At 67.1% G+C, this 57,095-nt stretch carries 49 protein-coding genes and 2 tRNA genes (1 of these 51 only partly in view); 20 read left to right on the plus strand and 31 right to left on the minus strand.

What is annotated here, in order from left to right:
• Positions 1 to 281: 281 nt before the first annotated feature.
• The 17 genes from ftsA to mraZ all read right to left on the minus strand — a co-directional run bounded on the left by ftsA (position 282) and on the right by mraZ (position 18,077).
• Positions 282 to 1,616, minus strand: a complete 1,335-nt coding sequence (gene ftsA / locus B0B01_RS03290) for a cell division protein FtsA (RefSeq protein ID WP_076650029.1) — start codon at positions 1,614 to 1,616, stop codon at positions 282 to 284.
• Between the two features lie 19 nt (positions 1,617 to 1,635).
• Positions 1,636 to 2,451, minus strand: a complete 816-nt coding sequence (locus tag B0B01_RS03295) for a cell division protein FtsQ/DivIB (RefSeq protein ID WP_234967694.1) — start codon at positions 2,449 to 2,451, stop codon at positions 1,636 to 1,638.
• Between the two features lie 38 nt (positions 2,452 to 2,489).
• Positions 2,490 to 3,410, minus strand: coding sequence for a D-alanine--D-alanine ligase (locus B0B01_RS03300; protein ID WP_200805402.1), 921 nt, complete (start codon positions 3,408 to 3,410; stop codon positions 2,490 to 2,492).
• Positions 3,411 to 3,550: 140 nt separating this feature from the next.
• Positions 3,551 to 4,522: a UDP-N-acetylmuramate dehydrogenase gene (gene murB, locus B0B01_RS03305; protein ID WP_076647348.1), complete on the minus strand. Its 972-nt coding sequence runs from the start codon at positions 4,520 to 4,522 to the stop codon at positions 3,551 to 3,553.
• Positions 4,522 to 4,815, minus strand: a complete 294-nt coding sequence (locus B0B01_RS03310; protein ID WP_076647351.1) for a hypothetical protein — start codon at positions 4,813 to 4,815, stop codon at positions 4,522 to 4,524. The genes murB and B0B01_RS03310 overlap by 1 nt, the downstream gene beginning before the upstream one ends.
• Complete coding sequence (locus B0B01_RS03315; protein ID WP_327082979.1) at positions 4,812 to 5,129, minus strand: DUF2484 family protein; 318 nt, start codon at positions 5,127 to 5,129, stop codon at positions 4,812 to 4,814. Before B0B01_RS03315 ends, B0B01_RS03310 begins: the two co-directional genes overlap by 4 nt.
• Before the next feature lies 1 nt (position 5,130).
• Positions 5,131 to 6,537: a UDP-N-acetylmuramate--L-alanine ligase gene (gene murC, locus B0B01_RS03320; protein WP_076650031.1), complete on the minus strand. Its 1,407-nt coding sequence runs from the start codon at positions 6,535 to 6,537 to the stop codon at positions 5,131 to 5,133.
• A gap of 32 nt (positions 6,538 to 6,569) precedes the next feature.
• Complete coding sequence (locus B0B01_RS03325; protein WP_076647354.1) at positions 6,570 to 7,670, minus strand: UDP-N-acetylglucosamine--N-acetylmuramyl-(pentapeptide) pyrophosphoryl-undecaprenol N-acetylglucosamine transferase; 1,101 nt, start codon at positions 7,668 to 7,670, stop codon at positions 6,570 to 6,572.
• Entirely contained in the window at positions 7,667 to 8,833 is a 1,167-nt protein-coding gene (gene ftsW / locus B0B01_RS03330; protein WP_076647356.1) for a putative lipid II flippase FtsW, read from the minus strand. The genes B0B01_RS03325 and ftsW overlap by 4 nt, the downstream gene beginning before the upstream one ends.
• Before the next feature lie 135 nt (positions 8,834 to 8,968).
• Complete coding sequence (gene murD / locus B0B01_RS03335) at positions 8,969 to 10,363, minus strand: UDP-N-acetylmuramoyl-L-alanine--D-glutamate ligase (protein WP_076647359.1); 1,395 nt, start codon at positions 10,361 to 10,363, stop codon at positions 8,969 to 8,971.
• Positions 10,364 to 10,379: 16 nt separating this feature from the next.
• Positions 10,380 to 11,462, minus strand: coding sequence for a phospho-N-acetylmuramoyl-pentapeptide-transferase (gene mraY, locus B0B01_RS03340; RefSeq protein WP_076647363.1), 1,083 nt, complete (start codon positions 11,460 to 11,462; stop codon positions 10,380 to 10,382).
• A gap of 11 nt (positions 11,463 to 11,473) precedes the next feature.
• Positions 11,474 to 12,910 (minus strand): UDP-N-acetylmuramoyl-tripeptide--D-alanyl-D-alanine ligase, encoded by a 1,437-nt coding sequence (locus tag B0B01_RS03345; RefSeq protein ID WP_076647366.1) that lies wholly within the window; start codon positions 12,908 to 12,910, stop codon positions 11,474 to 11,476.
• Positions 12,907 to 14,388 carry a UDP-N-acetylmuramoyl-L-alanyl-D-glutamate--2,6-diaminopimelate ligase gene (locus B0B01_RS03350; RefSeq protein WP_076647369.1) on the minus strand — a complete coding sequence of 494 codons (1,482 nt, stop codon included), beginning with the start codon at positions 14,386 to 14,388 and terminating at the stop codon, positions 12,907 to 12,909. The genes B0B01_RS03345 and B0B01_RS03350 overlap by 4 nt, the downstream gene beginning before the upstream one ends.
• A 27-nt stretch (positions 14,389 to 14,415) precedes the next feature.
• Positions 14,416 to 16,200: a peptidoglycan D,D-transpeptidase FtsI family protein gene (locus tag B0B01_RS03355; protein WP_076647372.1), complete on the minus strand. Its 1,785-nt coding sequence runs from the start codon at positions 16,198 to 16,200 to the stop codon at positions 14,416 to 14,418.
• Positions 16,197 to 16,550, minus strand: a complete 354-nt coding sequence (ftsL, locus tag B0B01_RS03360) for a cell division protein FtsL (protein ID WP_076647375.1) — start codon at positions 16,548 to 16,550, stop codon at positions 16,197 to 16,199. Before ftsL ends, B0B01_RS03355 begins: the two co-directional genes overlap by 4 nt.
• Positions 16,547 to 17,569, minus strand: coding sequence for a 16S rRNA (cytosine(1402)-N(4))-methyltransferase RsmH (gene rsmH, locus B0B01_RS03365; RefSeq protein WP_076647378.1), 1,023 nt, complete (start codon positions 17,567 to 17,569; stop codon positions 16,547 to 16,549). The genes ftsL and rsmH overlap by 4 nt, the downstream gene beginning before the upstream one ends.
• A gap of 4 nt (positions 17,570 to 17,573) precedes the next feature.
• On the minus strand, positions 17,574 to 18,077 hold the full coding sequence (gene mraZ, locus B0B01_RS03370) for a division/cell wall cluster transcriptional repressor MraZ (RefSeq protein ID WP_076647381.1): 504 nt from the start codon (positions 18,075 to 18,077) through the stop codon (positions 17,574 to 17,576).
• A 912-nt stretch (positions 18,078 to 18,989) separates the two neighbouring features.
• On the opposite strand from mraZ, the gene B0B01_RS03375 reads away from it, so the two are divergent.
• Positions 18,990 to 19,208 carry a DUF1127 domain-containing protein gene (locus tag B0B01_RS03375; RefSeq protein WP_076647384.1) on the plus strand — a complete coding sequence of 73 codons (219 nt, stop codon included), beginning with the start codon at positions 18,990 to 18,992 and terminating at the stop codon, positions 19,206 to 19,208.
• Positions 19,209 to 19,670: 462 nt separating this feature from the next.
• On the opposite strand, the gene B0B01_RS03380 is transcribed toward B0B01_RS03375, so the two are convergent.
• A complete protein-coding gene (locus tag B0B01_RS03380; RefSeq protein ID WP_076647387.1) occupies positions 19,671 to 22,028 on the minus strand; it encodes an ATP-dependent helicase in 2,358 nt (785 codons plus the stop codon).
• Between the two features lie 266 nt (positions 22,029 to 22,294).
• Between B0B01_RS03380 and B0B01_RS03385 the strand changes: the two genes are divergently transcribed.
• Together B0B01_RS03385 and B0B01_RS03390 are read left to right on the plus strand one after the other, a co-directional pair.
• Positions 22,295 to 25,771, plus strand: coding sequence for a pyruvate carboxylase (locus tag B0B01_RS03385; protein WP_076647392.1), 3,477 nt, complete (start codon positions 22,295 to 22,297; stop codon positions 25,769 to 25,771).
• Positions 25,772 to 25,884: 113 nt separating this feature from the next.
• Positions 25,885 to 25,959: transfer RNA gene (locus B0B01_RS03390), tRNA-Gly, on the plus strand.
• Positions 25,960 to 26,090: 131 nt separating this feature from the next.
• Here the strand turns inward: B0B01_RS03390 and B0B01_RS03395 are convergent.
• The gene (locus B0B01_RS03395) at positions 26,091 to 26,756 is read right to left on the minus strand and encodes a GntR family transcriptional regulator (protein WP_076647395.1); all 666 of its coding nucleotides are present in this window, start codon (positions 26,754 to 26,756) and stop codon (positions 26,091 to 26,093) included.
• Positions 26,753 to 27,445, minus strand: a complete 693-nt coding sequence (locus tag B0B01_RS03400; protein ID WP_076647398.1) for a M48 family metallopeptidase — start codon at positions 27,443 to 27,445, stop codon at positions 26,753 to 26,755. The genes B0B01_RS03395 and B0B01_RS03400 overlap by 4 nt, the downstream gene beginning before the upstream one ends.
• A gap of 99 nt (positions 27,446 to 27,544) precedes the next feature.
• Between B0B01_RS03400 and B0B01_RS03405 the strand changes: the two genes are divergently transcribed.
• The 4 genes from B0B01_RS03405 to B0B01_RS03420 all read left to right on the plus strand — a co-directional run bounded on the left by B0B01_RS03405 (position 27,545) and on the right by B0B01_RS03420 (position 31,365).
• On the plus strand, positions 27,545 to 27,874 hold the full coding sequence (locus B0B01_RS03405) for a TIGR02300 family protein (protein ID WP_076647401.1): 330 nt from the start codon (positions 27,545 to 27,547) through the stop codon (positions 27,872 to 27,874).
• Positions 27,875 to 27,968: 94 nt separating this feature from the next.
• Positions 27,969 to 28,044 (plus strand) — tRNA-Ala (locus tag B0B01_RS03410).
• A 395-nt stretch (positions 28,045 to 28,439) separates the two neighbouring features.
• Positions 28,440 to 28,979, plus strand: coding sequence for an AAA family ATPase (locus B0B01_RS03415; RefSeq protein ID WP_076647404.1), 540 nt, complete (start codon positions 28,440 to 28,442; stop codon positions 28,977 to 28,979).
• A 499-nt stretch (positions 28,980 to 29,478) separates the two neighbouring features.
• Entirely contained in the window at positions 29,479 to 31,365 is a 1,887-nt protein-coding gene (locus B0B01_RS03420; RefSeq protein ID WP_076647406.1) for a monovalent cation:proton antiporter-2 (CPA2) family protein, read from the plus strand.
• A 6-nt stretch (positions 31,366 to 31,371) separates the two neighbouring features.
• On the opposite strand, the gene cobT is transcribed toward B0B01_RS03420, so the two are convergent.
• Positions 31,372 to 32,388: a nicotinate-nucleotide--dimethylbenzimidazole phosphoribosyltransferase gene (gene cobT, locus B0B01_RS03425; protein WP_076647409.1), complete on the minus strand. Its 1,017-nt coding sequence runs from the start codon at positions 32,386 to 32,388 to the stop codon at positions 31,372 to 31,374.
• Between the two features lie 59 nt (positions 32,389 to 32,447).
• Complete coding sequence (locus B0B01_RS03430) at positions 32,448 to 33,362, minus strand: LysR family transcriptional regulator (protein WP_076650032.1); 915 nt, start codon at positions 33,360 to 33,362, stop codon at positions 32,448 to 32,450.
• 104 nt (positions 33,363 to 33,466) lie between these two features.
• On the opposite strand from B0B01_RS03430, the gene B0B01_RS03435 reads away from it, so the two are divergent.
• The 4 genes from B0B01_RS03435 (at position 33,467) to B0B01_RS03450 (ending at position 38,469) form a co-directional block, all read left to right on the plus strand.
• Positions 33,467 to 34,690, plus strand: a complete 1,224-nt coding sequence (locus tag B0B01_RS03435) for an aminopeptidase P family protein (protein WP_076647412.1) — start codon at positions 33,467 to 33,469, stop codon at positions 34,688 to 34,690.
• Between the two features lie 150 nt (positions 34,691 to 34,840).
• Positions 34,841 to 36,220, plus strand: coding sequence for a purine-cytosine permease family protein (locus B0B01_RS03440; protein ID WP_076647415.1), 1,380 nt, complete (start codon positions 34,841 to 34,843; stop codon positions 36,218 to 36,220).
• 68 nt (positions 36,221 to 36,288) lie between these two features.
• Entirely contained in the window at positions 36,289 to 37,065 is a 777-nt protein-coding gene (locus B0B01_RS03445) for a creatininase (RefSeq protein ID WP_076647418.1), read from the plus strand.
• An 84-nt stretch (positions 37,066 to 37,149) separates the two neighbouring features.
• Positions 37,150 to 38,469 carry an MFS transporter gene (locus B0B01_RS03450; RefSeq protein WP_076647421.1) on the plus strand — a complete coding sequence of 440 codons (1,320 nt, stop codon included), beginning with the start codon at positions 37,150 to 37,152 and terminating at the stop codon, positions 38,467 to 38,469.
• Positions 38,470 to 38,538: 69 nt separating this feature from the next.
• Here the strand turns inward: B0B01_RS03450 and B0B01_RS03455 are convergent, their stop codons facing one another.
• Complete coding sequence (locus tag B0B01_RS03455) at positions 38,539 to 39,540, minus strand: GlxA family transcriptional regulator (protein ID WP_076647426.1); 1,002 nt, start codon at positions 39,538 to 39,540, stop codon at positions 38,539 to 38,541.
• Positions 39,541 to 39,643: 103 nt separating this feature from the next.
• Here B0B01_RS03455 and B0B01_RS03460 point away from each other — a divergent pair, with 103 nt between their 5' ends.
• The 5 genes from B0B01_RS03460 to cobS all read left to right on the plus strand — a co-directional run bounded on the left by B0B01_RS03460 (position 39,644) and on the right by cobS (position 45,683).
• Entirely contained in the window at positions 39,644 to 40,897 is a 1,254-nt protein-coding gene (locus tag B0B01_RS03460) for a sarcosine oxidase subunit beta family protein (protein WP_076647429.1), read from the plus strand.
• A 10-nt stretch (positions 40,898 to 40,907) separates the two neighbouring features.
• Entirely contained in the window at positions 40,908 to 41,207 is a 300-nt protein-coding gene (locus tag B0B01_RS03465; protein ID WP_076647432.1) for a sarcosine oxidase subunit delta, read from the plus strand.
• Positions 41,204 to 44,203 (plus strand): sarcosine oxidase subunit alpha, encoded by a 3,000-nt coding sequence (locus B0B01_RS03470; RefSeq protein WP_076647435.1) that lies wholly within the window; start codon positions 41,204 to 41,206, stop codon positions 44,201 to 44,203. The genes B0B01_RS03465 and B0B01_RS03470 overlap by 4 nt, the downstream gene beginning before the upstream one ends.
• 10 nt (positions 44,204 to 44,213) lie before the next feature.
• On the plus strand, positions 44,214 to 44,732 hold the full coding sequence (locus B0B01_RS03475; protein WP_076647438.1) for a sarcosine oxidase subunit gamma: 519 nt from the start codon (positions 44,214 to 44,216) through the stop codon (positions 44,730 to 44,732).
• 177 nt (positions 44,733 to 44,909) lie between these two features.
• The gene (cobS, locus tag B0B01_RS03480; RefSeq protein WP_076647441.1) at positions 44,910 to 45,683 is read left to right on the plus strand and encodes an adenosylcobinamide-GDP ribazoletransferase; all 774 of its coding nucleotides are present in this window, start codon (positions 44,910 to 44,912) and stop codon (positions 45,681 to 45,683) included.
• 103 nt (positions 45,684 to 45,786) lie between these two features.
• Here the strand turns inward: cobS and B0B01_RS03485 are convergent, their stop codons facing one another.
• The 5 genes from B0B01_RS03485 to B0B01_RS03505 all read right to left on the minus strand — a co-directional run bounded on the left by B0B01_RS03485 (position 45,787) and on the right by B0B01_RS03505 (position 51,175).
• Complete coding sequence (locus B0B01_RS03485; RefSeq protein WP_076647444.1) at positions 45,787 to 46,296, minus strand: CarD family transcriptional regulator; 510 nt, start codon at positions 46,294 to 46,296, stop codon at positions 45,787 to 45,789.
• Positions 46,297 to 46,547: 251 nt separating this feature from the next.
• On the minus strand, positions 46,548 to 46,886 hold the full coding sequence (gene fdxA / locus B0B01_RS03490; RefSeq protein ID WP_076647447.1) for a ferredoxin FdxA: 339 nt from the start codon (positions 46,884 to 46,886) through the stop codon (positions 46,548 to 46,550).
• 205 nt (positions 46,887 to 47,091) lie between these two features.
• Positions 47,092 to 47,397 carry an RNA-binding S4 domain-containing protein gene (locus B0B01_RS03495; protein WP_076647450.1) on the minus strand — a complete coding sequence of 102 codons (306 nt, stop codon included), beginning with the start codon at positions 47,395 to 47,397 and terminating at the stop codon, positions 47,092 to 47,094.
• Between the two features lies 1 nt (position 47,398).
• On the minus strand, positions 47,399 to 50,536 hold the full coding sequence (locus B0B01_RS03500) for a helicase-related protein (RefSeq protein WP_076647453.1): 3,138 nt from the start codon (positions 50,534 to 50,536) through the stop codon (positions 47,399 to 47,401).
• A 54-nt stretch (positions 50,537 to 50,590) separates the two neighbouring features.
• Complete coding sequence (locus B0B01_RS03505; RefSeq protein ID WP_076647457.1) at positions 50,591 to 51,175, minus strand: tetratricopeptide repeat protein; 585 nt, start codon at positions 51,173 to 51,175, stop codon at positions 50,591 to 50,593.
• A gap of 96 nt (positions 51,176 to 51,271) precedes the next feature.
• Between B0B01_RS03505 and B0B01_RS03510 the strand changes: the two genes are divergently transcribed.
• The 4 genes from B0B01_RS03510 (at position 51,272) to B0B01_RS03525 (ending at position 54,707) form a co-directional block, all read left to right on the plus strand.
• A complete protein-coding gene (locus B0B01_RS03510; RefSeq protein ID WP_076647460.1) occupies positions 51,272 to 51,562 on the plus strand; it encodes an SCP2 sterol-binding domain-containing protein in 291 nt (96 codons plus the stop codon).
• Positions 51,563 to 51,569: 7 nt separating this feature from the next.
• Complete coding sequence (locus tag B0B01_RS03515) at positions 51,570 to 52,526, plus strand: alpha/beta fold hydrolase (protein WP_076647465.1); 957 nt, start codon at positions 51,570 to 51,572, stop codon at positions 52,524 to 52,526.
• Positions 52,527 to 52,635: 109 nt separating this feature from the next.
• Positions 52,636 to 54,456, plus strand: coding sequence for a M3 family oligoendopeptidase (locus B0B01_RS03520; protein ID WP_076647468.1), 1,821 nt, complete (start codon positions 52,636 to 52,638; stop codon positions 54,454 to 54,456).
• Between the two features lie 74 nt (positions 54,457 to 54,530).
• On the plus strand, positions 54,531 to 54,707 hold the full coding sequence (locus B0B01_RS03525; protein ID WP_234967696.1) for a hypothetical protein: 177 nt from the start codon (positions 54,531 to 54,533) through the stop codon (positions 54,705 to 54,707).
• 114 nt (positions 54,708 to 54,821) lie between these two features.
• Here B0B01_RS03525 and B0B01_RS03530 read toward each other — a convergent pair whose 3' ends face one another.
• The 3 genes from B0B01_RS03530 to B0B01_RS03540 form a co-directional block, all read right to left on the minus strand.
• The gene (locus tag B0B01_RS03530) at positions 54,822 to 55,094 is read right to left on the minus strand and encodes a DksA/TraR family C4-type zinc finger protein (RefSeq protein WP_076647471.1); all 273 of its coding nucleotides are present in this window, start codon (positions 55,092 to 55,094) and stop codon (positions 54,822 to 54,824) included.
• Between the two features lie 143 nt (positions 55,095 to 55,237).
• Positions 55,238 to 56,134 carry an RNA polymerase sigma factor RpoH gene (rpoH, locus tag B0B01_RS03535; protein WP_076647474.1) on the minus strand — a complete coding sequence of 299 codons (897 nt, stop codon included), beginning with the start codon at positions 56,132 to 56,134 and terminating at the stop codon, positions 55,238 to 55,240.
• Positions 56,135 to 56,318: 184 nt separating this feature from the next.
• On the minus strand, positions 56,319 to 57,095 hold the 3' portion of the coding sequence (locus tag B0B01_RS03540) for an RluA family pseudouridine synthase (RefSeq protein ID WP_076647477.1). Its footprint extends 255 nt past the window's final position; the window shows 777 of its 1,032 coding nt (coding positions 256-1,032); its start codon lies off the right edge, out of view; it ends in the stop codon at positions 56,319 to 56,321.

A 57,095-nucleotide genomic window follows, 5' to 3' on the forward strand; every position in this document is an offset into this window, starting at 1 on the left:
CCAGAAAAAACCTCGATTTCCGCAAAATATGGGCAGATTCTTGCCGGGAACCGCCCGGTCTCGTCCACCACCCAAGGTATAGAAGACGTGGATGAGCTTTCGCGCAGATATTGCGGCACCTGCACAGGAACCGAAATCCCGCGCGCTGCGCGAGCCGGCATCGACGGATAATCTCTGGACGACTGCCCGGCCGCCTCTGTTATTGGTGTTGGAGGCGTCACCGCGCCCCTTGTGCGCCTTATATCACAGGCCGGCGGCCCCGTCACCCCGTGTTCTCGTGCCTACCAGTTGTCCTTGAACCAGCGCACCGCGCGCTTGAGCGAATGGGCCGGGTAGCGGTCCACCGGAATCTCGAAGTCCCACCATTCGTCCTGCGGATGCGCGGCACAGAGCGCAAGGCCGACCGCGCTTGCGAAACCGGCGCCGGTGGCCGCCTGCGGCAGGCCATGCACCCGCAGCGGGCGGCCAAGGCGCACATGCTGGCCGAGGATGCGGCTCGCGAGCCCGTCCAGCCCCGGGATCTGGTTGCCGCCACCGGTCAGCACGATCTGCCGGCTGGGAAGGTGCTCGAAACCCGCCGCATCCAGGCGCTGGCGCACTTCCTCAAAGATTTCCTCGACCCGCGGTCGCATGATCCCGATCAGTTCGGCCCGGCTCACGCTGCGGCGGTCGTGTTCCCAGTCGCCGGTGTTGCCGCCGATGTCGATGCGTTCACGGTCATCGAGCCCGGTCGCATGCACGCCGCCGTAAAAGGTCTTGATCCGCTCGGCCGTGGCCGCCGGCACGCCGAGCCCCATGGACACGTCCGCCGTCACATGGTCGCCGCCCATGCGCACCGCATCGGCAAAGATCATGTGCTTTTTCATGAAGATCGAAATGCCCGTGCTGCCGCCGCCAAGGTCGATGCAGGCAGCGCCAAGCTCCTGCTCGTCCTCGACCAGGGTCGACATCCCCGAGGCATAGGCCGACGAGACGATCCCGGCGAGTTCCAGATCGCAGCGGCGCAGGCAATAGACGAGGTTCTGGATCGGCGCCGCATCGGCGGTCAGCAGGTGCATGTCGACCGAAAGCGTCTGCCCGAGCTGCCCGCGCGGATCCGACAGGCCCGAGCGGTTGTCCAGCGCGAAATTCACCGGCTGCGCATGCAGCACCTCGCGGCGGACGCCGTAATCGGGCACTTCGCAGGCGGCCATGACGCGCCCCACGTCGGCCTCGGCCACGATCTGCTCGTCAAGCGCGATCTCGCCTTCGAGCCCGTAGGAACGCGGAGAAGCCCCGGACAGGCAGGCGATGACGTGATCCACACGGATCCCCGCCATCTTCTGCGCCGCCTGAAGCGCGGTGCGGATCGCGCGCTCGGTTTCCTGCATGGCAACGATCTCGCCGAACTGCACCCCGCGCGACCGGGTGGTCGCCGCGCCGATGATGCGAAATCCGGTCTGCCCGGCCATGGCGCCAATGGTGCCGTCCTCGCGCAGCCGCTCGGAGCCGTCGAAGCGCAGCACAAGGCAGGCGATCTTGGAACTGCCCACGTCCAGAATGGCGATGACGCCCCGCTGCATGGCCTGGCGCCGAATCTGGCGCATGGCGCGCTGTGCCTGATACAGATCCGTCATCATTCTTCACCACCCATGGTTATCGTTCCTCCTTCGCATTCACCCATCTGTCATGTGCGCGCGCATTCATGCGCAGCGTCGGGCGCTCGGACAGGCGCATGTCGGCAACCAGCACATCGCGCGCCAGCATGTCCTCGGCCTGGTCGAGCGCGATCACCCGTTCAAGCGCCCGCACCGGCTGTTCGGCCGGCAGCAGGATACGCTGGTCGCGGTCCAGGATCACGTCCCAGCGCCGCTCTCCGATACGCACGAACCCGCGCAGGCGCCCGTCCAGCGGCCGCGACGCGGCCGTGAGCGCGAGCGCCTCGGAAATTTCCTTTTCGGCCCCCCGGCCCGCGATCAGGGGCATGTCGGGATGCGCCGCACGCTCGGAAACCGAGCGGATGAAGACGCCGTCCCCGTCCAGCAGCGCCAGCCCGTCCACCGTCCGCCAGAGCACCACGGCGCGGCGTTCGGTCACGCTGACCTCGAGCACCCCGCCGGGACGGATGCGCAGCACCGCCTGCTTGACCGGATCGAGCGCCATGATCCGGTCGCGGACGGTCGCCAGATCAAGGTCGAAGGAACTGAGCGGGAAGTCCACCGCCACCACCTGGTGGATGTCGCGGGCAAGCTCGGCATCGGCCCCCTCGATCTCCATCCGCTCGACGCGGAACTCCGGGCGCTGCTCGATCGAGCTCCGGATGTCCGCAACCCAGCCGGTCAGCGCCTCGCGCCGCGCCGGATCCGCAAGATAAAGCGCTGTCGCAATCGCCAGCAGCCCGAGCGGAACACCGATGCGCAGCCCGGTGCGGATGCCCGGCGTCAGCATCCAGCGCTGCAGCCGGTAGGCCATCCGCGACGGCGCCGGGTCAGTGCGCCGTGGCCTGCGCCCTAGCGCGAGCATGACGCATCCTCGACCAGCCAGCGGCAAAGCTCACCAAACCGGATCCCCAGCGCGCCGGCCTGTTCGGGGCTGAGCGACGTCGGGGTCATGCCCGGCTGCGTGTTGACCTCGAGCAGCACGAGCCCCGCCGCACCCCGCGCCTCGTCCCAGCGGAAATCGGTGCGTGACATGCCCCGGCAGCCAAGCGCCCGGTGGGCGCGCAGCGCATGATCAAGGCAGAGCGCGGCAATCGCCTCGGGGATCTTTGCCGGCACCACATGGGTGGAGCCGCCGGGGCTGTATTTCGCCGCGTAATCATACCAGTCGGCGGTCATGATCTCGGTCACCACGAGCGCGCGATCGCCCATCACCGTGGTGGTCAGCTCCCGCCCCGGTGCGAAACTTTCGACCATGAGCATATCGGGCGCATCCCCGCCCAGCACGAGCGGCGCATTGCTGTGGTCGCGCACCAGGTGCACCCCGACCGAGGATCCCTCGTTCACCGGCTTGACCACATAGGGCGGCGCGATCACATGACCGGCGGCCACCTCGGCGCGGGTCGCGATCACGCTTTCCATCACCGGCAGGCCGGCGGCGCGGAACACGTCCTTGGCGCGCTGCTTGTCCATGGCCAGCGCCGAGGCCAGCACGCCGGAATGCGTATAGGGAATCCCGAGCCATTCGAGCATCCCCTGCACCGCGCCGTCTTCGCCCCAGCGCCCGTGAAGCGCGTTGAACACGACGTCGGGCGCCTCGTCGCGCAGCCGCGCACAAAGATCGGCACCGGCGTCGATCTCGACCACGGTGAACCCCTCGCCACGCAGCGCGGCGGCGCATTCGCGCCCGCTCGAAAGCGACACCTCGCGCTCGGCCGAGGGGCCGCCCATCAATACCGCCACTTTCCGGGCTGTCCTGCTCGACTGACCCACTTCAAGTGCCTCAATGTCCCCGGGACCGTCGTTGCGGCCCCTGTTCTTGTTATGCGCCCCCTCCTGCGCCCGCGTGCGGCGTTTGCCTGTTCTCCGCCCGCAGTTCTTCTCGCAGCGTCAAGGCCGCGGGAAACTCGCGCTCAGGGGGTCGGTTCAGCGGCCGGTTCCCCGATCCGCATGATTTCCCACTCTAGTCGTATGCCACTGGCGTCGTAAACCTTTTTTCGCACCTGTTCGCCCAGCGCCTCGAGATCGGCGGCACTGGCATTGCCGGTGTTGATGAGAAAGTTCGGATGTTTCTCGCTCATCTGCGCGCCGCCCAGACGCGCCCCGCGCAGCCCGGCGGCCTCGATCACGCGCCAGGCCTTCAGGTCGTGCACGTCGTCTGCGCGCCCGGTGCTGGAAAACCCCGCGGGATTGCGAAAGGTCGAACCGGCGCTGCGCCGGTCGGTCGGCTGGCTCGCGTCGCGCCGCGCAAGCTGTTCGGCCATGCGGGCATGCAGGTCTTCGGGATCGCCCGGGGGGCCGGCAAGAACCGCCTCGACCAGAACCGCGCCCTCGGGAAGGTCCGAGCCGCGATAGCGCAGGTTCAGATCGCGGGGGCGCAGCTCGATCAGTTCGCCCGCGCGCGTGACGGCCCGGGCCGAAACCAGGACATCGGCCATATATTGCCCGTAACAGCCCGCATTCATGCGCAGCGCACCGCCGATCGAACCGGGTATGGTGCGCAGGAACGCAAGGTCGATCCCCGCATCGGCGGCGCGGCGCGCCACATGGGAATCGAGCGCCGCGGCACCGGCGACCACGCGGCCATCCTCGGCCCGGATATGGTTGAACCCGCGCCCGAGGCGGATCACCACACCCCGCAAGCCCCCGTCGCGGACGATGAGGTTCGAACCGACGCCCATGGGAAAGACCGGAATGGAAGGATCGAGCGCGGCCAGAAACTGCGCCAGGTCCTCCGTATCGGCGGGCTGGAACAGCCACTCGGCCGGGCCGCCCACCCGCAGCCAGGTCAGATCGCTCATCGCGCGCCCGGGCGTGAGACGTCCGCGCACCTGCGGCAGCGATGCGGCCCCGGCGGATTTCAGCGCGGCAGGCGCCGCCCCCATCACGCCGCGGCGCGGCGCAGCAGGGCGCGACCGCCGAGCCAGCCCATGATGCCGGCAAAGATCGCCGGGAACACCGCCGCATTCAGCCCGATGAAGGGGATGAACGCGTCTTCCTCGTCGCCGGGGCCGACCATGACCAGCCGCACGATGAGAACGAGCCCGATCAGCACCGCGAGCCCGAGCAGCGTTGCGCCGGCCTTCGGCGCAAGGTAGCGCCCGGCCCCGAAGCCGACGAGAAGGCCCAGAGCCAGAAAGATCAGCGGCACGATGGCGATGGTTGTGGCCATGCTCATGACGAGTTTCCTTCCTGTGGTTTCTTCCCGTTCTCTCTGCCACGCCAGAGTTCGATTGCCCAGCGCCCGGCGTGGATCGCCGGCCAGCGCAGCACGAAAACGCCCATGGCCAGCACGATCATACCGATCCAGGGCCCATGCTGAAAAGTCACATAACCGACAATCGGCACGCCGGTCGCGATCAGCGCAAGCGCCCGCCCCCAATGCGTGCCCCGGCCCGGCAGGATCGCCAGCAGATTTGCGCCGACCGCCCAGAGCGCCGCCAGGAACAGCGACGAGGCCATGGGATCGCCGGCAAGGGGAAAGGTGGTCATGTCAGGCAACATCCCGGCCAAGATGCGCCGGCAGCGCATTCGCCCAGGCGCTGATCGTGCCGGCGCCAAGACAGACCACCATGTCGCCGGGCCGGGCCTCTGTCCGCACGAAACGCGCAAGATCGTCCTCACCGCCGAGCGCATGGACCGCGCCGCGGCCGCGGCCGGCCAGCGCCGCCACCAGCGCATCGCGGTTCACCCCGTCGATGGGCGGCTCGCCGGCCGCATAGACCTCGGTTATGGCGACGACATCGGCCGCATCGAAACAGGTCTGGAACCCGTCGAACAGCGAATGCAGCCGGGTGAAGCGGTGCGGCTGATGTACGGCGATCACCCGCCCCGAACAGGCCTGCCGCGCCGCGTCGAGCACCGCCGCGATCTCGACCGGGTGATGCGCATAGTCGTCGATGATCGTGACGCCGTTCACCTCGCCGATATGGGTAAAGCGCCGGTTCACCCCGCCGAAGGCGGCCAGTGCGGCGCGGATACGCCCGGGCTCCATGCCGAGATGACGCGCCACCACCACCGCCGCGAGCGCGTTCAGGACATTGTGGTTGCCGGGCATGGGCAGGGCGCAGTCCCGGATGGTGTCGCCCTCGGGCCCCAGTTCGATGTCGAAATGCGCGGCGCAGCCCTCATAGCGCAGGTTGACCGCGCGGACCTCGGCCTGCGGGCCGAAGCCGTAGGTGACGACGCGCCGGTCGGTCACGCGATCGACCAGCGCCGCGACCTCGGGGTGATCGGTGCAGCAGACCGCCAGCCCGTAAAAGGGAATGTTGCTCACGAATTCGAGGAATCCGTCGCGCAACCGGTCGAAATCGCCCCAGTGATCCAGGTGCTCGGGGTCGATATTGGTGACGATGGCGATGGTCGCGGGAAGCCGGGTGAAGGTGCCGTCGCTTTCATCGGCCTCGACCACCATCCATTCGCCCTGCCCCATGCGCGCATTGCTGCCATAGGCGTGGATGATGCCGCCATTCACCACCGTGGGATCGAACCCGCCGGCAACCATCAGTTCGGCCATGAGCGTGGTCGTGGTGGTCTTGCCGTGGGTGCCGGCGATCGCGATGTTGGATTTCAGCCGCATGAGCTCGGCCAGCATCTCGGCGCGGCGCACCACCGGCAGGTGCCGGCGGCGGGCCTCGTCGAGTTCCGCGTTGCCGCACCGGATCGCCGAGGAAATCACCACCACCTCGGCCCCGTCCAGATGGGCGGCATCCTGTCCGATGAAGATGCGGGCACCGAGCGATTCGAGCCGCTCGGTGATCGGCGACGCCCGCAGGTCCGAGCCCTGCACCCGGTAGCCATGTTCCAGGAGCACCTCGGCAATGCCCGACATGCCGATTCCGCCGATGCCGACGAAATGGATCGGGCCGACATCGAGCGGGAGTTTCGTTGCTGCATTCATGGCCGGGCTTCCATCAATCGAGCTTCCATCCATCATGGCTTAGCGCCCCTTTCCGACAGTTCCAGAACAAGCGCAACCAGTCTCTGGGTCGCGTCGGGGATCGCCGCACCCCAGGCGGCGTGCGACATCTGCACCGCCGCATCCGGGTTGCCGAGGATCAGGCCGATCTGCCCGGCGAGCACCTCGGCATCGAGCCGGCTCTCGGGGATCAGCGTCGCCGCGCCGGCTTCGACAAGGACGCGGGCATTCGCGGTCTGGTGATCGCCGGCCGCGGCGGCATAGGGAATGAGGATCGCCGGGCGCCCGATCACGGTCAGGTCGGCGATGGTCGAGGCGCCGGCCCGGGCGATGACCAGCTGCGCCTCGCTGATGCGGCGCGCGATGTCCTTGAAGAACGGCTTGACCTCGGCCTGGATGCCATGGGCGGCATAGGCGGCGGTGACGCGTTCGCCATCCTCGGCCCGGGCCTGATGGGCCACGCGCAGGTGGCCGCGCAGGTGTCCGGGCAGCGCCGCGACGGCATCGGGCACCACGTCGGAAAGAATGCGCGCCCCCTGACTGCCGCCGATGACCAGCAGCGACATCGGATAATCTCCGGGCGGGATATAGGCCGCCTGCGCCCGTTCGAGCACGGCCTTGCGCACCGGATTGCCGGTCTCGACCCCGTTCGCGCCCGCGGGCAGTTCCGCCGGCCAGACCCCGCAGGCGACGCAGGCAACGCGGGGCGCAAAGCGCAGGTTCACCCGGCCGAGCCGTCCGTTCTGTTCGTGGATCATGCGCGGCAGCCGCAGGAACTCGGCCGCGGCGAGAGCGGGGATGCTCGGGTAGCCGCCAAATCCGACAACGACCGAGGGCCGGTCGCGCCACATTCCCCAGACGGCGGAGGCGATGCCGGTGGCGATCTTCGGCGCGGCGAGCAGTTTTGCCACCGTGCCGCCGCGCGCCGGGCTTGCGCTCTGCACCTCGGAAATCTCGGTCGAATGGGGGAAGCCGCCGGTATAGCGCGCCCCGCGCGAGTCGGTCGAAAGCCGCACCCGCCAGCCCCGGTGCAGCATCGCCTCGGCCAGCGCCTGCGCCGGGAACATATGCCCGCCGGTTCCGCCGGCGGCCATGACAAGCAGCGGCGCCTTCATCCCGCGCGCCTTCGCATGAGTTCCGCCACCTCGCCCTGCGGGCGCGAGCGGGTCATGGCCAGCAGCATCCCGACCGCGATCCCGCCGGCGATCAGCGACGAGCCGCCATAGCTCACGAAGGGCAGCGTCATCCCCTTGGCCGGAACCAGCCGCACCGCCACCGCCATGTTGATCATGGCCTGCACCCCGAAGATCGCGACAAGCCCGGTGCCGGCAAGGCGGATGAAAAGGTCGCGCTCCCGCATGAGCCGCAGCAGCGACCGCAGGACCACTATAGTATATAGTGCGATGATGATGAGCACGAGGATCAGCCCGTATTCCTCGGCGGCCACGGCGACGATGAAATCGGTATGCGCATCGGGCAGCGACCACTTGACCTGGCCTTCGCCGACGCCGACGCCGAACAGCCCGCCTTCGCGGATCGCATTGGTCGCATAGCCAAGCTGCGTGGTCGGGTCGATCTCGGCCGACAGGAAACCGTCGATACGGCGGGCGAAATGTTCCGAATTGGAATAGGCGAGACTGCCGCCCATCACCGCCAGCCCGGCCATGACCAGAAGCAGGAACATGGGCGCCCCGGCGATGAAATACAACACGCCCCAACCGAACAGCACCAGCGCCGCCTGCCCGAAATCGGGCTGGAGCGCCAGCATCAGCACGATCGCCCCGCACAGCGCGAAAGACCAGAGCGTGCCGGGCGGGCCGTTGATCTCGCGGCTTGCGGCCATCATCCAGGCGGCGGTGACCATGAAGGCGGGTTTCAGGAACTCGGAGGGCTGAAAGCTCGCGAAGCCGAGCGAATACCAGCGCGTCGCCCCCTTGCCGAAATCGGTGCCGAACAGCGGCAGAAGCGCAAGGGCGACGAAGAACAGCACGAAACCCATCACGGCAAACCGCCGCACCATGGTCGGCGACATCATCGAGGTCAGCCACATGGCAACGAGCGCCGCACCGCCGAACACCGCCTGCCGGGTGACGTAATAGAACGGATGGAACCCGTTGCGCTCGGCCAGCGGCACTGACGCCGCAAGCCCCAGCAGCAGCCCGATCACGAAAAGCAGCAACACGCAACTCATGGACCAGCGGTCCACCGTGCGCCACCATTTGGGAAGAATCGGCTCGCCGTCCCGTTCGGGCACGACGCCATAGACCATCTCAGTCATGGTTGCTGCTGCTCATTGCCTGTTTCACGCCCCGTTTTTCCGGAGTCTGTCGGGTCAGCTTACAGCAGAACTCGCTGTCAGGCCAGCATCTTCGACGCTGCGGAATGCAGTTTTCAGGGCACCCGGTCGCCCGCGTCAAAGGTGCCGGCGGACCATGGCGGTGAAATCGGCGCCGCGCTGTTCGAAATTGTCGTATTGATCGAAACTCGCCGCCGCCGGGGCCAGCAGGACGGTATCGCCCGGGGCGGCATCGGCCGCGGCGCGCGCGACGGCGGTCGCCATGTCGGTGCAGATCTCGGCCTCGACATCAAGCTGCATGGCAAAAGCCGCGGCCTCGCGCCCGATCACATAGGCCTTGACCACCGCGCCGGTCTGCCCGCGCAGCGCGTCGAGCCCGCCTTCCTTTTCCAGCCCGCCGCAGATCCAGCGGATGCGGGGAAAGGCGGCCAGCGCGCGGGCGGCGCTGTCCACATTGGTGGCCTTGGAATCGTTGACGAAGGTCACGCCACCCGATTCGGCCACCACCTGGCTGCGATGCGGCAGCCCGGGAAAGGAATGCAGCGCGGACTCGATCACCCGCGGCGCAAGCCCGAGACTGCGCGCCACGGCCCAGGCGGCGCAGGCGTTCTGGTGATTGTGCGCGCCGGGCAGCCCGCGCACCGGGCGCAGATCGGCCGCCCCCACTTGCCGGCCCTTGCGATATTCGGTCAGGAACCCCTTGCGCACGAAGACATGCCAGCCGGCCGAAGTCAGCTTGCGCGTGACCGAGACCTGGATCACGCGATCATCGCCGCGCGCCTCGGAAAGCTGGTTCGAGAGGAACTGCCCTTCGGTCTCGTCCACGCCGATCACCGCCCGGTCGGGCGCGCCTTCGGCGAACAGGCGGCGCTTGGCCGCGAAATACCCCCCGCGCCCGGCATGGCGATCCAGGTGATCGGGGCTCAGGTTGGTAAAGACGGCGATATCGGGCGTCAGCGCGCGGGCAAGCTCGGTCTGGTAGCTGCTGAGTTCGAGCACGACCACCGCGCCGTCGCCCGGCGGGTCGATGTCGAAAACCCCGCGGCCGATATTGCCCGCAAGCTGGCTGTCGCGCCCGGATTCGCCCAGGATGTGGTGAATGAGCGCGGCCGTGGTCGATTTCCCGTTGGAGCCGGTCACCGCCACCACCCGGGGCGGCATGTCGTGGCTGGCCCAGTCGCTGGTCGCGAGCGAACGGAAGAACAGCCCGATATCGTTGTCGAGCGGCACCCCCGCCTCGAGCGCAGCCGCCACCACGGGATTGGGCGCGGGATAAAGATGGGGAATGCCGGGGCTCAGGATCAGGGCGCTTGCCGATTCGAGCACGCCGCCGCGCAGGAGATCGGTGCAGAGGAGTCCCTCGGCCTCGGCCGCCTCGCGTGCCGCCGGGTTGTCATCCCAGCAGAGCGGCTCGGCCCCGCCGGCCCTGAGCGCCCGCGCCGCCGCAAGCCCCGACCGGCCAAGCCCGAGCACCGCGACCCGCTCGCCCGCGTGGCCCTGCGCCGGGATCATGGGGCCGGGCGGCGCATCAGCGCACCTTGAGCGTGGCGAGGCCGATCATGGCGAGGATCAGCGAGATGATCCAGAACCGGATCACCACGGTGGATTCGGCCCAGCCCTTCTTTTCGAAATGGTGGTGAATCGGCGCCATCAGGAACACCCGCCGCCCGGTGCGCTTGAAGTACAGCACCTGGATGATGACCGAAAGCGCCTCGGCCACGAACAGCCCGCCGACGATCGCCAGCACCAGTTCATGCTTGGTCACCACCGCGATCGCGCCAAGCGCCCCGCCCAGCGCAAGGCTGCCGGTATCGCCCATGAACAGCGCGGCGGGCGGCGCGTTATACCAGAGAAACCCGAGCCCCCCGCCACAGAGCGCGGCGCAGAACACCAGCATCTCGCCCGAGCCGGGGACATAATGCACGTCGAGGTATTCGGTGAAATCGACCCGCCCGACCGCATAGGCGATGACCCCGAGCGTCGCCGCCGCGATCATCACCGGCATGATCGCAAGCCCGTCGAGCCCGTCGGTCAGGTTCACGGCATTCGCGGCGCCGACGATCACGCAGATCACGAAGGGCACATAGAACCAGCCGAGGTTGAGCAGCACGTTCTTGAAGACCGGCATCGCAAGCTGCCCCTGGAGCTCGGGCGGATGGAACCAGACCGCCCCGATCGCGGCGATGAAGGCGATCAGCACGCCAAGCGCGATGCGCACCTTTCCCGGCACGCCCTTCGTGTTCTGCCGGCTGACCTTGGCGTAATCGTCCGCCAGCCCGATCAGGCCGAAGCTCAGCGTGACGAACAGCACGAGCCAGACAAGCCCGTTGTCGAGCCGTGCCCAGAGCAATGTCGCCGTGATCAGCGCCCCGACGATCAAAAGCCCGCCCATGGTCGGCGTTCCGGCTTTGGTCAGGTGGGTTTCGGGGCCGTCGTCGCGGATCGGCTGCCCCTTTCCCTGCCGCTTGCGCAGCACCGCGATCAGCGGCCGTCCGAAGACGAAACCGAAGATCAGCGCAGTCAGGAACGCCCCGCCGGCGCGGAAGGTGATGTAACGGAACAGGTTGAAGAAATCACCGCCATCCGAGAGGAACGTCAGCCAGTACAGCACTTGGGATGGTCCTACTCGTGGTTCGGGGCGGGATCGGTTCCGCCATGCGGCATTTTGCGGATTGCGTCAACGACGGCAGCCAGGTTCATGCTGAGCGAGCCCTTCACCAGCACCAGATCTCCGGGGGCGATCTGCTCCTTGAGCGCGGCGACCATCGCGGCGCTGGTTTCGGCGCGGATCCCGCGCCGTTCGGGCGCAAGCGCCTCGTGCAGGGACCGCATGAGCGGGCCGATGCAATGCACCCGGTCGATTCCGGCGATGGCCGGGTGGCCGGCGATCGCGGCATGGAGTTCGGGGCCGCGGGGGCCGAGTTCCTTCATGTCGCCGAGAATCGCGATCCGCCGCCCGCGCGCCGGCGGCGTGGCCGCCGCAAGCGTGTCCAGCGCCGCCGCGACCGAGCCGGGGTTGGCGTTATAGGAATCGTCCATGAGCGCGATCACCTGATCCGTATCAACGGCGTCGAGCGGCACGAGTTCGCGCACCCCCCGCCCCGCGACCGGCGCCCAGCGCCCGAGGCTCTGCACCGCGAGCGCCGGATCGCAGCCCAGCATGAGCACCGCCGCCAGCGCCCCGAGCCCGTTCATGGCGAAGTGGCGCCCCGGGCTCTGGATACGGAACAGGAGCGGCTCGCCCCGGGCTTCGGCGCGCACGGTGAGCGCCTCGTCCTGCATCCGCACATCAAGCAGGCGGAAATCCTGCGCGTGTTCGCCGAAGTCCACCACTTCGGCCCCGCCGCGCAGGGCATGATCGCGCAATATGGCGCTCTGCGCGATGTCGGCATTGATGATCGCGCTGCCGCCCGGCTCGAGCCCCTCGAAGATCGCCGCCTTTTCGCGGGCGATCGCCTCAACCCCGTCGAATGCCTCGAGATGGGCCGGCGCGATGGTGGTCACGAGCGCCACATGCGGGCGCGCCTGATGCGCAAGCGGGGCGATTTCGCCGGGATGGTTCATGCCGATCTCGATCACTGCGAACTGCGCGTCCTGCGGCAGGCGCGCAAGCGTAAGCGGCACGCCCCAGTGATTGTTGTAGCTGGCGACGCTGGCGTGCACCCGCCCCTGATCTCCGAGGATCCGGGCCAGCATCTCCTTGGTCGAGGTCTTGCCGACGCTTCCCGTCACACCGATGACCTGCGCCCCCGACCGGGCACGTCCCGCGCGCCCCAGCGCCTCGAGCGCCGCCTGCACGTCCTCCACGATCAGGAGCGGCGCCTCCGGCCCAATACCTTCGGGCACACGCGACACGAGCGCCGCGGCGGCCCCCCTCGCAAGCGCTTCGGGCACGAAATCATGTCCGTCGCGGGCCGCACTGAGCGCAACGAAAAGGTCGCCCGCGACAAGGGTGCGCGTGTCGATGGACACCCCGCCCGCGCGCCAGCACCCGGTCGAGCCGTCCTGCGCGCGCCCGCCCGTTGCCGCGGCCGCTTCGTCCGCGCGCCAGAGGCTCATGTGGGCCGCCCGTCGAGTGCGGCGACCGCGATGCTGGCCTGTTCCGCATCGTCGAACGGCAACACCGTGTCGCCCACGATCTGGCCGCGTTCATGCCCCTTGCCGGCGATCAGCAGCGCATCCCCCGGGCCGAGCGCATCGACCCCGCGCAGGATCGCCTCGGCGCGGTCGCCGACCTCGCTCGCGTCCGGCGCGCCCTCCATGATCGCGCGGCGGATCAGGGCCGGATCCTCGCTGCGCGGATTGTCGTCGGTCACGATCACCAGATCCGCGTTCTCCGCCGCTGCCCGACCCATGAGCGGCCGCTTGCCCGCGTCCCGGTCGCCGCCGGCGCCGATGATTGCGATCAGCCGCCCCATCACATGCGGGCGCAGCGTGGCAAGCGCCGTCGCCACCGCCGCCGGGGTATGGGCATAATCGACGAAAACGGTGCCGCCGTTGTCACGAACCGCCGCAAGCTCCATCCGCCCGTGCACGGTGACGAGTTCGGCAAGCGCGGCAAAGACCGGCTCGGGCTCTTCGCCGCAGGCGATGGCCAGCCCGGCCGCAAGCAGCACGTTTTCGGCCTGGAACCCGCCGATCAGCGAAAGCCGCACCTGCACCGCCTTGTCCCCCCAGGAAAAGCGCAGATCCTGCCCGCTCGCATCGAAACGCTGGCCGAGCAGGGCAAGGTCGCCCTCCTCGCGCCCCACGGTGATCACATTCACGCCCCGCGCCGCCGCGACCGCGCGCATCTCGCGCCCGTAGCGGTCCATGAGGTTGATCACGGCGGTGCCGTCCTCGGGCAGCAATTCCCCGAAAAGCCGGGCCTTGGCCGCGAAATAGGCATCGAGGTTCGGGTGATAATCGAGGTGATCCTGCGAGAGGTTGGTAAACCCCGCCGCCCGCAACTGCACCCCGTCAAGGCGATGCTGAAGAAGGCCATGGCTCGACGCTTCCATCGCGGCGCGGGTCACGCCGGCACCCGCCGCCTCGGCCAGCACGCGATGAAGAGTGATCGGATCCGGCGTGGTATGCGCCAGCGGTGCGCTCCATGCGCCCTCGACGCCGGTCGTGCCGATGTTGATCGCCTCGCGGCCGAAGCGGGTCCAGATCTGGCGCAGGAAGCTCGTGACCGAGGTCTTGCCGTTGGTGCCGGTCACGGCGGCGATGACCGGGGGCTGGCGCCCGAACCAGAGCGCCGCGGTAAAGGCCAGCGCCTCGCGCGGGTGCCCGGTCACCACGAGCGCCGCCTCCGACGCGGCCAGTTCGGACTGGGCGATGCGCACCCCGGCGGGATCGGTCAGGATCGCCGCCGCCCCCATGCGCAGCGCGTATTGTATATAGCTGCCGCCATGCACCCGCGATCCGGGGAGCGCGGCGAAAAGATAGCCTTCGCGCACGTCCCGGCTGTCGAGCGCGATGCCGCGGATCAGCGGATCGCGGCCGCCGCGCGCGGTGAGGGCCAGCTGGCTCAGTGGTTTCGCCGGTATGTCCATCATCCACTCCGCCGCCGGATCAGCCCCTTACTGGGACGCAAGCGTTATAGCAAGGTCGCTCACCGGTTCAATCTCCGGCCGCAGCCCGAGCAGCGGCGCGATGCGGCGGATCATCTCGGCCGCGACCGGCACCGCCGTCCAGCCGGCGGTGCGGCGATCCTCGTCGGTCGAATTCTCGATCGGCTCGTCCAGCGTGACGATCAGGACATATTTCGGGTCATGGGCCGGAAAGATGCTGGCAAAGGTGGCGATCACCTTGTCCTTGTAATAGCCGCCCTGGGGTTTGGGCTTGTCGGCGGTGCCGGTCTTGCCGCCGACGGCATAGCCCTCGACCTCGCCGAAGCTCGCGGTGCCTTCGCTGACCACCTTGCGCAGCATGGTGCGCGCCTGGCGGGCCGCCTGTTCGGAGATGATGCGCGGCCCGTGCTGGGGCCCGTCGCGCTTGAGAAGGGTCGGGCTGACGTAATGCCCGCCGTTGGCGATCATGGCATAACCGGCGGCAAGGTGCATCGGGCTGACCGAGAGGCCGTGACCATAGGAAATCGTCATGGTGGAAAGTTCCGACCATTTGGCGGGCCTGAGCGGCTTGCCGCCCCTCGCCTCGACGATCTCGAACCCGGTCGGGTCGAGAAAGCCCAGCTTGTCGAAGAACTGCTGCTGGCGCTCGGCCCCGATCTTCTGCGCCAGCCGCGCGGTGCCGATATTCGACGACTTGACGATGATGTTGGTCACCGACAGCTCGTTGCCGTAATTGCGGAAATCGCTGATGCGGAAACGCCCCCAGCGCAGCGGACCCTTGGTGTCGATGATCGTGTCGGGGCGCACGAGCCCGAGATCCAGCGCCTGCGCGACGGTGAAGATCTTGAAGGTGGAGCCGAGTTCGTACACCCCCTGCACCGAGCGGTTGAACAGGGGGCTCACCGAAGGATCGAGCCCGCTGGTCGCGGGGCGCGGGCGGTCGTTCGGGTCGAAGTCGGGCAAGGAAACGACCGAGATCACCTCGCCGGTATGCACATCCATCAGGATCGAGGTCGCGCCCTTCGCGTTCATGAGCTTCATGCCGCCCGAAAGCACGCTTTCCGCCGCCGACTGGATCGTGAGATCGAGCGAAAGCTCGAGCGGGCGATCGCCGTTTCCGGGATCGCGCAGATAGCCGTCGAACTGCCGCTCGACGCCGGCAACGCCGATCACCTCGGCCGCGTTCACGCCTTCGCGCCCGAAAGAGGCGCCGCCCAGCACATGGGCCGCAAGATGGCCGTTCGGATAAAGGCGCATCTCGCGCGGGCCGAACAGCAGCCCCGGTTCGCCCAGATCATGCACCGCCTGCTGCTGTTCGGGACTGATGCGCTTCTTGATCCAGAGGAACTTGCGCGCGCCGGTGAAATCCTTGAGCAGGCGCTCCTTTTTCAGGTCGGGGAAGATCTCCGCCAGCCCTTCGGCGGCGGCGGCCGGATCCACCATCTGCGGCGGCTGGGCATAAAGCGAATGGGTCTCGAAATTGGTGGCGAGGATGCGCCCGTGCCGATCGACGATATCGGCGCGCTGGTTGACGATGGTCGGCCCGGCGCGGCTGATGGCGGGTTCCGCCGCCTCGGATGTGGCCAGCATCCCCATCCGCCCGCCAACGGTGACGAAGGCGCAGAAGAAGAACAGGCCAAGCACCAGCAGGCGCCCCTCCGCACGGGAGCGGGCTCGGTCCTGCATTTCGGCATGGCGCAGGCGGATGTTCTCGTGCTCGATCGCCTCGACATTCTCGCCGCGGTCGCGGGCCGGAAGAACACGCGCCAGCGGGCGCAGGGGGATGCGGGTCATGGAAAGGCCTCGTCATCTGGATTTGGCGGGAGTTCGGTCGGATCATCGACCTCGGGCACCGGCGGCGGCGGATAGGAGACCTCGTCAACGCGGCCGAACTGTTCCGAATCGAAGGGCAGCAGCCCGAGCCGGTCGAAATTGATCTCGGCCAGTTCCATCAGCCGCGAGGGGCGGTTCAGATAGGCCCATTCGGCGCGCAGCACGCTCATGCGCAGGCGCGCCTCGCCGATCTGGCGTTGCAGTGAACGCGCCTCGCGCAGCGCCTGCTGGGTGGAATAGTTCTCGCGATAGGCCCAGAAGGCCAGCCCGAAGACCGCAAGCACGGTCAGCACATAGGAAAGCGCCCTCATCGCCCGCCCCTTTCCGCCGGACGCAGCACGGGCGGCATGGCGATGGCACGGGGATCGACCGGGCGGGCGGGGGCATCGGTCCGCCGGGCGATGCGCAGCCGCGCCGAACGCGCGCGGGGGTTTTCGGCAAGCTCCGCGGCGTCGGGCTTGATCGCCTTGCGGGGGTCGAGCGTGAACCCGGCCGGCTCGGCCTGTTCCTCCGGGGCGTGACGGCTGCCGCCACCGCCCTGCCCGGCGCGAAGCGCGAAAAACCGCTTCACCATCCGGTCCTCGAGCGAATGGAAGGTCACGACCGCAAGCACCCCGCCGGGTTTCAGCACCCGTTCGGCCGCCATGAGCCCCTGGAACAGCTCCTCGTATTCGCGGTTCACGGCAATGCGCAGCGCCTGGAAGCTGCGCGTGGCGGGGCGCGCCTGTCCGGGCCTGGCGCGGGGCAGACAGGATTCGACGACGGCGGCCAGTTGCAGCGTGGTTTCGAGCGGCGCATCACTGCGCGCCGTGACAATTGCACGGGCGATCCGGCGGGCGGCGCGTTCCTCGCCATAGAAATAAAGGATGTCGGCAAGCTCTGCCTCGCTTGCGCGATTGACGAGGTCGGCGGCATCCGGCCCCTCGCCCGACATGCGCATGTCGAGCGGCCCCTCCCGCATGAAGGAAAAGCCGCGCTCCGACTGGTCGAGCTGCATCGAGGAAACGCCAAGGTCGAGCACCACACCGTCCAGCCCGACATCTTCGGCAACATGTTCGTCCATCTGCGAAAACAGCCCCTGGCGCAGCACCAGCCGCTCGCCGTAATCGCCGGCCCATGCGCGCGCCATCTCGAACACCATGGGGTCGCGGTCGAGCGCGATCACCTGTTCCGCACCTGCGTCCAGCAGCGCCCGCGTATAGCCGCCCGCGCCGAATGTGCCGTCAAGCCAGACCCCCGTAACCGGTGCCGCGGCCTTCATCAGCGGGCGCAGCAGAACCGGAACATGCGGGACCGGAGCGGGCGCGGGTGGAGTGGGCGCAGGCACCATCGGTTCACTCCTCCGGTGCGGCGTCGAGAAGTTCCAGCGGGTCGAAATCTTCGGGGAACGCGTCGAGCCATTCCTCGGTGCGGGTCAGTTCCTCGGATTCATAGGTCTCGGGCTTCCAGATCTGGAAGGTGTCGCCCGCGGCAATGAAGAACGCCTCGCCCTCGAGCCCGATCTTGGCCCGCAGCTTGGCCGGCAGGACGATGCGCCCGGTTTCGTCCACGTTGGTGGGAAAGGACTGCCCGTGAAACAGGCGCTGCAGCATCTTGCGCTGCATCGAGCCGCGCGGCATCCGGTCGATCTTTGCATCGACCTCCTCGATCGCCTCGATGGTGTAGCATTCAAGATAGGTGCGGCGGTGATCGCCATAGACGATGACCAGTTCGGGGTTGAGCCCTTCGGTCCAGTTCGGGTCCGAGGCTTCGAGCACGCGGCGGAACATGGCCGGGATCGAAACCCGCCCCTTGCCGTCCACCTTGTGCCGGCTTTCGCCCCTGAACCTGCGCCCCAAGTCGTCCTGCCCTCCGCCCCCGCATCAAACCCGCCCCTTGAAGGCGGAAACGGCGGGTTGATCCGCTGCCACTGATCAACCCGCCGCCCTCGTCCCGCTTTGCGGGTGTCCGACTGCGCGCGCCACCTGGGGGGATGTCTGCTCGCTCGCGCGCCGGATCTCTTTGATCTGATGAAGCCGTTTGCCTGTATGAAACCTTGTTTTTCTTGTCGTTTGGTCCGGGGTACTGCGTCCCCGTGTGCTGTCGCCCTCATCCGATGGACCAAGGAATGGCACGGGATTTCATGGTACGCAACTGTTTTTTCACGGTACCTGCTACTGGATGTTGTTAACCCTCTGTGGATAACTCAACATATTGATCATTATGCAACAGTATCGTCGCAGGCTTTAGTAAGGCGCACAAAGGAGATTGCTATATATTGTGATCGTTAACACAGAACTGTGACTTTCCGTGAAAGGTCGAAAATTTTTTCTTTATTCCTCTTGCTTCGAGTTTGTTCCTGATTTGACCCCGCAGCGCCATCCGGCTTTTCGGCTCGAATCGGGGATCCGGGAGACGATTCGAGGATTTTTACGACCGTGATACGAATCCGGGCCATGCTTTCCCATGCCGAACCGCCCGTCCCATGGATCGCCATGCGCTTCCACCCCTTCGGGGCGGAAAGCACTCCCGTCGGGCCGCCCGCCCGGGCTGCGCGGCGGACCGGCCCTTCCCGACCCGGGCGACGCAAGAGAACCGCGGCACAGCGGCGGGTGAAACTCCCAGGAAAATTTGATGCCGCTGGGGAAAGTTTATTGCAACCATGCACTTGCTGCATAGCGGCATTGCCTTTCCGTCTATTGTGCAGATGCAGCAAATCGCTATCTATCGGACACAACGAAGCCGCAACGAATAATGAAGAGGTGTCTAAAATGAGCGATGCAACCTTCTCCGCCATCGGTGCCCGCGGCAATTCCGATCGCTCGGCAAACCCGTTCCGGGGCGTGATGCAATGGCTTGGCCGCATCGGCCGCTACCGGCAGACGCTGAATGCGCTTGCCGAACTGGACGATCGCGCGCTGCACGACCTGGGGCTCCAGCGCTCCTCGATCAAGAGCGTGGCCTACCAGGCCGCCTACGGCCGCCGCTGAGCGAACCCCCGGGGTGAGCGCGGCGTTCCGAACGCCCCGCCCCGGACCCCGCGCGAAACCGCGCTCATGACCCTGATGCGGCGCCCGGGCGCCGACAGGACAACAGATAGAACACATCCGGCAAGGGTTCCTCCCTCCCTATCCATTGCCGGATGACGCGGAGAGCCGACCCTGTCCTCCTCCCAATCGCAGGGCGGTTCACAAGCGGCAGCATCCACCCTCCCGGATGCTGCCGCCAAATCCGCCGGACCGGCATGACAGGTCCACAAGCCGACACGAGGGCATTCCGCGGAACTTCTCCCTGCCGCCGGTCTGCCCATGGAAGACGGCAGCGCCTTTCTCCCGGGCGCTGCCGTTTTTTGTTTCCTGTTCCGGTTTATCGGTTTCCGGGTTTGTCGTTCCGTCATGCGCGCCGGAATGTTCCGCAACCGCGCATGACAGGGCCCGGAACGGCGCCGCCGTCTAGAACGGCACGTCCTCGCCTGCGCTCACATACCGCGCGACGACCTTCTTCGGCCCCGCCTTCTCGAAATCGACCGAGAGCTTGTCGCCCTCGATCGCGGTGATCGGGCCATAGCCGAACTTCTGGTGAAACACCCGCTGCCCGACGACGAAGCTCCCCGCGGCCTCGAGGTCGAGCACCTGCCGTGCCCCCGGAGCATCGGCGCCGCCACGCACCTGCAGGCGCTGCTGCAGGCGCCGCCAGCCGGGCGAGTTGTACCCATCGGCCTGCGCCGCGCGATCGTCCAGGTCATGCTCCTGCGCCGGAGCGGTGTGCCCGGCCCCGACCCCGTGGCCTCCGTAAAGCCCGGGCGGTGTCAGCACCTCCACATGGGCCTCGGGCAGTTCGTCGATGAAGCGCGAGGGCATGGACGACTGCCACTGTCCGAAGACGCGGCGATTGCCGGCAAAGCTGATGGTGCAAAGTTCGCGCGCCCGGGTGATGCCGACATAGGCAAGGCGGCGCTCTTCCTCGAGCCCGGGAATGCCGCTTTCGTCCATGCTGCGCTGGCTCGGAAACAGCCCGTCCTCCCAGCCCGGCAGGAACACCGCCGGAAATTCGAGCCCCTTGGCCGCGTGCAGCGTCATGATCGAGACCCGCGCGGCGCCGTCGTTCTGGTCGTTGTCCATGACCAGACTCACATGTTCCAGAAAGCCCTGCAGGTTTTCGAAGGCATCAAGCTGGTTCACCAGTTCCTTGAGGTTCTCGAGCCGCCCCGGCGCATCCGGCGACTTGTCGTTCTGCCACATCTCCGTATAGCCGGATTCGTCGAGGATGATGCCGGCAAGCTCCATATGCCCGGGCTCCCCCTCTCCGGCCATGCGCCCCCAGCGGGCAATATCGGCCGCGAGCCGCCCGAGCGCCGCGCTGCCCTTGCCCTTGATCATGCCCTGTTCGACCGCGATGCGCGCGCCCTCGAGCAGCGGCACGTTGTGCTCGCGGGCGATGCCGCGGATCACCTGCCGGGCCTTGTCGCCCAGCCCGCGCTTCGGGGTGTTCACGATCCGCTCGAAGGCAAGGTCGTCCGCCGGGCTCATGACGATGCGGAAATAGGCCATGGCATCGCGGATCTCGAGCCGCTCGTAGAAGCGCGGGCCGCCGATCACGCGATATGGCAGACCGGTGGTCAGGAAACGATCCTCGAAGGCGCGCATCTGGTGGCTTGCCCGCACGAGAATGGCGATCTCGTCAAGGTCGAAGGGACGCATCCCGCGGGTGCCGCCCTGCATCGATTCGATTTCCTCGCCGATCCAGCGCGCCTCCTCCTCGCCGTCCCAATGGCCGATCAGACGCAGCCGCTCGCCCGAGTCGAGTTCGGTCCAGAGCGTCTTGCCAAGCCGGGACTGGTTGCCGGCGATGACCGCGCTCGCGGCGGCGAGGATATGCGGCGTGCTGCGGTAGTTCTGTTCGAGCCGCACCACCCTCGCACCCGGGAAATCCTTTTCGAACCGCAGGATGTTGCCCACCTCGGCGCCGCGCCAGCCATAGATGGACTGGTCGTCGTCACCGACGCAGCAGATGTTGTGATGCCCCCCCGCCAGCAGGCGCAGCCAGAGATACTGCGCGATGTTGGTGTCCTGATATTCGTCCACCAGTATATAGCGGAACCGGCGGCGATACTGTTCGAGCAGATCCTCATGGGTCTGAAAGATCGTCACCATGTGCAGCAGCAGGTCACCGAAATCGACTGCGTTCAGTTCGCGCAGGCGCGCCTGATACTGCGCATAGAGTTCGGGCCCGTGCCGGTTGAAGGCGCCGGCATCGGCGGCGGGCACCTTGTCCGGCGTGCAGGCGCGGTTCTTCCACGCGTCGATGATCCCGGCCAGATGCCGCGCGGGCCAGCGCTTTTCGTCGAACCCCGCCGCCTGCACCAGCTGGCGCAGCAGGCGCAGCTGGTCATCGGTATCGAGGATCGTGAAATTCGGCTTCAGCCCGACGAGTTCCGCATGACGCCGCAGCAGCCGGACACAGATCGCGTGAAACGTCCCGAGCCAGGGCATGCCCTCGACACCGTGGCCCAGCATCTCGGCGACGCGCTCCTTCATCTCGCGCGCGGCCTTGTTGGTGAAGGTCACGGCCAGGATTTCACCGGGACGCGCGCCCCCGGTGTTCAGCAGATGCACGATGCGCGCGGTCAGGGCGCGGGTCTTTCCCGTACCGGCCCCCGCGAGCATCAGCACCGGCCCCTCGAGCGTCTCGACCGCCTCGCGCTGCGCCGGGTTCAGCTGGTCAAGATAGGGCGCGGCCCGCGCGCCCATGGCCCGGGCGGAGAGCGGCAGGCCCCTGCTGTCTGCGGAATCGTCTGTCTTGTCCACCATGGTCGGGAACCTAATATGCCGGACCGCCGAAGGAAAGACGTGTTCGGCCTATGTTCCGCCGCCATGGCATATTCCCGCGCCGTTCCCCGCCGGCCCCGTGTTTCGGCCTTTCGGGTTTTTCCATTTTAAATCAACCGGATTCCGGCCCTGCGCAAGATTGTTGTTTTCACCGCGGAACTGCCGTAAACAACTTGCTGCCGGCCGACGGGCGATTTACGTCATCTCCCAAACATCCTAGAACCCTGCCAAATCCTGGGGGAGCATTCATGCCAGAATTCAAGAAAATCCTGATCGCCAACCGCGGCGAGATCGCCATCCGCGTCATGCGGGCCGTCAACGAGATGGGCAAGCGCACCGTCGCGGTCTATGCCGAGGAAGACAAGCTGGGGCTGCACCGCTTCAAGGCGGACGAAGCCTATCGCATCGGCGAGGGACTCGGCCCCGTGGCCGCCTATCTGTCGATTCCCGAGGTGATCCGCGTCGCCAAGGAAAGCGGCGCCGACGCGATCCACCCGGGTTACGGGCTGTTGTCGGAAAACCCCGAATTCGTGGATGCCTGCGCCAAGAACGGAATCACCTTCATCGGCCCCCGCGCCGAAACCATGCGCGCCCTTGGCGACAAGGCCAGCGCCCGGCGCGTGGCGATCGAGGCCGGTGTGCCGGTGATCCCGGCGACCGAGGTTCTGGGCGACGACATGGACCTGATTCGCGCCCAGGCGGCCGAGATCGGCTATCCCCTGATGCTCAAGGCGTCCTGGGGCGGCGGCGGCCGCGGGATGCGGCCGATCATGGACGAATCCGAACTCGAGACCAAGGTCCGGGAGGGCCGGCGCGAGGCCGAGGCCGCCTTCGGCAACGGCGAGGGCTATCTTGAAAAGATGATCACCCGCGCCCGCCACGTCGAGGTTCAGATCCTCGGCGACCGCCAGGGCAACATCTATCACCTGTTTGAGCGCGACTGCTCGGTGCAGCGCCGCAACCAGAAGGTGGTCGAGCGCGCCCCGGCCCCCTACCTGACCGAAGAACAGCGCGCCGAGGTCTGCGAACTTGGCCGCAAGATCTGCGCCGCGGTGAATTACGAATGCGCCGGCACGGTCGAGTTCCTGATGGACATGGACACCGGCACGTTCCACTTCATCGAGGTGAACCCCCGCGTCCAGGTCGAACATACCGTCACCGAGGAAGTGACCGGCATCGACATCGTGCGCGCCCAGATCCTGATCGCCGAGGGCAAGACCCTCGCCGAGGCGACCGGCAAGGCGTCCCAGGCCGACATCCGGCTGAACGGCCACGCGCTGCAGACCCGCGTCACCACCGAGGATCCGCAGAACAACTTCATTCCCGATTACGGCCGCCTGACCGCCTATCGCAGCGCGACCGGCATGGGGATCCGCCTTGATGGCGGCACCGCCTATGCCGGCGGCGTGATCACGCGCTATTACGACAGCCTGCTGACCAAGGTCACCGCCTGGGCGCCGACCCCCGAGATGGCGATCGCCCGCATGGACCGCGCGCTGCGCGAGTTCCGCATCCGCGGGGTGTCGACCAACATCGCCTTTGTCGAGAACCTGCTGAAGCACCCGACCTTCCTCAGCAACGAATACACCACCAAGTTCATCGACGAGACGCCCGAGCTGTTCCAGTTCTCGGCCCGCAAGGACCGCGGCACCAAGGTGCTGAACTATCTCGCCGACATCATCGTGAACGGCCACCCCGAAACCAAGGGCCGCGTGCGGCCCTGTTCGGAGGTGGCCGAGCCGCGCCCGCCCGCACAGCGGGGCGAGCCGCAGATGGGCACGCGCAACCTGCTTGAACAGAAGGGGCCGCAGGCGGTCGCAGACTGGATGTCGGCGCAGCGCCAGGTTCTGGTCACCGACACCTCCATGCGCGATGCGCACCAGTCGCTGCTGGCGACGCGGATGCGCAGCATCGACATGATCCGGGTGGCCCCCGCCTATGCGGCGAACCTGCCCAACCTGTTCTCGATGGAGTGCTGGGGCGGCGCCACTTTCGACGTGGCCTATCGCTTCCTCCAGGAATGTCCGTGGCAGCGCCTGCGCGACCTGCGCGAGGCGATGCCGAACCTGATGACCCAGATGCTGCTGCGCGGCAGCAACGCGGTCGGCTACACCAACTATCCCGACAACGTGGTGCAGGAATTCGTGCGCCAGGCGGCCACCAGCGGCATCGACCTGTTCCGCGTCTTCGACAGCCTGAACTGGGTCGAGAACATGCGCGTCGCCATGGATGCGGTGCTGGAACAGAACAAGCTGCTCGAGGGGGCGGTGTGCTATACCGGCGACGTGCTCGATCCCGACCGCGCCAAGTATGACCTGAAATACTACGTCGCGCGCGGCCGCGAACTGCGCGAGGCAGGGGCCCATATCCTCGGCCTGAAGGACATGGCCGGGCTGCTGAAGCCCCATGCCGCCAAGGTGCTGATCCGCACCCTGAAGGAAGAGGTCGGCCTGCCGATCCATCTGCACATGCACGATACTGCCGGGGTCGGCATCGCGACCTATCTCGCCGCCGCCGAAGCGGGGGTCGATGCGGTCGATTGCGCCATGGACGCGCTCTCGGGCAACACCGCGCAGCCGACGCTCGGCTCGCTGGTCGAGGCCCTGCGCCACACCGACCGCGACACCGGGCTCGACATCACCGCGATCCGCGAGATCTCGGACTACTGGGAAGCGGTGCGCGGCCAGTATGCCGCCTTTGAGACCGGGCTGCAGTCGCCCTCTTCCGAGGTCTACCTGCACGAGATGCCGGGCGGCCAGTTCACCAACCTCAAGGCGCAGGCGCGCAGCCTCGGGCTCGAGGAACGCTGGCCCGAGATCGCCCGCACCTATGCGGACGTGAACCAGATGTTCGGCGATATCGTGAAGGTCACGCCGAGCTCGAAAGTCGTCGGCGACATGGCGCTGATGATGGTGAGCCAGGGGCTGACGCGCGAGCAGATCGAGGATCCCAAGGTGGATGTCTCCTTCCCCGATTCGGTCATCGACATGATGCGCGGCAATCTCGGCCAGCCGCCGGGTGGTTTCCCCGAAATGATCGTCAAGCGGGTGCTCAAGGGTGAAAAGCCCAATACCGACCGCCCCGGCAAGCACCTGCAGCCGGCTAACCTGGAGGCCCTGCGCGCCGAAGCCAGCGAAAAGCTGGGCGGGCAGGAGATTGACGACGAGGATCTGAACGGCTACATCATGTATCCGAAGGTGTTCGTCGACTACATGGAGCGGCACGAGCAATATGGTCCGGTGCGCAGCCTGCCGACCCGCGCCTTCTTCTACGGGATGGACCCGGGCCAGGAGATTTCGGCCGAGATCGACCCCGGAAAGACGCTGGAAATCCGCTACCAGGCGCTGGGCGAGACCGACGAGAACGGCGAAGTCCGCGTGTTCTTCGAACTGAACGGCCAGCCGCGGGTGATTCGTGTCGCCGACCACAAGGTGAAGGCAACGGCGGCTGCCCAGCCCAAGGCCGATCCGAACAACCCGGGCCATATCGGCGCGCCCATGCCGGGTGTCGTCGCCACGGTCGCGGTGGCCGCCGGGCAGGAGGTCATGGAAGGACAGCTTCTGCTGACCATCGAGGCCATGAAGATGGAAACCGGCCTGCACGCCGAGGCCGCGGGAACGGTCCGGGCCGTCCATGTGAGCCCCGGCACCCAGATCGACGCCAAGGATCTGCTGGTCGAGCTCGACACCACCACGGGCGCCGGCAAGGACAGCGAAAAGGCGTGAACCAGACGGCGCCGCGGCCGTATCACCGGTGGAAAACCGACGCCCCGCCACGGGACTGAATTTTCCACTTGCGGTTCGCGGCGCTTGTTTATATCTGACGGCACATAAGGAGCGCGGGCGTAGCTCAGGGGTAGAGCATTACCTTGCCAAGGTAAGGGTCGTGAGTTCGAATCTCATCGCCCGCTCCAGATTTCCGCAGACAGATCAGATGTTTCGGAATGCCGGCTTCCGGCAGCAAGGGCGCCCCGCGGGGCGCCCTGTTGCGTTGCGCCGCACGGCACGTCCCCCCGTTCGCCGCCCCGCCCCCACGGGGCCTGTGTCACCCGGTCAGCATCCGCAGCCCCTGGATCACGTCGGCCCGCACCGCAAGGCGCAGCCCCGGCTCGTCCCCCGCTTTCAGCGCGGCGACGATATGGCGATGATAGCGCGGCGCATCGTTGCGGCGCAGGCGCTCGTAAAGCGCGCGCATGCTGGGGCCGAGCTGCAGCCAGACCGTCTCGGCCACGGCCAGCATGGCCGGCGCCTGCGCGCGCAGATAGAGCGTGCGGTGGAACTCGAGGTTGCTGCGGGTGAAGCCGACCGCATCGCGGCGCCGCGCCGCATCGGCAACGGTCTGGTCGATCGCGATCATCCGGTCGATCAGCGCGAGATGGGCGCGCGGCAACGCCCGGCTCGCCAGTTCGACCTCGATCAGGGCACGGAGCGCGGCAAGCTCCTCGATCCGCTCGGCGCCGGGCGCGGGCGTCGAAATCCGCCCCGAGGCCGAAAGCGTGAGCGCGCCTTCTGCCGCAAGCCGGCGCACGGCCTCGCGCGCGGGAGTCATCGACACCCTGTATCGCCGGCCGATGCCGCGCAGGGTGAACCCCTGGCCGGGCTCCATCTCGCCCCACATGATCGCCGCGCGCAGATTGCGATAGACGCGCTCATGCGCGGCGAGCCGGCCTTCCGCGCCCCGCACCGGGCCTGCCGCGCCGTCATCGTTCATGATGGCGGCTCGAAACGGTAGCGGTGCAACTCGTGCCCGTTCACGCGCAGCCAGTCGCGCATATGGGCCCAGGGGCCGTGGATGCGCTCGACCGCGGCCCAGAAGGCGCGCGAGTGATCCATATGCGCCAGATGCGCGACCTCATGCGCCGCGACATAGCGCAGAACCCCGGGCGGGGCGAAGACGAGCCGCCAGGAGAACATCAGCGCGCCCTGCCACGAACAGGATCCCCAGCGCGAGCGCGTGTCGCGCAGCGTGATCCGCCCATAGGGCCGCCCCAGCGCCGCCGCATAATGGTCCGCGGCCGCGGTCAGCCGCTCGCGCGCCCGTTCCCGCAGCCAAGCCTGGAGCCGCGCCGGCGCCGCTGCTTCGGGAACGGCGATCTGCCCGACCCCCGGCACCACGCCCCGGCCGGTGCCTGGCACGATCCGGTGCATTACTCCTTCAACAGGGATTTCGACCCCGATCGCGACCTGGACAAGACCGGGCCGCCGCGCAAGGCTGCGCCGGATCCAGTCCTCGCGGCTGCGGGCGAAATCGAGCGCATCGGCCTTTGGCGCGCGCAACGGCAGGGTCAGGGTCACCCGCCCGTCGATCCGCGAAACCCGTAGCGTGATGCGCCTTGCCCGGGCCGAACGGCGCAGGGTGATCGGCACCGGCGGAGAGCCCGGCAGAGAGTGTTGTTCCATGTGCGCTCCTGCGCTTGTCAAAGGCTTTGACAGTCCCAATCTCCTGTGGCACCTGACCGCAATCATCGACACGACTCAAGCATGATCGAGAGGATTCCCATGCCCAAGGAAGAATGGGGCGTCAAACGCGTTTGCCCGACCACCGGCAAGCGGTCCTACGATCTGAACCGCGATCCGATCGTCAGCCCCTATACCGGCGAGGTGGTGGAACTGGACCTGACAAAGGGCCGCATGATCGCCGCCGACGCCGAAGACGCCGCCACGCTGAAATCCCGCAAGCGGGACACCGACGACGAGGACGGCGCGGTTCTGGACGACGAGGACGAGGACAACGTCACCGTCGATCTGGACGACGACCTGCTCGAAGAAGACGATGACGATGTTTCGCTCGACGACATCGCCGATGTCGCCAAGGAAGACGACGAATAAGCCGATACGCCCGCGCGGACGGGGGACAGGGGCGGAAAGCGGTTTTTCCTCTTGATCCCGCCCGGGGGAGCCCTTAGAGAACGGCACGGACAAGGGGGCCTTAGCTCAGCTGGGAGAGCGCTTGCATGGCATGCAAGAGGTCAGGGGTTCGATCCCCCTAGGCTCCACCAATCCGCATCTGAAAAGCGCCGGGCAGATTTGCCGCTCTTGCCAGAGGATTTGCCTCTGACTAGGCAATTTGTGCCGAAGCGGGCGTTCGGAGCAAGGCCTTGAGGGCCGCGCCCGACCTTGGGAGGGCGCTCGTGGCATCAATGCTGAGAGTGACCGTATCGTGCGCAAACCGTTGGTTCGATGCAGAACGGCGCCCATGCGCCCTCCCGGGGGGAGGGTCGGGCGCGGCCCGGGCAAGCCCCGGGCGAGGCGGTGACCGGTCATCGTGATCTTTGCCAATCTTTGAAACGCACAGCCGGGTGCTGTTTTTCCTGTGACGGTTCATGCTGCTGCGGTCCGCGCTTCAGGCGCGCCTGACGGCCGCGCAGCCCCCTGTCAGACCCGAGGAAGGCCCATGAGCGACCGTTTCTTCGTCGTGACGGGCGGCCCCGGTGCCGGCAAGACCAGCCTCATCGAGGAACTCGCCCGCCGCGGCTTCCACACGATCCCCGAATCCGGCCGCGCGATCATTCAGGACGAAATGCGCCGGGGCGGCAGCGCCCTGCCCTGGGCTGATCGCACCGCCTTTGCCGAGAGGATGCTGCAGCGCGACCTGGACGCCTATCGCACTGCGCAGACCCGCACAGGGCCGGTGATCTTCGACCGGGGCGTTCCCGACATCCTCGGCTACCTGACGCTCTGCCGACTTCCGGTTCCGCCGCAACTCGCCGCAGCCGCCGAAACGGCCCGCTACAACCGCCGCGTTTTCCTGGCACCCTATTGGGACGACATCTTCACGCAGGACGCCGAGCGCAAGCAGAGCCGCGCCGAGGCCGAAGCGACCTGCGCGGCGATGCGCGCGACCTATGCCGCGCTCGGATACGACATCATGGAGCTGCCACGCGCAGATACCGCGCGGCGCGCCGACATCGTCGCGGCGCATCTGGAGTGCTGACGTAAAGCCATGCCGTCCGGCCGGGGTCATCCGCGGATACCGGGTCGGGCACCGGACACTTACCCGGAGGGCAAGCAACGGCAAGCGACCGCCGGGTTTGTCCCGTCGGCGGCGGGACTCCTCCATTTCCCACGCGGCCCCGACCGGGGCGGATTTAGTGTTTTACATGGGTATCCTGCTCGTTATTCTGTTGACGATCCACTGGAAAGTTCCCCATGCCTGACGGAGGCGTTGCGCCCGCACTCCCCTTTCCGAGAGACAGCCGCCGGCAGAGCCGCTGCGGATCACGGCATCATTTTGAGCGCGGACGCGGTCACGAACACGATCACACCCCGGAAGACCGCCCAGCCATGCGAACCGGCCAGCGCCTGATTTCCGGCCGACCGGCGGCCGGCATGCTCGCCCCCCTTCCGTCCGGGCCGCCCCGCGCCGGTGCTGACAACCCGGCGCCGCCCGGGCGCCGCGGCCTCCGGCCGGGCTGATCGGAGACCGGCGCCGCGTGGAAATCTTTCTCTATCAGGCTTCGATCTACCTGGCGGCGGCGGTCATCGCGGTGCCCTTTGCGGCACGATTGGGGCTCGGCTCGGTGCTCGGCTACCTGGCAGCAGGCATCATCATCGGTCCGGTGCTCGGGCTGGTCGGCGCGGAAACCGAAGAGTTGCAGCATATCGCCGAATTCGGCGTGGTGATGATGCTGTTCCTGATCGGGCTCGAGATCGAGCCGCTCGCGCTCTGGAGCATGCGCCGGCGCATGTTCGGCCTTGGCGGTGCGCAGGTTCTGCTGACCGCGCTCGTGCTCATGGGCGCGGCGATGCTGCTTGGCCAGCCGTGGCAGACCGGGCTTGCGATCGGGCTGACGCTGGCGCTTTCCTCGACCGCGATCGTGCTCCAGACGCTTTCGGAAAAGGGGCTGATCCAGACCCGGGGCGGGCGATCCATCTTCGCGGTGCTGCTGATGCAGGATCTGGCGGTGATCCCGATCCTTGCACTGATGCCGCTGCTTGCGGTCGGCGCGCGGTCCGCCTCGCCCGAGCAGATCGCCGCCGAGGCACAGGAAAAGGCGTTCTCGATCGTGGACGGGCTGCCCGGCTGGGAGGTGACGCTGATCACCGCCGGGGCGATCGGGGCGGTGATCCTTTCCGGCATCTACCTCACGCGGCCCCTGTTTCGCTATATCCACGCCGCCAACCTGCGCGAGATGTATACCGCGCTGGCGCTGCTGATCGTGGTGGCGATATCGTTCCTGATGACGCTGGTCGGGCTTTCCCCGGCGCTCGGGGCATTTCTGGCCGGGGTGGTGCTGGCCAATACGGAATTCCGCCATGAACTGGAAAGCGACCTGAACCCGTTCAAGGGGCTGCTGCTCGGGCTGTTCTTCATCACCGTCGGCGCGGGAATGAATTTCAATGCCTTTTTCCAGGAAGCCGACAACCTGGTCGAACTCGCCCTGCTGGTGATCCTCGTCAAGGGAAGTGTGCTTTATCTGCTCGGGCGGCTTTCGGGGCTCAAGGGGCGCGACCGCTGGCTGTTCAGCCTGTCGCTGGCGCAGGCGGGGGAATTCGGCTTCGTGCTGGTCGCCTTTGCCGGACAGGTCGGGGTGTTTTCCGACCGGCTCGCGGATGAAATGCTGATGATCATCACACTCAGCATGCTGATCACGCCGCTTCTGTTCATCCTTTACAACGTGGTGTCGGCCCGGATCACCGACCCGAAGCGTGAACTGCCCCCCGACACCATCGACTTTCAGGCCGCGGTCATCATCGCCGGGGTTGGCCGTTTCGGCCAGATCGTGAACCGGCTGGTGCGCGCAAGCGGCTTCCGCACCGTGGTGCTCGACAGCGACATGGACAAGATCCAGCTGATGCGCCGCTTCGGCTTCAAGGGATTCCTCGGCGATCCGACGCGCCCCGAACTGCTGGATGCCGCGGGGCTTGCCCGGGCGCGGGTGCTGGTCGCGGCCATGGACGGGCGCGAAAAGATCACCCGTCTTGTCACCTATGCGCGGCGCCAGCGGCCCGACCTGCATATCATCGCCCGCGCCTATGACCGCTCGCACGCCTATGAGCTTTACCGGGCCGGCGCCAATGACATCGTCCGCGAGATGTTCGATTCCTCCCTGCGGGCCGGGCGCTATGTGCTTGAAAACGTGGGCCTGACCGAATTCGAGGCCGCAACGGCCGCCCGCACCTTTTCGGCTCACGACCGTCATGCGCTGCAGCAGCTTGCCGAGGTCTGGAACCCCGACATCCCGGCGACGCAGAACACCGCCTATATCGAACGCATGCGCGCCCTGCAGCAGGAACTGGAGACCGAGTTGCTCAATCAGGTGCGGGGAAAGGCCCCGCCGCCCGAGACACCGCCCGAACCGGCCCCCGAATCCGCCTGAACCGCCTCAGCCCGTGCTCACTCCGGCCTCGGCAAAGGTCGCCATGTGCGAATGGCACGCCAGCGCCCCGCGCAGGATCTGGATCGCAAGCGCCGCTCCCGACCCCTCGCCCAGCCGCAGGCCGAGCGCCAGCAGCGGTTTCTTCCCCAGCGCCTGCAGAAGCGCCGCATGTCCGGTCTCGGCGCTTTCGTGGCCGGCAAGCGCGTGGTCCAGCGCCGCCGCCTCGGTGCGCAGCAGGCAAAGCGCGGCCGAGCAGCAGATGAACCCGTCGAGCAGCACCGGAATCCGCAACTGCCGCGCGGCGCCGATCGCCCCCGCCGTGGCCGCGATTTCGCGCCCGCCGAGCCGGGCCAGAACGTCGAGCCCGTCGCGCAGCCCGTCCCGGTGGCGCGCGACACCCTCGGCCACCACCCGCGTCTTGATCGCAAGCCCCGCGTCATCGACCCCGGTGCCGCGCCCGGTCCAGTCACCGGCCTCACCGCCCAGCAGCGCATGGCAGATCGCCGCGGCGGCTGTGGTGTTCCCGATGCCCATCTCGCCCGCGACCAGCAGGTCGGCACCGGGATCGACCGCCTCCCAGCCGGCGTTCAGCGCGGCCAGGCAGTCGGCGTCGCTCATCGCCGGGCCTTGCGTGAAATCATCGGTCGGCCGGTCGAGTTCGAGCGCATGAATATCCATCTGCGCCCCGGCCAGCGCGGCAAGCTGATTGATCGCGGCACCGCGGGCGCGGAAATTCGCAACCATCTGCTCCGTCACCTCCGGCGGAAAGGCCGAAACGCCCCGGGCGCAGACGCCGTGATTGCCCGCGAACACGAGGATCTGCGGCGCGCGGATGTCCGGCCGGGCCGAGCCGCGCCAGCCCGCATACCAGATCGCCAGATCCTCGAGCCGCCCGAGCGCACCCGGCGGCTTGGTCAGTTCGCGGTTGCGGTCGGCGGCTCCTGCGCGCGCCGAAAGATCGGGGCCCGGCGCATCGGCAAGGCGCGCGCGAAATTCGTCCAGTCCGGAAAGCCGCTTCAGCATGGGGCGTGATTGCATCCGGCGGGCGCGTTCTGCAAGCCCTTCCTTCGCCGGGCGCGTTTTCAGCGCTGGACCGGGGCGGGCGCGCGTCGTTCCTCGTCAAGCCAGTGCACGAAAACATCACGGGCCTCGGCACAGATCTCGCGATCCGGGTGGCGGTCGGACTGGATCAGGTAATAGTCGAAGTTCTCCAGCACCGAAATGTCCGAAAGGCGCACGAGCCGCCCCTCGGCCAGGTCGGGCGCGATCATCGCCGGCGGGCAGAGCGCCACGCCCTGCCCCGCCAGCGCCGCCGCGCGCAGGAGGTTGAAATCCTCGAACACCGGCCCGGGAAGGCGCTCCGGCAGCGGCAGGCCGGCGCGCTCGAACCAGAGCTGCCAGCCCGACAGGTCGGTGTCGTGCAAAAGGCCGATCTCGAGAAACTGCTCGGTCGAAAGCGGCGCCGACGATTCCTTCAGGATCGCGGGGCTGCACACCGGAAAGCTGGTTCCCGACAGGAACTGCCCCGCCCGCAACCCCAGCCCGCCCGGTTTCACATCGGAAAAGACCAGCGCGAGATCGACCATGTTGAAGTCGATCTGCTGGCCGTGATGGGCATAGACCACCCGCAACTGGACATCGGGATGCAGCCCGTGGAACCGCGGCAGGCGGGGAATCAGCCAGCAGACCGCAACCGAGGGAATCGCCGCCACGACCAGCGCATCGGGGCGCGCCTGCCGCCGCGTGCGCCGGCAGGCGGTCTCGATGTCGTCGAACGCCAGCGTGAGTTCGCGCGCGAGCGTCTCGCCCCAGGGCTGCAGTTTCGGCCGGCCGCCGCTGCGGTCGAAAAGCGGCACTCCGAACCATTCCTCCAGATGACGAATCTGATGGCTGACAGCCGATTGCGTGACGAAGAGCGCCTCGGAGGCGGCCCGGAAACTGCCGTGACGCGCGACGGCCTCGAAGGCCCGCAAGGCGTTCAGAGGGGTCTGGGACACGGCTCTCCCCATGAGAAAAACTAAAGCATCGGATGATTTATCATCGTTTGACCCAAGGTCAGTCAACCCACATTCTTCATCGGCAACCATCGGAGGAGCCCGTCATGAGCGAGCGTGAAAGACTTCAGAACTACGTCGGCAACGGCGAAAAAGTGAAGCCGACCTTCTCGGCCGCCGAGATGCAGCGGCGTCAGGATGCGATCCGCGCCTATATGGCACAGGAAAATATCGACGCGGCGCTGTTTACTTCCTATCATTGCGTTAACTATTATTCCGACTTCCTCTACTGCTATTTCGGCCGCCGCTACGGTCTCGTGATCGACCACGACAAGGCGACCTCGATCAGCGCCGGCATCGACGGCGGCCAGCCTTGGCGGCGCACCTTCGGCGACAACATCACCTATACCGACTGGCAGAAGGACAACTACTTCTATGCGGTGCGCCAGCTTGTCGGCGGCGCCAAGCGCATCGGGATCGAGTTCGATCACATCAACCTCGACACGATGGACCTGCTGAAAAAGGAATTCCCCGGCGTCGAATTCGTGGACATCGCCGCCGCCTCCATGCGCCAGCGGTTCATCAAGTCGCCCGAGGAAATCGCCCATATCACCGAGATGACGCGGATCGCCGACCTGGGCGGCGCCGCCTGCGTCGAGGCGATCGCGGTCGGTGTACCGGAACATGAGGTCGCCCTGCATTCGACCCAGACCATGGTGCGCGAAATCGCCAGAACCTGGCCCCATGGCGAACTCATGGATACCTGGACCTGGTTCCAGTCGGGCATCAACACCGATGGCGCGCACAACCCCGTCACCTCGCGCAAGATCGAGCGCGGCGATATCCTGTCGCTGAACTGCTTTCCGATGGCCGCCGGCTATTATGTGGCGCTCGAGCGCACGCTTTTCGCCGAAGAGGCCAGCGACGAGCATATCCGCCTGTGGAACATCAACTGCGAAGTGCATGACCGCGGCAAGGAGCTGCTGGTTCCCGGCAACAAGTGCTCGGACATCGCCAAGGAACTGAACGAGATCTACGCCAAGCACGATCTGCTGCAATATCGCAGCTTCGGCTACGGCCACAGCTTTGGTGTGCTCTGCCACTACTACGGACGCGAGGCAGGGCTCGAACTGCGCGAGGACTGCGAAACCGTGCTGGAGCCCGGAATGGTCATCTCGATGGAGCCGATGATCACCATCCCCGAAGGCCAGCCGGGCGCCGGTGGCTATCGCGAGCACGATATCCTCGTGATCACCGATGACAACAACAAGGGCAATCGCAACATCACCGGATTCCCCTACGGTCCCGATCATCTGATCGTCAGGAAATGACACGAAGGACGGGCGGCCATGGCCGCCCGTCCTTTTCATAAAGGCTGCCGCTGCGGGTGGGGGAGCACCTGCACGGCCAGCACAGACAGCGTCCTGCTTCTTTCAGCAGGCAGCCCGGGTCCGGAAGCAATCAGCAGGGAGGCTGGTTTCATGGAATACGGCACAACAAAAATTCCCGCGAAAGGCCGGACCTACGGGTTCTTCGACCTGACCGTGACCTGGTTCGGTTCGGGCGTGAACACGGGATCCTGGTTCTTCGGCGGCATGGCCGCGGCGATCGGGATGGGGTTCGTCATGCGATACAGCCTCATCTATCTGCCGTTGCTGATGATCCCCTGGGCCATGGTCGGCTGGATCGCCTGGCGCCACGGGGCCTCGACGGTGACCTCGACCATTCCGGCGCTCGGGGTGAAGGGGGCACGGCTTGCCGGGATCGGCGAATTCTTCGGGATGATCGGCTGGCCCAGCATCAACACCTTCATCGCCGCGATTTCGCTCACCTATGTGTTCGGGCAGATGTTCGGCTGGCCGACCTACGGGCAGGAGGGCGCGCTCTGGCCGCTGATGCTCGGGATCCTGATCACGGCGGTCACGCAGGGCGTGATCGTGGTCATCGGCCATCATGCGATCAAGTACCTGGAATGGATCGCGGTCGTCCTGCTGATCATACTCGGCATCTGGGAAACAGTCGTGGTGCTCCAGCACTGGGACATCCGCGAGATCATGAGCGTCGAGATGCCCGCCGCCCAGCACAGCACCGCCTTCTACTTCGATCTGGCCTTCGGCTTCTGCTGGGGCTGGGCGATGATCGGCGATTTCGGCCGTTTCGCCAGGCGGCCCGGCGGCGCCACCGTCGGGAGCTGGCTCGGTGTCAATCTCGGACAGGGCTGGTTCATGCTGGTCGGCGCGGTCGGCGTGATCGGCGTGGTGCTGGATACCGGCATCTATGACCCGAACGCATCGGATCCGAGCTCGATCATCGCATCGCTCGGGCTTGGCACGGTGGCGTTCCTCGTGGTGTTCTTCGCCACCGTCAGCACCAACGTGACCGTGCTTTACGGTGCCGGGATGGGGCTGATCGGGGCCGCGCGCCCGACCTCGCCGCGCCGGATGCTGCTGTTCATCGCCATCCTGCAACTGATCATGTGCTTCATCCCGCTCGCCTTCGAGCAGTTCGTCAGCTATTTCCAGTTCTTCCTCGGCATCATCGGCGGCATCTTCCTGCCCATGTGGACGCTGGTGGTCCTCGACTATTTCGTGGTCCGCAAGCGCCGCGTGAGCGATGACGACCTCTATGCAGAGGAAAACCCCGACGGCACCACCCGCAGCCGCCTTGGCGACTGGAACCTGGCCGGCTGGATCTCGGCCATTATCGGGCTCGGCACCTTCTACACGCTGAACTACGGGCTGACCGACATCGCGGCCACCACGACCGCCGCCTTTCCGGCGATCGCGATCACGGCGGTCAGCTATCTGTTCCTGACGCTGGTGGCCGGGCTGGGCCGCGAGACGCGCCTCTCTGCCGCCTGACCGGCAAGACCGCGGGCGGCGCGCATCCCCCGCCGCCGCCCGCACCGCTTCCAACGGAGTTTCTGGCAATGGAAAAGACCCGCATATCCGAACTGGCCTGGCCCGAATACGCGCAGCGCGTCAGGGATGGCGCCATGGTGCTGATCCCTGTCGGCGCACTCGAACAGCACGGGCCGCACATGAGCATGAACCCCGACGTGCTGCTGCCGACGGCGATCTCGGAACGGGTCGCCGCCAATATCGGCGGGCTGGTCGCCCCGGCGCTGGTATACGGCTACAAGTCACAACAGCAGAGCGGCGGCGGCAACCACCTGCCGGGCACGACAAGCCTTGACGGCAACACCATGATCAACGTGGTGCGCGACGTCCTGCGCGAGCTTGCGCGCCACGGGGTGCGCCGCGTCACCCTGGTGAACGGGCATTACGAAAATTCCATGTTCCTGACCGAGGGCGTCGATCTCGCCATCCGCGAACTCGGCTGGAGCGGGGTCCACGATTTCCGCTGCGTGATCCTGTCCTACTGGGATTTCATCGACGAAACGACCATCCGCGCGATCTATGCCGACGATTTCCCCGGCTGGGCCGTCGAACACGGCGGGGTGCTCGAGACCTCGCTCATGCTGCACCTGCACCCGCATCTGGTGAACATGGATCTGGTCGAAGACCACCCGCCGGCGGAATTTCCGCCCTATGACCATTTCCCCGTCAAGCCCGAGCTCACCCCCGCCTCGGGCTGTCTTTCGTCGGCACGGCGGGCCACGGCGGAATACGGGGAACTGCTGCTCCGGGTCGCGGTGGAGGGAATCTCCACGGCGCTCGGAACGGCTTTTGATCCGGCCACCTGACGCTGCCGGCGGCACCCGTCCGCCGGCATTTCCATGTTCAGCGCCGGCAGGAGGAGCCGGCGCGCCTTACCCCGGGAGGGTTCCATGACCAACACCACCGCCGACCCCGGCCATATTCCTGCCCCCGAAGAGGTGCAGGCCGGCGTCGTGAAGAAAGTTCTCGGCGCAAGTTTCCTCGGCAACTTCGTCGAGTGGTTCGATTACGCATCCTATGGCTATCTCGCCACGGCGATCGCGGTCGCGTTCTTTCCCAACCGCGACCCGCAGGCGGCGCTGATGGCGACCTTTGCGGTTTTCGCCATCTCCTTCGTGGTGCGCCCGGTCGGCGGCATCATCTGGGGGCTGATCGGCGACCGGCTGGGGCGGCGCACGGCGCTGTCGTGGTCGATCCTCATCATGTCGGGCGCGACCACGCTGATCGCCTTCCTGCCAAGCTATCAGAGCATCGGCATCTGGGCGCCGATCCTGCTGCTCCTGCTGCGCATCGTCCAGGGCTTTTCCGCCTCGGGCGAATATGCGGGCGCGGCGGCTTTCATCTCGGAATACTCGCCCCCGAACAAACGCGGGCTTTACACCAGCATGGTTCCGGCCTCGACCGCGACCGGGCTGCTGGCGGGGTCGCTCATGTCGGCGGCGCTCTACTGGCTGCTGAGCGATGCGCAGATGCATTCCTTCGGCTGGCGCCTGCCCTTCCTGCTGGCCTTCCCGCTCGGCATCGTCGGGCTTTATATCCGGCTCAAGCTCGAGGATACGCCGAAGTTCCGCGAACTCGAGGCCGAACAGCAGGTTGAACGCACCCCGATCCGCGACCTGTTCACCTTCCATCGCCGCGAGGTCATCATCGCCTTTGGCGTGACCTGCCTGAACGCGGTCGGCTTCTACCTGATCCTCAGCTACATGCCGACCTACCTGTCCGAGGAACTGGGCATGGAGCACGCGGTCTCGACCCTTGCGACCAGCGTTTCGCTCATCACCTATATCTTCCTGATCTTCCTGATGGGCCGGCTTTCGGACATCTTCGGGCGCAAGACGGCGCTGATTACCGCCTCGGTGCTGTTCATCCTGCTGACCGTGCCGCTGTTCCGAATGCTGGACGGCATGGGTTTCGCCATGGTCATCCTGATCCAGATCGCCTTCGGCGCCTTGCTCACCATCAATGACGGAACGCTCGCGACCTTCCTGACCGAGCTTTTCCCGACCAAGGTGCGGTTCTCGGGCTTTGCCTTCAGCTTCAACAGCGCGAACGCCCTGTTCGGCGGCACCGCCCCCTTCATGGCGACCTGGCTGATCGGGCTGTCCGGCAGCAAGCTCGCGCCGGCCTGGTATCTCGTGGCGGCGGCTGTGGTCGCGCTGATCGCCATGCTGATGGCGACGGAAACGGCGGGCAAGCCGCTCAAGGACTGAGCGCTCCCACACCGCCGTTTCAGCATCGCCCGCGCCCCTCCCCGCGCGGGCGATGTCATTTCGGACGGGTCATTCCGGCAGGACGTCGCCCAGCGAATTGCGCCAGGTGTCGGGCGTGACCCCCATCTGCTGGCGGAACACGCGGATCAGGTGCGACGCATCGCAAAACCCGGTCTGAAGCGCGATCTCGCCGATGGTGCGGGTCGAACGGGCCAGCAGCAGCCGCACCTGCGACAGCCGCACCCGCAGGAAGGCCTCGGCCGGGGAAATCCCGAGCGCCGCCGCGAAATGACGTTCGAGCTTGCGCCGGCTCACCCCGAGCCGCTCGGCCACGGCGCCGACTCCCGGCGGGGCGTCCATGCTCTGCTGCAGGATCAGCAGCGCGCGGCGCACCAGCGGATCATGGGTCTTGAGTTCGAGCGGCAGGCCCGGCTGGGGATCGTCCGCCGCCATGGCCTCGTCGATGATCATGATATGCAGGCTTTTCTGCGCCACCGCCCGCCCCATGTGCCGGTCGATCAGGAACGCCGCGAGATGGGCCGAACTCGCGCCCCCCGAACAGGTCAGCCGGTCGCGGTCCACCACGTAAATCTGGTCGGACACCGGCAGGATGCCCTCGAACTGTTCAAGGAAATCGTCGTGATGGAACCAGCTCACGCAGCAGCGATACCCCTGCATGAGCCCCGCCCGGTGCAGGATGAAGGCGCCGGTGCAGACCCCGACCAGCGGCACCCGGGCCGCGGCGGCGCGGTGCAGGAATGCGGCGTATTCCGGGGCGAGATGTTCGATTTCGTCGATCAGCCCGCCAACGATGACGATGTAATCGAACCGCTCGGGGTCTCCCAGCGCCTCGTCGGGCGTGACGGCGATGCCGCAGCTTGACCGGACCGGCTCGGGCGTGACCGAAAGCACGCGCCAGCTGCAATGGATCGGGCGCGACCGGTCCCCCTCGTCGGCGGCCAGGCGGAGCATATCGACGAAATTTGCAAAGGCCGAGAGCGTGAACCGGCGGGCAAGGACGAACCCGACACGCAGCCGGGGAGTCGCGGTGGATGATGTCAACGCGGACATGGCGCGATCCTAACACGAATCTGGCGCAACCCTACAGTTATCGCAGCGTTAACCCGTGTTATTGCCATGGGCAACACCCCCATTTTCCGCCGAGGACGTCGCCATGACTCGATTCTCCGCCCTGATGCTGCTCAAGAACGCGCTGACCGGCCACAAGAACTGGGAGCCGCAATGGCCGGACAGCCAGCCCAAGGCCGAATATGACGTCGTGATCGTCGGTGCCGGCGGGCACGGGCTCGGCGCGGCGCACTACCTGGCGACCGAACACGGCATCACCAATGTCGCGGTGCTGGAAAAGGGCTGGCTCGGCGGCGGCAACACCGGGCGCAACACCACCATCATCCGCTCGAACTATCTTTATGACGAAAGCTCGCGGCTTTACGATCATGCGCTCGACCTCTGGCAGGATCTGAGCCAGAAGCTGAACTACAACGTCATGTATTCCAACCGCGGCGTGATGATGCTGGCGCATAACGTGAACGACGTGCAGTCGTTCCAGCGCCATATCCACTCGAACCGGCTGAACGGGGTCGACAACCGCTGGCTGACCAGGGAAGAAGCCAAGGAATACTGCCCGCCGCTCAACATCTCGCCCGATGCGCGCTATCCGGTGATGGGGGCCGCGCTGCAGAAACGCGCCGGCACCGCGCGCCATGACGCGGTGGCCTGGGGCTATGCCCGGTCGGCCGCGTCGCGGGGCGTGGACATCATCCAGAACTGCCCGGTGACGGCGATCCGGCGCGACGCAAACGGCGCTGTGATGGGAGTCGAAACGGCCAGGGGTTTCATCCGCGCGAAGAAGGTCGCGGTCTCGGTCGCGGGCTACACCAGCGTGCTGATGGATACGGCGGGCGTCAGGATGCCGCTGGAAAGCTTCCCGCTTCAGGCGCTGGTCAGCGAACCGGTCAAGCCGATCTTCCCCTGCGTGGTGATGTCGAACACGGTGCACGCCTATATCAGCCAGTCCGACAAGGGCGAACTGGTGATCGGGTCCGGCACCGACCAGTATACCAGCTATTCCCAGCGCGGCGGGCTGCCCCTGATCGAACACACCGTCGCTGCCATCTGCGAGGTGTTCCCGATCTTCAACCGCATGCGGATGCTGCGCAAATGGGGCGGCATCGTCGATGTCACCCCCGACCGCTCGGCGATCCTGGGCAAGACCCCGGTGCCGGGGCTCTATGTCAACTGCGGCTGGGGCACGGGCGGGTTCAAGGCGACGCCGGGGGCCGCGCATCTGCTGGCCTGGACCGTCGCCAAAGACGAACCGCACCCGATCAACGCACCCTTCACGCTCGAGCGCTTCACCACCGGCCGGCTGATCGACGAGGCCGCCGCCGCCGCCGTGGCACACTGAGGACGACACCATGCTGATGATCCATTGCCCCTATTGCGACGAGACTCTGCCCGAGCTCGAATTCGCCTATGCCGGCGAGGCCCATATCGTCCGCCCCGCCGATCCCTCGACGCTCACGGACGAGGAATGGCGCGACTTTCTCTTCATCCGCACCAACGCGCGGGGCACCCATTACGAGCGCTGGCGCCATGTCCATGGCTGCGCACGGTTCTTCAACGCGGTGCGCGACACGGTGAGCGACAAGTTTCTGATGACCTACAAGGCGGGCGAGCCGCGCCCGGATCTGAGCGACGTGGAGGCCGGGACATGAGCCGTTTTCGCATCAAGGGAAAGGGGCGCGTCGATCACGCGGCGCCGGTCTCGTTCAGCTTTGACGGGCGTGAATACCGCGGGCTGCGCGGCGACACGGTCGCCTCGGCCCTGCTCGCGAACGGGGTGCACCTCATGGGGCGGTCGTTCAAGTATCATCGTCCGCGCGGGGCCATCAGCGCCGGTGCGGACGAGCCGAACGCGCTTATCGGCACGAGCCGGGGCGCGAAAAGCAACGGCCGTTTCGAGCCGAACACGCGCACGACCATGCAGGAACTGCGCGAGGGGCTCGTGACCGAAAGCCAGAACAAATGGCCGAGCCTGTCTTTCGACGTCGGCGCGGTCAACGACAGCGCCTATATGCTGTTCTCGGCCGGGTTCTACTACAAGACCTTCATGTGGCCGAAAAGCTTCTGGGACAAGGTCTATGAGCCCTTCATCCGCCAGGCGGCGGGCCTTGGGAAATCGCCCGAGGTGCCCGACCCCGACAGCTATGGTTCGCGCTATCTTTACACCGACGTGCTGGTGATCGGCGGCGGTGCGGCGGGCATCAGCGCGGCCCATGCGGCGGCAACAGCCGGGGCGCGGGTCACGCTCATTGATGAAAACGCCGAGATGGGCGGCGCGCTGCTCTCGGACCCGGCGCTGCGCATCAACGGCGAGGAAAGCTGGGGCTGGCTCGCCGCGCGGCTCGCGGAGCTGCGCGAGCTTGGCGCGAAGATCATGACCCGCACCACGGCGATCGGCTATTATCACCAGAACATGGTCGGGCTTTGCGAGCGTGTGACCGACCACCTCGACAACCCGCCCGCAGGGTCCGCGCGCGAACGCATGTGGCGGGTGCGGGCAAAACATGTGGTGCTGGCGCAGGGCGCGCTGGAAAAGCCGCTGGTGTTCGACGGCAACGACCGCCCCGGCGTCATGCTGGCCGGCAGCGCCCAGACCTACCTGCACCGTTTCGGCGTGCGCGTCGGCGACAGGCCGGCGGTGCTCACGAGCCATGACAGCGCCTGGTATGCGGCCTTCGACCTTTCGGACAGCGGCAGCAAGGTCGCGGCCATCGTCGATCTGCGCCGCGATATCCGCGAGGATCTGCTGGCCGGTGCCCGCAAGCGCGGCATCGAGGTTCTGACCGGCCACACCGCGACCAGCACGTCGGGGCGGCTGCGCATCAAATCCGTGCGGGTGAACCCGGTGCAGAACGGGCGCGTCGGCGCGGGGCGCAGCATCGCCTGCGACTGCCTGCTGATGTCGGGCGGCTGGACCCCGTCGCTGCATCTGTTCTCGCACACCAGGGGCGGTCTGGTCTGGGACGACGAACACCAGACCTTCCTGCCCGACCGCAAGACCGAAGCCTGCGAGATCGCCGGCGCCGGACGCGGGCTCTGGGGCTACGGCGTGGCGATCCGGGACGGCAGCGCCGCAGGCGCGGCCGCGGCCGTGGCGATCGGGCTCGAAGGTTCCGCCGGCAGCTTCACGGTGGAAAACGACCGCCCCGGCACCGGCGAGGCGCAGAAAGAGCTTCCCACCGATCGCAGCCCGGGCAAGGCGCGCGCCTTCATCGACTATCAGAACGACGTGACCGCCAAGGACATCCGCCTTGCCGTGCGCGAGGGCATGCGCTCGATCGAGCATGTGAAACGCTATACCACGAACGGGATGGCGACCGATCAGGGCAAGATGTCGAACATCAACGGGCTGATGATCGCCGCCGATGCGCTGTCGAAATCGCCGCCCGAAGTGGGGCTGACCACCTTTCGCCCGCCCTATACACCGACCAGTTTCGGTGCCTTCTGCGGCTTCATGCGGGGCGAGACCTTCATCCTGACCCGCAAGACCCCGATCGACCCCTGGGCCGAACGGAACGGCGCCGTGTTCGAGCCGGTGGCGCAGTGGCGGCGTGCCTGGTATTTCCCGAAGGACGGGGAAACCATGGATCAGGCGGTGGCCCGCGAATGCCGCGCGACGCGCGAATCGCTTGGCATGTTCGATGCCTCGACGCTCGGCAAGATCGAGGTGAACGGCCCCGATGCGGCCGAGTTCATGAACCGCATGTACACGAACCCCTGGACCAAGCTGCAGCCGGGCCGCTGCCGTTACGGGCTTTTGCTGGGCGAGGATGGCTATATCCGCGACGACGGGGTGATCGGGCGCATGGCCGAGGACCGCTTCCACGTCACCACCACCACCGGCGGCGCGGCGAGCGTTCTGAACCTGATGGAGGACTACCTTCAGACCGAATGGCCCGATCTTGACGTGTGGCTGACCTCGACCACCGAACAGTGGGCGACCATCGCGCTGAACGGGCCCAATGCGCGCAAGCTGCTTGAACCGCTGGTCGAGGGGATCGACATCGGCGATGACGCCTTCCCGCACATGTCGGTGGCCGATTGCAAGGTGGCCGGGATCCCGGCGCGGCTGTTCCGGCTCAGTTTCACCGGCGAACTCGGCTTCGAGGTGAACGTGCCGGCAAGTCGCGGACTCGAGCTTTGGGAGGCGCTGCTGGAGGCCGGCAGACCCTACAACATCTGCCCCTATGGCACCGAGACCATGCACGTCCTGCGCGCCGAAAAGGGTTACATCATCATCGGTCAGGACACCGACGGCACGGTCACGCCCGAAGACGCCGGCATCGGCTGGGCCATCGGCAGGAAGAAGCCCGATTTCGTCGGCAAGCGCTCGCTCGCGCGGCCCGATCTCGTGGCCAAGGGGCGCAAGCAACTGGTCGGCCTGCTGACCGAGGACAATTCGCGCCTCGAGGAAGGGGCGCAGATCGTGCTCGACCCGCATCAGTCGATTCCGATGAAGATGGTCGGACACGTGACCTCGTCCTACGATTCGACGGCGCTCGGGCGGCCGATCGCCATGGCGCTTGTCGCCGGCGGCCATGACCGCATGGGCGAAATCGTCCACATCCCGATGCCGGAGCGCACGATCCGGGCCCGCGTCACATCGCCGGTGTTCTACGACCCCGACGGCCAGCGGCTGAAACTCTGAGGAGACCGAGATGGCACAGCAAAACCAGGATACCGCCGGCGTGACGATCGAGGACATGGCACCGCAGGCGCGGTTCTCGCTACGGGTTCGCCCCGAACAGCGCGCGGCACTCGCCGCCGTGCTCGGGCTCGATCTGCCCGAACGGATCGGCACGCGCGCCAGTGCCGAAGCGGGCGAGGCGCTTTGCCTCGGGCCGGACGAATGGCTGGTCATTGCCCGCGACGGCGCGGCACTGACGCAAGCCGCCCGGGCAAGCGACATTCCCCACAGCCTCAGCGACATCAGCGACCGCGAAATCAGCCTGCGCCTTTCGGGGCCGGGGGTGCTTGACCTGCTGTCCGCAGGCTGCCCCCGCGACCTGGCCTCGATCCCCCCGGGCGGCGGCGCGCGCACCCTCTTTGAAAGCGCAACCGTGGTGCTGTGGCGCGACGGAGAGACCGATTTCCGCATGGACATCTGGCGCAGCTTCACCCCGCAGGTGCGCTCGGTCCTCGAACAGGCCCGCATCGACATCGCCGCCGGTCTTTAAGAGCAAAAAAAGCCGACGGACATGGCGCGGACGAGGCAGCGCGCCACTCGGAAAGGGCAGGCAAAAGGGGCACCGATGGTGCCCCTTTTTCGTTCGGGGCGGAATTCGCTCTGGACGGCGGCGCGGCAAGCGGCTTGAACCGGAAGCGCGCATTCCCTGACGCGAGCGACCGGCCCCATGACCGCCAGACCGAACGATACCGCCCTGATCCGACCGCGCGACGCCCTTGTCGTGCTCCTGCTGCTGACGCGCCTGCCCCTGCCGGCGCAGCCCGATGCCGCTTTCGGCCGGCAGGCGCAGGCGGTCTGGGCCTTTCCGCTTGCCGGGGTGCTGATCGGCCTGATCGCCGGCGCGGCGGGGGCGCTCGCGCTCGGGCTCGGGTTGCCGGCACCGGTCGCGGCGGCGCTGATGCTTGCCGCGCAGATCATGGTGACCGGCGCAATGCACGAGGACGGGCTTGCCGACAGCGCCGACGGGCTCTGGGGTGGCCAGACCGCCGAGCGGCGCCTTGCCATCATGCGCGACAGCCATATCGGGAGTTACGGCGTGCTTGCGCTTATCCTGGCGCTTGCGCTGCGGGGGATCGCGCTGTCGGCGCTGATCGCCGCCGGGCAGGTCTGGGCCGCACCTTTCGCGGCGGCGGTGCTTTCGCGCGCCATGTTGGCGGTGCTGATGGCCGCCCTGCCCCATGCGCGCCGCGACGGGCTGGCGCATGGCGTCGGTCGCCCGGGAGCGGCACCGGCGCTGATCGCGCTGCTGCTTGCGCTGCTTGTCGTGCTGCCGGTGAGCGGGAGCGGCGCGTTGATTGCCGCGCTGGCCGCTGCCGTGCCGCTGATCGGGTTCGGCCTGCTGGCCCGGGCGCGGATCGGCGGGCAAAGCGGCGACATCCTTGGCGCCGGCCAGCAGATTGCCGAAATCGCCGTGCTGCTTGCCCTGCTTGCGCTGTCCTGACCGAACATCCTGACCCGGCCAGAACGCAAGAAAACGGCCGCGCTCCGAAGCGGAGGCACGGCCGTTTCCGTTATTCGGCCCCGGTCACCCCGAAGCCGGCCGATCAGGCGGCGCGCGAGGTCAGCACATCGCCCACGCGCTGGGCGGCCTGTTCCTCGTCGGCGCCGCTCACCGCCGCCACTTCGCGGGTCAGACGTTCGAGCGCCGCTTCGTAAAGCTGGCGTTCGGAATAGCTCTGCTCGCGCTGATCGTCGTTGCGATGCAGGTCGCGCACCACTTCGGCGATCGAGATCAGATCGCCCGAGTTGATCTTCTGTTCGTATTCCTGCGCCCGGCGCGACCACATGGCCCGCTTGACCCGGGCCTTGCCCTTCAGCGTGTTCATCGCCTTGTCGATCATGGCCGGGCTCGAAAGCGAACGCATCCCGATATCCGCGGCCTTGTTGGTCGGCACCCGCAGCGTCATCTTGTCCTTTTCGAACGAGATGACGAAAAGCTCGAGCTTCAGCCCGGCAACCTCCTGCTCCTCGATCGAGATGATCTGCCCGACTCCGTGCGCCGGATAGACGACATAATCATTGGGACGAAATTCCGCTTCTTTTGCCTTCGACATTCGGTTTCCCTTCGCTGCCAACCGGTCGGACAACGCACCTTACAACGCACAAGCAGCCCCCAAGGCAAAATCGTTGCCTCAAGCAGCTGCGACTGTGATGCACAAGATTCAGAGCGCAATCCCGCGCCCGGCGCTGATCCGACGAGAACCATCATTCAACGAGAAGTATAACATAAAAACCGCCTCGTCGGAAGCATTCAATCCGACGGGATCAGGGTGCCCCCAGGGGCGGCCCGCGCAGTCATGACGGGTCAGCCGCCCTCGCCCGGATTCTCGGAAAAGTATTTCTCGAGCTTGCCGCTTTCGCCGTCGCGTTCCTCGGCCTCGGGGAGCGGATCCTTCTTGCTGACGATCACCGGCCAGAGTTCGGCATATTTGCGGTTGAACTCCACCCATTTGTCCATGTCGGGCTCGGTATCGGGAAAGATCGCCTCGGCCGGGCATTCGGGTTCGCAGACTCCGCAGTCGATACATTCGTCGGGATGGATCACCAGCATGTTCTCGCCCTCGTAAAAGCAATCCACGGGGCAGACCTCGACGCAGTCGGTATATTTGCACGCGATGCAGTTGTCAGCGACGATATATGTCATGGGAGACTTTCCGTTTCACTTCTGCTGCCTAGCTAATTGCCTCGTCCGCGCTCTGCAAGCGCCGCCGGCCAATCAAGACCAGAAGTCGCATCCCGGCTGCGGGATTGGCCTGGTTTCCCCTGCGCCCGCCGGCCCGAGGCTGACCGTTCCGGCCGCTTCCCGAAATTCGCGCCGCGCCCCGCCACCCGGCCCGAAGGCGGGCGAATCAGGACGCCGGCCCGGGCTCCGGCACCGGAAGGGGCGAGAGCAGCTCGAACAAGGCGCGCGCCTCCTCGGCCGGGCCGCGGCGCAGACCGGGCGCGACCACGCGCACCACGACCACCTGCCGTCCCCGCGGAAAGGTCAGCACATCGCCTTCGCCGACCTGCTGCGCCGGCTTGGTGATTCGCTCGCTGTTCAGCCGCACAAGCCCCTCGCGGACCGCCTTTCCGGCAAGGCTGCGGGTGCGGAAGAACCTCGCATGCCAGAGCCACTTGTCGATGCGCAGCTTGCCGGCAGCCGGATCGGCCACGTCAGCGATTGTCCCGCAAAGCCATCAGCGCCTCGGCAAAGGGATTGTCCGGGTCGATCTTCTTGTCGCGCCGGGGCGGTTCGGCGGAATACTTGCGCGCCGCGCCATCCTGTTTCCCATCGGCCTTGCCGTCCGGCTTTCGCCCGCGCCCCTTGGCGGCGGCACCCTTGCCGCGTCCCCGCTCGCGCCCCTGACCGCTGTCGTCGCGCCGGCCGCGGTTGCGTTCCGCCCCCTTGTCGCGCGCGCCACCGCCGCCCCCCCGGGCCGGGCGCGAACGCCGCCGGGTAAAGGTGAAGAACACCTCGGTTTCGGGCTGGGTCGCTTCGCCGCGCGCCGCGGCAGCATCATTGGCCGGACCTTCACCAGAGTCCTCATCGGCTTCCTCGGGCAGATCGCCCATGGCCACATCGACCGGGGCCGAATCCTCGCGCAGCGCGGCATCGGCGGCCGCGCCAACCGGCACCTCGCCTTCGCTGACCGTCGGAATGTGGGAGCCGACCTCGATCCCCTCCCGTCCCTCGTCGATGCTCGGCGCGATGCCCTCGTCGGCAAGCGTTGCCGCCTCGGGCAGGCTGTCGGCGGCAGCGGGGGGCGGCCCGGCGTCGGGCGCGACCGGGGCCGCTTCGGCGCCGCGATCCATCACCGGGCGATCATCCGCGTCGGGTTCGGCCGGTTCGGCGGATTCGGCACCGTCGCCCGCCGCAGGCGCGGCCGGTTCCTCCTCCCCGGCGGGCGCCGGCTTTTCGCGCAGGCGCTCGCCGCGTTCGGCGTGGTAGCCGAGCCCCTGCATCAGGTCCGCGAACTGTTCGAGCGTCATGCCCGTGATCGACAGCATATCGGCGCTGGCCTCGAAACCGGCGCGCCCGTCTTCCGCGCGCAGCATGTCCGCCAGCCGCTCCAGCATGTCGATACGGATCGCGCGGGATCCGGCGGCATAATAGCCGCACATGGTATGATAGCCTTCCGGCACGTTCCCCGCCTCGGGGATCGTCACGAGCCCCGGCGGCGGCGCCTCGGGAAATTCATCGAGCCCCTGTGCCAGCCCCCAGAGCACGAGCCGCAGCCGCGTCGGCGCCGGCTTGAGCAGAAGCGGCATGAAGATCGTGAACTGACCGAAGCGCACCCCGTGCTTGCGAAGGGCCCCCCGGGCGTCCTGATCGAGGTCGCGCACCTCGTTGGCTACGCCCGCGCGGGGCAGGATGCCGAACGCCTCGACCATGCGGAAGGCAAAGCCGCGGGCAAGACCGGTCAGGCTTTCGTCGCGCTGGAGCAGAAGCAGCGGCTCGAACAGCGCGGCGATCTTGCGGTCGATGAAATGCTGCAGCCGGCGCTGCACCTTCTCGACGATCTCGGGGCCGGCCTCGTCATCGACAAAGGCCACGGCCTGCGGCCGGAGCGGATCCGCCCCCGCGACCAGCTTTCCGACCGCCGCATCGCCCCACATGAGCCCGCCCTGATCGGTAAAGTCGATCTCGGTATCGGGGCTGTTGTAGAAGCGGTCCGCCCGGAGCTGGAACTGCGGCCCGAGCGCCTGGAGCGCCGCCGACTTCACCGTCTTGTCGCCGATGCCGCCCTGGTTGCCGCCGCCGGCATTGCCCTCGCGGTCCGGTGAAAAGCGGAACCCGCTCAGCCGACCGACATATTCGCCCTCGACGGTCACTTCACCCTTGTCGTTCACTTCGGCCAAGAGGGCCTCCTTCTGCTTGAGCAGGCGCAGCAGCACCGACGTGCGCCGATCCACGAAACGTTGCGTCAGACGCGCATGCAGCGCATCCGACACCCTGTCTTCTACCGCGCGGGTTTCTTCACGCCAATGCTTTTCGTCACGGGTCCAGCCCCGCCGCTGCGCCACATAGGTCCATGTGCGGATATGCGCCAGCCGCCGGCTCAGCGTATCTATGTTCCCGTCGGTCCGGTCGATCTGCCGGATCTGGCGGGCCAGCCAGTCGTCGGCCAGCGCCCCGCGTTCATGCAGGCTGTTGAAGACAACCCCGAGCAGCGCCGCATGTTCCCCGTGGCTGATGCCGCGGAAATCGGGAATGCGGCACACATCCCAGAGCAGCCGCACCGACTGCGGATCGCTGGCGCGCGCGGCGACCTCGGCCTGCCCGGCAAGCGCCTTCAGCGCCCTCAGGTCGTCGGCCTCGCGGGCGCGGGTCAGGGATTCGTGCTGCGGCGCCGCCTCGAGCGAGGCGACAAGCTGCTCGGGGCTGCCGAAGCGCAGCGCTGCGCTGCGCCAGTTCAGCCGCCGGAGCGGGGTGAAGCGGTGATCCATGATCGCCTGCGCCACGCTGTCGTCCAGCGCATGGGCCTCGCCCGTGACGCCGAAGGTGCCGTCCGACATGCCGCGCCCGGCCCGGCCGGCGATCTGCGCAAGCTCATCCGCCGCAAGCGGGCGCATCCGCCGCCCGTCGAACTTGGTCAGCGAAAAGAACGCCACATGGTCGATGTCGAGGTTGAGCCCCATGCCGATCGCATCGGTCGCGACCAGGTAATCCACCTCGCCGTTCTGGTAAAGCGCGACCTGCGCGTTGCGCGTGCGCGGGCTCAGCGCGCCCATGACCACCGCCGCACCGCCCTTCTGGCGGCGGATCAGTTCGGCGATGCCATAGACATGTTCGACCGAAAACCCGACGATGGCGCTGCGCGGCGGCAGGCGCGACAGCTTTTTCGCCCCGGTATAGAAAAGCTGCGACATGCGTTCGCGATGCAGGAACTGCGCCTCGGGAACCAGCGCCGCGATGGGGCCGCGCATGGTGTCCGACCCGAGAAACAGCGTCTCGTGATGCCCCCGCGCCCGCAGCAGCCGGTCGGTGAAGACATGGCCGCGCTCGGGATCGGCGCAAAGCTGGATTTCATCCACGGCGACGAAATCGGTGCCGAGCCCTTCGGGCATCGCCTCGACCGTGCAGACCCAGTATTGCGTGCGCGGCGGCACGATGCGTTCCTCGCCGGTGACGAGCGCCACGACCGAGGGGCCCCGGATCGCGACGATCCGGTCATAGACCTCGCGCGCCAGAAGCCGCAGCGGCAGGCCGATCACGCCGCTGCGATAGCCCAGCATCCGCTCGATCGCGTAATGGGTCTTGCCGGTATTGGTCGGGCCGAGCACGGCCAGAACACGCGTTGCCCCGTTCATGATGCCGATCCGACCACCTTTCCCGCCGATTCCCGTTCCTGACGGGTGGCGAAGTCAAAGCTCCCGGCTGCCGACCGCCTGCTGGAGACGCCGGACCGCCGCCGCGATATGGGCATCCTGCGGTGCGATCGCCTGCGCCCGCCGATATGCCCGCAGGGCAGGCGCCTTGTCGCCAAGCTCTTCCAGGATCATGCCCAGACCGTAGATTGCGCGGTAGTTCGACGGATTCAAGGCCAGCGCGCGTTCCAGGTCGGACAGCGCCGGGCCGAACCGCCCGGCCTCGAACCAGGCCGAGGCCCGCAGGTGCCACCCTTCGGCAAAATCGGGCGCGTGATCGGTGAGCGCGCCCAGATGGTCGAGCGCGGCCCCCGCATCGCCGGTTTCGAGGGCGCGGCGGCCGCGTTCGAGCAGGAGATCCATGGCGGGCGATCCGCTCCGCGACCAGATGGCCTGCAGCCGCGCCTCGATCTGCGGCGCCCGTTCGGCATCGGCCTCGGCCAGTTCGGCAAGCAGCGCCGCCTCGTCAGCTGCATCCGCGCCGCCCTGCGCCGGCTGCGCGAGGCCCGAAGGTGGGGAAAACATGACTATGGCCGCCAGTGCCGCGAGGATAAGTTTGATGTTCGGGCCCTTCGTACTCATATCGGTGCCCAGTGTAACGCCGCAGGCGGTGGTTTCCAACGGGTTCGGCATCACTCGCCACCGATCCGGCACATCCGACAGACAGAAGGGACCAAGATGAGTGAATTTCTGAACGCCGCGGCCGCGAATCTGAACGACCGCGTGGCCGCCGGCGCCTTCGACGGCAGCGCCCGCTTCGACATCGAAGGCGAGGGCAGCCTCATTCTCGATGCAGAGGGCGCCCGCATCGCCGACGAACCGGCCGATGTCACGCTTTCGGCCGACAGCGACACGTTCCGCGCCCTGTTCGACGGCGATCTCGACCCGACCAGCGCCTTCATGTCCGGCAAGCTGAAGATCGACGGCGACATGGGCAAGGCGATGCAACTGGCGGCGCTCATCTCCTGACCCGGCCATGACGCCACGCCCGACCGATCCTGCCCCCTATCTGACCGACATGCCGGGGACGCAGCCGGCCGGTGAGGCATTCTGGCTGCGGACCGCCGACGGCTTGCGCATCCGCGTCGCGGTCTGGCGCCCGGCGCAGCCCCGGGGAACCGTGCTGCTGCTGCCCGGGCGGACCGAATATATCGAGAAGTACGCCGCCACCGCCGACGGCTTCCGGGAACGGGGGCTGGCCACGCTGGTGATCGACTGGCGCGGCCAGGGCCTGTCCGAGCGGCTCCTGCCGGAGCGGCGGCTCGGCCATGTGGAGCGATTCGCGGATTACCAGCATGACCTCGCGGCGGCACTGCTGTTTGCCCATGAACAGCATCTGCCCCTGCCCTGGCACCTGCTTGCCCATTCCATGGGGGGCGCGATCGGCCTGCGCGCGCTGATGGACGGGCTCGCGGTGCAGAGCTGTGCCTTCACCGGGCCGATGTGGGGCATCGCCATGCCCGCCATGCTGCATGCCTTCGCCTGCGCCCTGACCCGCGCCGCGTCCCTTGCCGGGCTCGATCACCGGCGCGCCCCGGGCACGGCGCTGCCGCCCTATGTCGAGCGCCACGCCTTTGCCGACAACACCCTGACCTCGGATCCCGAAATCTATGCGATGCTGCGCGCGCATGTCGCCGCCCATCCCGAGCTCGGCATCGGGGGGCCAAGCCTGCGCTGGCTGCGCGAGGCGCTTTGCGAATGCCGCGGCCTGCGCGCGCGCCCCTCGCCCCGCATTCCCTGCCGCGTCTTCTGCGGCGAGGAGGAGCGCATCATCGACCGTGCCGCCGTGACCGAGCGGATGCGGCGCTGGCCCGGCGGCGCGCTCGAGGTGATGGCGGGCGGGCGGCATGAACTCCTGGTCGAGCGCCCGCAGATCCGCGCGCCCCTGCTCGACCGGCTCAGTGCCCTGTTTTCCGGCGCCCCCGACCCCTGAGTCCCGATCCCGATCCGCGCCGCCTGCCACGATGCCCGCACGCGGCCGCCTTGTGCGGAACGGATCATGGGCCTAGATGTAGCGGCACCATTCATGTCCCGAGGTTTCCATGCTGCACCAGTCCCGCCCCTTCCGCGACGCCCAGGCCGATACCGGCGCACATCCATCAGGCGACCTTCCGGAATGGAATCTGGACGATCTCTACAGCGGCGAGGATGCGCCCGAACTCAAGCGCGATCTCGACTGGCTGGAAAAGGCCTGCGCAAGCTTCGCCGCCGATTACGAGGGCCGGCTGGCCGAACTCGACGCGGCCGGGCTTCTGGACTGCATCCTGCGCAACGAACGCATCGACGCGGTGGCGGGGCGCATCATGTCCTATGCGGGCCTGCGCCACTACCAGCAGACCACCGACGGAAAGCGCGCGAAGTTCCTCTCCGACTGTCAGGAAAAGATCACCAACTACACCACGCCGCTCGTGTTCTTCACGCTCGAACTGAACCGGCTGGACGACACCTTCCTGACCGAACGCTTCGCCGCGAATGCCGATCTCGCCCGCTACAAGCCGGTATTCGACCGCATCCGCAAGCTGAAACCCTATCAGCTCAGCGACGAACTCGAACGCTTCCTGCACGATCTCGGCGTGACCGGCGACGCCTGGGAGCGGCTGTTCGACGAAACCATCGCCGGCCTCGAATTCGAGGTCGATGGCGAGACGCTCAACATCGAGGGCGCGCTGAACCTGCTGACCGAACAGGACCGGTCCCGTCGCGAAGCCGGGGCGCGTGCCATCGCCCGCGTGCTGCAGGCGAATATCCGCACCTTCGCGCGGGTGCACAACACCCAGGCCAAGGAAAAGGAAGTGATCGACCGCTGGCGCGGCATGCCGACCGCCCAGACCGCGCGCCACCTTGCCAATGACGTCGAACCCGAGGTGGTCGAGGCGCTGCGCGAAGCGGTGGTCGCCGCCTATCCGCGGCTCAGCCACCGCTACTATCAGCTGAAGGCCCGCTGGCTCGGGCTCGACCGCATGGAGATCTGGGACCGCAACGCCCCCCTGCCGATGGAGGCCCCCCGCAGCATCGCCTGGACCGAGGCCCGTGACACCGTGCTCGCCGCCTACTCGTCCTTCGATCCCCGCATGGCGGACCTTGCGCAGCCCTTTTTCGACAAGGGCTGGATCGACGCGGCGGTCAAACCGGGCAAGGCCCCCGGCGCCTTCGCCCATCCGACGGTGACCGATGTGCACCCCTATGTGATGCTGAACTACCTCGGCAAGCCGCGCGACGTGATGACGCTCGCCCATGAACTCGGCCACGGGGTGCATCAGCGGCTCGCCGCGGGCCAGGGCGAACTGCTCTCGGCCACCCCGCTCACCCTTGCCGAGACCGCGAGCGTCTTCGGCGAGATGCTGACCTTCCGCCGCCTGCTCGACAACGCCCGGGACGAGGCGGAACGCAAGGTGCTTCTGGCCGGCAAGGTCGAGGACATGATCAACACCGTGGTGCGCCAGATCGCCTTCTACGACTTCGAGTGCAAGCTCCACGCGGCGCGGCGCCAGGGCGAACTCACTCCCGACGACATCAACGCGCTCTGGATGAGCGTGCAGGCCGAAAGCCTCGGCCCCGCCTTCAGCTACATGGACGGTTACGAAACCTTCTGGAGCTATATCCCCCACTTCATCCACTCGCCCTTCTACGTCTATGCCTATGCTTTCGGCGACGGGCTCGTGAACGCGCTCTATTCGGTCTATGCCGAGGGCGCGCCCGGTTTCCAGGACAAGTATTTCGACATGCTGAAGGCCGGCGGCTCGAAGCACCACAAGGAACTGCTCGCCCCGTTCGGGCTCGACGCCTCGGATCCGCGCTTCTGGGACAAGGGGCTCGGCATGATCGCCGGAATGATCGACGATCTCGAAGCCATGGAAAGCTGACGGCCATCGGCAACCAACCCGGCCAGCGCCTCGGCCAGGGCTTTCGCAAGCGCCTGCGCCGCTTCCGGGCCTGGGTGCGCCTGCGCGTGCCGCGCGGGCTGCGCGCCCTGCTCGGGCTGCTGCTGGTCGTCCTCGGCCTGTTCGGCTTCCTGCCGGTGCTCGGCTTCTGGATGATCCCGCTCGGCATCGCCATCGCCGCGATCGACCTGCGCCCGCTCTGGCGGCGCTGGCGTGGCGGACCCCGCCGCTGATCCGCACGGTCGTCCGGCCTTCTTCTGGCAGAAATATCCCGGGGGTGAATTGGCCGCAGGCCAAGAGGGGGCAGCGCCCCCTGCCTCGCTCCGCAACTTTTCCTGACGAGCGCTTCAGCGCAGCTGGCTGTCCTTGCTGGCGCGCCGGTTGATGCCGCCGCGGTCGCTGACGCGGCCATCGCGCTCCTGCTGGCATTCGATGCACAGCTTCACCCCCGGCAGCGCATGGCGGCGCTGTTCGGGGATCGGCTCCTCGCATTCCGCGCAATGGGTGCGGCTCTCGCCGACCTGGCGCTCTTGCTGCGCGCGCATCCGCGCCAGTTCGTCCGATATCGACGCTTCGATCTGTTCGTTCACGGCGCCATCGCGCGCCCAGCCCACTGCCATGTTTTCCTCCTCGCCACGCCGGTTCCGATCCGGCCCGACCGGGCCTCCGACAGGAAAGACCCTGCTCCAAGGATGGGCAGGGTCGCTCCGCTTTGCAAGACCGCCGTTGCCGGCGGCCGGCTGTCAGGGTCGATCGGGGCTGATCAGGCTTCGGCCATCATACCCTTCTCGCGGGCAAGATCGCGCATCTTCTTCTGGAGCTTCTCGAAGGCGCGCACCTCGATCTGGCGGATGCGCTCGCGGCTCACGTCATATTGCCCGCTCAGTTCCTCGAGCGTCAGCGGCTCGTCGCTCAGGCGGCGCTTGACAAGGATATCCTTCTCCCGGTCGTTCAGAACCTCCATCGCCTCAAGCATCAGCTCGCGCCGCGTTTCCATCTCGTCGCGCTCGGCATAATCGGCCGCCTGGTCCGCATCGTCGTCGGTCAGCCAGTCCTGCCATTCGAGCGCACCTTCGCTGTCCGCGCCCACCGTCGCGTTGAGCGAGGCATCCCCGCCGCTCATGCGCCGGTTCATGCTGACCACCTCGGCCTCGGTCACTCCGAGATCCTCGGCGATCTGCTTCACGTTGTCGGGGTGCATGTCCCCCTCTTCCAGCGCACCGATCCGGGCCTTGGCCTTGCGCAGGTTGAAGAACAGCTTCTTCTGCGCGCTGGTCGTGCCGAGCTTCACCATCGACCAGGAGCGCAGCACATATTCCTGGATCGAGGCCCGGATCCACCACATCGCATAGGTCGCAAGCCGGAAGCCCTTTTCGGGATCGAACCGCTTCACCGCCTGCATGAGGCCCACGTTCGCCTCCGAGATCACCTCGGCCTGCGGCAGCCCGTAGCCGCGATAGCCCATGGCGATCTTGGCCGCGAGCCGGAGATGCGACGTCACCATCTTGTGCGCCGCCTCGATGTCGTTTTCCTCGACCCAGCGCTTGGCCAGCATGTATTCCTCTTCCGGCTCGAGCAGCGGAAACTTGCGGATTTCCTGCATGTACCGGTTCAGCCCGCCTTCGGGCGTCGGCGCCGGCAGATTTGCGTAATTCGCCATCAATAGTCCCCCCTTCGGATTTCAGGGCAGGTTTTACCACTTAACATACTATATGCGTCAGGTTTCGTCGCATTCAATACACAATCAGGTTACGGACACGTCAAACGGGCCCGACCGGCAGCACCGTCGCGCCGCTTCTCCAGGGGATTTCCGCAAAGAACGGCGGGCGGAACGCCGCGCCCGTTCAGGGATGAACGCGCAGCGCCGCAACCAGGTCCGCCATATCGGGCGGCAGCGGGGCATCAAAGCGCATCTCCCGTCCGGTCACGGGATGATCAAAGCCAAGCCGCGCCGCATGCAGCGCCTGACGCGGAAACCCGCCGGCCATGGCCACCGCCGCCGGGTCGAGCGCCCGCGCCGTGAGCCGCCGCTGCCCGCCGTAAACCGGATCGCCGATCAGCCCATGGCCGCAATGCGCCAGATGAACGCGGATCTGATGGGTGCGCCCGGTCTCGAGCCGGCAGGCCAGCAGCGCCGCCACCGGCGGCACCCCGAACGCCTCGATCACCCGCACCCGCGTCACCGCATGGCGCCCGCCCTCGAAACGGACAGCCTGCTTCTGCCGCTCGGCCGGATGGCGCGCAAGCTGGGTGGTGATGCAAAGCGTATCGCCCGGCTCGAAGGACACCCCGCGGATGCCGCGCAGCCGGGGATCGCCCGCATCCGGCACGCCGTAACAGAGCGCACGATACTCGCGCTCCACCCGATGCGCGGCGAACTGCGCGGCAAGCCCATGATGCGCCGCGTCGGTCTTGGCCACGACCAGAAGCCCGCTCGTATCCTTGTCGAGCCGATGCACGATTCCCGGCCGCCTGACCCCGCCGACACCCGAGAGATCCGCGCCGAAATGATGCAGCAGCGCATTCACCAGCGTGCCCTCGCGCGATCCGGGCGCGGGATGCACGACCATGCCCGCCGGCTTGTCGATCACCGCGATATCGGCATCCTCGTGAATGACGCA

The organism is Pontibaca methylaminivorans (assembly GCF_900156525.1).
Classification (GTDB): Bacteria; Pseudomonadota; Alphaproteobacteria; order Rhodobacterales; family Rhodobacteraceae; genus Pontibaca; species Pontibaca methylaminivorans.

Bases quoted from the DNA above. Each gene is read 5' to 3' on its own strand.
- B0B01_RS03355 (WP_076647372.1), bottom strand. From the start codon at position 16,200: ATGACCCGCATCCCCCTGCGCCCGCTGGCGCGTGTTCTTCCGGCCCGC.
- ftsL (WP_076647375.1), bottom strand. From the start codon at position 16,550: ATGAGGGCGCTTTCCTATGTGCTGACCGTGCTTGCGGTCTTCGGGCTG.
- B0B01_RS03465 (WP_076647432.1), top strand. From the start codon at position 40,908: ATGCTGATGATCCATTGCCCCTATTGCGACGAGACTCTGCCCGAGCTC.
- B0B01_RS03475 (WP_076647438.1), top strand. From the start codon at position 44,214: ATGGCACAGCAAAACCAGGATACCGCCGGCGTGACGATCGAGGACATG.
- B0B01_RS03375 (WP_076647384.1), top strand. From the start codon at position 18,990: ATGAGCGATGCAACCTTCTCCGCCATCGGTGCCCGCGGCAATTCCGAT.
- B0B01_RS03400 (WP_076647398.1), bottom strand. From the start codon at position 27,445: ATGGAACAACACTCTCTGCCGGGCTCTCCGCCGGTGCCGATCACCCTG.
- B0B01_RS03350 (WP_076647369.1), bottom strand. From the start codon at position 14,388: ATGGACATACCGGCGAAACCACTGAGCCAGCTGGCCCTCACCGCGCGC.
- B0B01_RS03515 (WP_076647465.1), top strand. From the start codon at position 51,570: ATGACGCCACGCCCGACCGATCCTGCCCCCTATCTGACCGACATGCCG.
- murC (WP_076650031.1), bottom strand. From the start codon at position 6,537: ATGAATGCAGCAACGAAACTCCCGCTCGATGTCGGCCCGATCCATTTC.
- rpoH (WP_076647474.1), bottom strand. From the start codon at position 56,134: ATGGCGAATTACGCAAATCTGCCGGCGCCGACGCCCGAAGGCGGGCTG.
- ftsW (WP_076647356.1), bottom strand. From the start codon at position 8,833: ATGACTGAGATGGTCTATGGCGTCGTGCCCGAACGGGACGGCGAGCCG.
- B0B01_RS03520 (WP_076647468.1), top strand. From the start codon at position 52,636: ATGCTGCACCAGTCCCGCCCCTTCCGCGACGCCCAGGCCGATACCGGC.
- B0B01_RS03485 (WP_076647444.1), bottom strand. From the start codon at position 46,296: ATGTCGAAGGCAAAAGAAGCGGAATTTCGTCCCAATGATTATGTCGTC.
- B0B01_RS03315 (WP_327082979.1), bottom strand. From the start codon at position 5,129: ATGACCACCTTTCCCCTTGCCGGCGATCCCATGGCCTCGTCGCTGTTC.
- cobS (WP_076647441.1), top strand. From the start codon at position 44,910: ATGACCGCCAGACCGAACGATACCGCCCTGATCCGACCGCGCGACGCC.
- B0B01_RS03530 (WP_076647471.1), bottom strand. From the start codon at position 55,094: ATGGCAGTGGGCTGGGCGCGCGATGGCGCCGTGAACGAACAGATCGAA.
- B0B01_RS03505 (WP_076647457.1), bottom strand. From the start codon at position 51,175: ATGAGTACGAAGGGCCCGAACATCAAACTTATCCTCGCGGCACTGGCG.
- B0B01_RS03395 (WP_076647395.1), bottom strand. From the start codon at position 26,756: ATGAACGATGACGGCGCGGCAGGCCCGGTGCGGGGCGCGGAAGGCCGG.
- fdxA (WP_076647447.1), bottom strand. From the start codon at position 46,886: ATGACATATATCGTCGCTGACAACTGCATCGCGTGCAAATATACCGAC.
- B0B01_RS03415 (WP_076647404.1), top strand. From the start codon at position 28,440: ATGAGCGACCGTTTCTTCGTCGTGACGGGCGGCCCCGGTGCCGGCAAG.
- B0B01_RS03445 (WP_076647418.1), top strand. From the start codon at position 36,289: ATGGAAAAGACCCGCATATCCGAACTGGCCTGGCCCGAATACGCGCAG.
- B0B01_RS03440 (WP_076647415.1), top strand. From the start codon at position 34,841: ATGGAATACGGCACAACAAAAATTCCCGCGAAAGGCCGGACCTACGGG.
- B0B01_RS03510 (WP_076647460.1), top strand. From the start codon at position 51,272: ATGAGTGAATTTCTGAACGCCGCGGCCGCGAATCTGAACGACCGCGTG.
- rsmH (WP_076647378.1), bottom strand. From the start codon at position 17,569: ATGGTGCCTGCGCCCACTCCACCCGCGCCCGCTCCGGTCCCGCATGTT.
- B0B01_RS03380 (WP_076647387.1), bottom strand. From the start codon at position 22,028: ATGGTGGACAAGACAGACGATTCCGCAGACAGCAGGGGCCTGCCGCTC.
- B0B01_RS03310 (WP_076647351.1), bottom strand. From the start codon at position 4,815: ATGAGCATGGCCACAACCATCGCCATCGTGCCGCTGATCTTTCTGGCT.
- cobT (WP_076647409.1), bottom strand. From the start codon at position 32,388: ATGCTGAAGCGGCTTTCCGGACTGGACGAATTTCGCGCGCGCCTTGCC.
- B0B01_RS03450 (WP_076647421.1), top strand. From the start codon at position 37,150: ATGACCAACACCACCGCCGACCCCGGCCATATTCCTGCCCCCGAAGAG.
- murD (WP_076647359.1), bottom strand. From the start codon at position 10,363: ATGATCCCGGCGCAGGGCCACGCGGGCGAGCGGGTCGCGGTGCTCGGG.
- B0B01_RS03295 (WP_234967694.1), bottom strand. From the start codon at position 2,451: ATGGCCTACCGGCTGCAGCGCTGGATGCTGACGCCGGGCATCCGCACC.
- B0B01_RS03325 (WP_076647354.1), bottom strand. From the start codon at position 7,670: ATGAAGGCGCCGCTGCTTGTCATGGCCGCCGGCGGAACCGGCGGGCAT.
- murB (WP_076647348.1), bottom strand. From the start codon at position 4,522: ATGGGGGCGGCGCCTGCCGCGCTGAAATCCGCCGGGGCCGCATCGCTG.
- B0B01_RS03345 (WP_076647366.1), bottom strand. From the start codon at position 12,910: ATGAGCCTCTGGCGCGCGGACGAAGCGGCCGCGGCAACGGGCGGGCGC.
- B0B01_RS03455 (WP_076647426.1), bottom strand. From the start codon at position 39,540: ATGTCCGCGTTGACATCATCCACCGCGACTCCCCGGCTGCGTGTCGGG.
- ftsA (WP_076650029.1), bottom strand. From the start codon at position 1,616: ATGACGGATCTGTATCAGGCACAGCGCGCCATGCGCCAGATTCGGCGC.
- B0B01_RS03460 (WP_076647429.1), top strand. From the start codon at position 39,644: ATGACTCGATTCTCCGCCCTGATGCTGCTCAAGAACGCGCTGACCGGC.
- B0B01_RS03435 (WP_076647412.1), top strand. From the start codon at position 33,467: ATGAGCGAGCGTGAAAGACTTCAGAACTACGTCGGCAACGGCGAAAAA.
- B0B01_RS03500 (WP_076647453.1), bottom strand. From the start codon at position 50,536: ATGAACGGGGCAACGCGTGTTCTGGCCGTGCTCGGCCCGACCAATACC.
- B0B01_RS03385 (WP_076647392.1), top strand. From the start codon at position 22,295: ATGCCAGAATTCAAGAAAATCCTGATCGCCAACCGCGGCGAGATCGCC.
- B0B01_RS03470 (WP_076647435.1), top strand. From the start codon at position 41,204: ATGAGCCGTTTTCGCATCAAGGGAAAGGGGCGCGTCGATCACGCGGCG.
- B0B01_RS03405 (WP_076647401.1), top strand. From the start codon at position 27,545: ATGCCCAAGGAAGAATGGGGCGTCAAACGCGTTTGCCCGACCACCGGC.